The sequence below is a fragment of the Psychromicrobium xiongbiense genome (genome assembly GCF_030271165.1).
Classification (GTDB): Bacteria; Actinomycetota; Actinomycetes; order Actinomycetales; family Micrococcaceae; genus Renibacterium; species Renibacterium xiongbiense.
Genome location: NZ_JASSZH010000002.1, coordinates 1 through 55,733, shown reverse-complemented (window position 1 = coordinate 55,733; position 55,733 = coordinate 1). Strand labels below are relative to the sequence as shown.

Genomic DNA, 55,733 nt, shown 5'->3' with positions numbered 1-55,733 from the left:
CCCTTGGGGTGCCCCCCCCCCCTTCCGTGTACCTGGGCCGCGATCTACGAGCTAGTTCCGGGGGTCACTGCGCCGTCTGCGGGCGCGGGGGCAGGGCTCCCGGGCGCAGCGAACGGTAGCCTTCGTGGGCTGGCGGCAGATCGGTGGGAATCTCCACCAGCATCTCCCGCAGCACACCGAGCCCATACTCGAGTTGCGGGTCCTCCCCCGCGCCATAGGCGTGCGGCGGGAACACCACTTCGATGTCCGGGCTGACGCCCCGGTTCTCCACATCCCAGCCCACGCCGCCGGTGAACCAGAGGGCGTAGCGCGGCTGGGTCACACCGGTCCCGTCTGCCAGCGAGAACTGTCCATCGATGCCGACCACACCACCCCAGGTACGGGTGCCGATCACCGGCCCGATGCCGCGCAACTTGCTGACCTGGGTGATGATATCGCCGTCCGAACCAGCGAATTCGTCGGCAAGTATGACCACCGGACCGCGCGGGGCAATCGCCGGGTATGTTCCGTCCTCCCGGCCCCGGGTGCGCACCCAGGCGGTGATCTTGCGCCCGATCAGTTCCGCGACCAACTGCGAGGTGTGCCCACCGCGATTTCGACGGACGTCGATGATGACGGCATCGCAGGTGAACTCGGCTTCCAGATCGCGATGCAACTGAGACCAGCCGTGACTCATCATGTCTGGAATATGAAGGTAGCCAAAGCGGCCACCCGAGGCTTCACGTACCACGGCCCGGTTGCGGCGTACCCAGTCCTGGTACCGCAGGCGCTCCTCGCTCTTTAGCGGAACCACCGCCACCCGACGGGTCCTGCCAGCGCCTTCGCCGTGAAGTGCTCCCTGGCGAATCAGCAGTTCAACGGTCTTTCCCGCCGCACCCGCCAAAAGTGGTTCGATGCCCTCGGCGCCCACCGGGACGCCATCGACGGCAAGAACGGCATCGCCTTCCCGGACGTCCACCCCTGGAGCCGCGAGCGGCGCCGTAGCCTGCGGATCAGAAGATTCGCCGGGCAGGATCTGCTTCACCAGCCACTCAGAACCCTGCCGCTCCAGCTTTGCCCCCAGACGCCCCTGCGGAGCCGTTCCCGGTTCCGATAACCCCCGCGGCTGAACATAGGCGTGGGAGGTTCCCAGCTCGCCGTGCAGTTCCCACAGCAGGTCAACCAGGTCATCGTGGGAGCCCAGACGCTCCACCAGGGGCCGATAGGTCCGGTAGATGCCCTCCCAGTCGATACCGGCCAGATCCGGAGTCCAGAAGAAATCGCGCTGCAGGCGCCAGGCCTCGTCGAAAGCCTGCCCCCAGACCTTCACCGGCTGCAGAGTGACCCTGATCCGGCCCAGATCCACCTCAACGCGCTCTCTGGACTTCTCCTCGATACGCTTGTCACTGGGCACCGCCAGAACCTTCTTCTGGCTCACCGCCACCACCTGCTTGCGATCGCCGGAAAGATGGTATCGACTCACGTCATCGAGCAGGGTCACCTTCTCCCGGCTCAGCAGGTCGAACCGCACCAGGCGGGACGGTGCGGGCTTGTCCGCGAGGGTGGCCCTGCCATCACCCAGCACGCCCTCCAGATCACGCTCCAGCCAGAGCAGCGCGTCCGGAGCGGCGCTGAGTGCGCGGTAACTGCCCTGAGCCACAGGAACCGAAATGATCCGCTCGGCAAGGCCGTCCAGATCAACCGTCACCGGGTTCACGGCGCTATCGGCTTCCGTATCTGACCCGGCCGTAGGCACCTGGTCAACCGAGGCTCTGTCACTGCCGCCACCGACGGTCGGGCCGAAGGGCGAGGGAGTTCCTGCCTGCAGCGCCACCAGATAGGGCTTAATCGACTGAGGGAAGGCCAGATCGAAATTGTGGCTGTCGTAGACCGGATCAAAGCTGCGCTGCGACAGGAACGCCAGGAATTTGCCGTCCGGAGTGAAACTCGGCGAAAAATCACGGAACCGCCCGTCGGTCACGTCCGTCACGCTGACGGCGTCAGGGGAGGCCGCCGAGTCGAGGGGCGCGATGCGCAGACGGGTGCGCTCGGTCTCCACTGACACCGGCTCTGCCCAGACCAACCAGCGCGAATCCGGGCTGAAGCCAGCGCGGTCGATGGCGGACACCCGGGTATGCACCAACTCACGCACCTGCTCACTCACCAGGTCGATCAGGAAGAGGCCGCCTGCCTCCGTGGTGACCGCCAACAGCCTGGCATCAGGGCTGACTTCCAGGGTCCGGATGCGTTCCTGCTCCCCCACGTCGAATCGCTGCGAAGGTATCCCCGAGCCCTGGGTCCCGGAGGCCTGAGTGCCGGAACCGGCTGCGCCGAGGGTGGTCTCTGTATCAACGGTGTTCTCAGGAACGGCTGCCGTGACGGTGCCAGAACGGTTGACCGACGCTGCCGAAACGGGCTTCGGCAGGAGGGACTCGTCCTGTCCGTGCTCCTCCGATCCGCCGGGATTCTGCTGACCGTCTGGCGCGCCCTCCTCGGCAGGGTGCGCCAGGGTCGCTTCGTTCACCGCATCGGTGGCAACTCGCCCCGGAGCGTCGGGCTCCAACGGCACCACATAGAGCGCCTCGACGCCCCCATGATCAGCCACATAGGCCACCCGGTCGGTACCCACCGGCCGGGCAAGCCTGGCCCGGACCCCGGGCGTCACCTCGAGCGCCCGGGCAGGGCCATCGCGGTGTGCCAACCAGTGGATCGTTCCATGACTTTCCAGAATGCTTGCGGTACCACTGTGGTCGGGGAGCACCTCGCCAAGGTGTTCGGCCACCGGCAGCGGGCGAGGCCTGCGGCCTGTCGAGGCCGAGCCCAGGGTGATCTCCAGCTGCCGCGGGGCGGCATCCAGGCTGTACAGTACAAAGAGGTGCCCGGCGGATTCAAAAATCACCCGTGCACCGTCTGAGGAGGCATGCCGGACGTAGAAACCTTCATGGTCGGTATGGCGGCGCAGGGACTCCCCCGTCGGCAGCACGGAATAGAGGTTTCCATACCCCTCATGATCGGAGAGGAAGGCGATCCGTTCACCCAGCCAGAGTGGGTCCGCCAGATTACCGTCGAGCTCGGGAACCAGCCGTTCAAACTCGCCCGAACCATCCCGGTCGATCCAGAGCTTCCCGGCGGTACCACCGCGGTAGCGCTTCCACCAGGCAGGTTCGCGGGAGTACACCGAGGAGACGACCACCGGACGCTCATCGCCGAACACCGGGCCGAAAGCCGCCGTGTCGATGGGGCCAAAGGGCAGCCGACGCCGGTCGGCACCTCCTGCTTCACCCAGAGTCAGCGCATAGCCTACGGTGTGCCGACTTTCCGGCTGCTCGAAGGAACTCACCACGACGGGCTCCCCCTCCGGGGTGAAGCCGGTAACCTTCGTGGACGCGTGGCCGAACCAGGTATGTCGACGGACGTCACCGCCATCGACCTCCACACTGACCACCTCAGGTGCGCTGCCCTGGATCACCGTCCAGACCACTCGCCGTCCGTCAGGGGTGAATCTGGGGTTTTTGGCGGGCAGTCCCAGCGAGGAGAGGCGCCAGGCGCGCCCTCCCGCCAGGGGCGCGAGCCATACATCATTTTCTGCGACAAACGTCACGAGATCGCCATGGAGATGCGGGTAACGGAGGTAATGCGAAGTCTGGGCAGTCATAAATCGATCTTAGTCATCGGCGCTCCCCTCCCCGGGAGCCCCGATCACCTGCGCGTGTAATCGGAGCGATAACGCCGCCGCTCAGTGGGCAAATACCCGCTGGATACGCCATTGGGAATTGATCTGGACCAGAAGGAATTCCAGCGACTGCCGCTGGATCTGAGGGTGCTCGGCGATGACGGCCCCGTCCTGACTCATTTCGCGGAACGCGCTCAGCTCCACCTCGACCGCCACCATGCTGGAGCTGCCTGAGGCGACGGAGGGCGCTTCTGCTCCGGGCGATCGATTCGTGGAGGCAGCCGCCGAACCGAGCGTCATGGAAAAGCCCGCAAGGGCATGACGGTGAGCCACGAGCGGCGCCATCGACTGCTGATCTGCTGCTTCGGCCGCGGATCCGGGAGCATTCACCCTTCCCAGAAGCTCGGCCGTCCCCGTGCGGAATGCCTCGGCACGGAACCAGACGAGTGCCTTGACCGCGACCAGGGGATCTGGGGACGATGCCGCCGCCTCGACCTCGGCGGGCACCGCACCGGGTGCTGCGCCAGGTGGCGTGCCCAGCGAGGTAGTGCTGTGGGTGGAGCCAGTCCGGCTGCCGCCCGCCTGTTGGGCCGATGGACCCGGACCGGCAACCCCGATCAACACCGCGAGTACCCCAGCCGCCGTCACCAGAGACAAACTGCCCACCAGCATCGACCACCGCCACCGCCCTTTCATTGACCTCATTGACCGCCGCGCCGGTTCCTTCCTGGCTCTCAGGCGCTTCGCGGGCTTCGGGGCGGCTCGTCGGCCGCGAGGCCGCCCTGAAGCCTCAGCTCGCGGCGCGTCGATGGGTGCTACATCGGCGGCATCGCCCGTCGTCGGCTGGACGGCGGCCACGCGCAGAGGAGCTTTCTGAATCACCGGGCTCGGAACCTGGATTGCGCCCGCACTGGCCCGGTTGCTGCTAGTACTTCTGATCTGCTTCCGCGTCGGCAACTGCGGCAAGACGCTCGCGTGCACCGAGGCCATCAGGTCTATCGGCTCCGCCACAGCGCCGCGGTAGACCATCTGCGCCAGCTGTGCGGCCGAAGGCCGGCGGGCAGGATCCGGGTCGAGACCGGACCGCAAGGCCATCACCAACTGCGGTGGAGCGTTGATCGGCAGTTGCCCCGTGGTGCCAGCCAGGCCCGCACCACTCATCCCGACCTCGATCGCACCGGACTCCTTCCCGCGGGAGGGTGCCCCGCCGAGCGCATGCCAACCGAGCGCGCACAAAGCATAGACATCTGCCGCCATACCGGAGGACAACGTCCGGTCCGCACCGCCCGCTGGAACCGGACTGAACAGCGCCGGGTCCACGTAGCCGTCGGTTCCGATCACCTCCGCACGAGGCCGCTCGCCGACCATCCGGGACAGCCCAAGGTCCGAAAGAAGAGGTTTCCCCTCTGCGGTGAAGAGAACATTGCCCGCCGATATATCCCCATGAACCACCCCGCGCGAGTGCAGGTACTCCAGGGCCTGAAAGAGCGGCGTCAACACGGTCACCAGCTCACCGACGGTGACCGCTCCCCGAGCCGCTAGGACTCCAGCCATCGATCCCCCGGCGGCGTACTCGCAGACCAATGCCTGCCCGCCCTCCCATTCCCCGGCCAGAGGTGTGACATCGCTCACGATCAGCAGGTGGTCGTGGCGGAGGTTTCCCAGAATGCGCACCTCCCGTCGCAGTGCCGCAGCGCATTGGAGGTCTGCGGCGGGATCGGCATCGTCGGCCGGGGCGAAACACTTCAGGACCCGCTGTTTCCCTTGGCTGTCATGGGTCAGCCAGGCCTGTGCTGTGCCACCGGAACCCAGAAGCCGGATGAACGTGTACCCCGCGGCCCAGGGAGCCTCCCCGGGAAATATTTGATCCATATACCAGTGATACCTGAATTCGCGGTGTCGTGCAGAAGTTATCCACAGGTCACAAATTCAGAGCGTGCCGCACTCGGGTCTAGGCTGAGAACCATGGCGCTCGAGTTCACTGAGGTTGGCTTCAACCCGTCCCTCGTCGACTACCAGGAAGCGTGGACGCTCCAACGGGACCTCCATGATGCTGTGGTCCGCGGCACTGCCCCCAATACCGTCCTGCTGCTGGAACACGCACCGGTCTATACCGCAGGTAAACGCACCGAAGACCACGAGCGGCCCCTCGACGGTACCGACGTGATCGCGGTGGATCGTGGCGGGAAACTCACCTGGCATGGGCCGGGACAACTGGTCGGCTACCCGATCATTGCACTGGCAGATCCACATGCGATCAGGCACTACGTCCATGTCCTCGAGGACGCCCTGATTGCTGCTCTTGGTGACTACGATGTCGCCGCACAACGCGTGGAGGGACGCCCGGGACTGTGGTTGCCCGGAGACGAGAAGGGCCCGGTGCGTAAAATTGCAGCCATCGGCATCAGAGTCCATGACGGCGTGACCATGCATGGCTTTGCCGTCAATTGCAGCAATGACCTCACGCCTTACGGACAGATCATCGCCTGTGGCATCACCGATGCCGCAACCACCACCATTCAGGCGGAGACCGGCCGCGCAGTAACCCCCCAGGAATTCGCCTCGACGATCCGACGCGAACTCCTTGCCCGCCACGACGACCTCGTCGGCGCCGTCCCGAGTGAAGGAAACCTTCGATGACGACCACCACCCCACATGGCTCCGCCCAGGACGCACTTGTCCCCGAGGGGCGCCGGATGCTCCGCGTCGAGGCACGCAACGCCCAGACCCCGGTCGAACGTAAACCGGAGTGGATCAAGGCCAAAGTGTCCATGGGCCCCGAGTTCGTCGGCTTGAAGAACCTGGTCAAAAAAGAGGGTCTGCACACCGTCTGCGAAGAGGCAGGCTGTCCCAACATCTTTGAATGCTGGGAAGACAAGGAAGCGACCTTCCTGATCGGTGGCGCACACTGCACCCGGCGCTGCGATTTCTGCCAGATCGACTCGGGCAAGCCTTCACCCGTGGACCGTTTCGAGCCCACCAAGGTGGCCCGAAGCGTCAAGTCCATGGGCCTGCGCTATGCCACGGTGACCGGCGTCGCGCGTGACGACCTGGAAGACGAGGGCGTCTGGCTCTATGCCGAGACCATCCGGAAGATCCATGAGCTCAACCCGGGCACCGGCGTAGAAATCCTGATCCCCGACTTCTCCGGCAAACCGGAGAACATCCAGGCTATCTGTGAAGCCCGTCCGGAGGTCTTTGCGCACAATGTGGAGACGGTCCCCCGGATCTTCAAGCGCATCCGCCCGGCCTTCCGTTACGAGCGCTCGCTCGACGTCATCACCCAGGGGCACGCTCTGGGCATGGTCACCAAGTCCAATCTGATTCTCGGTATGGGTGAAACGCGGGAGGAAATCTCCCAGGCGCTGCAGGATCTCCATGATGCTCGGTGCGATCTGATCACCATTACGCAGTACCTCCGGCCCAGCGAGCGTCATCTGCCGGTGGACCGTTGGGTGAAGCCTCAGGAGTTCGTGGAGATCAGCGCCGAGGCCGAGGAGATCGGCTTCCTCGGCGTCATGAGCGGCCCTCTGGTGCGATCGTCCTACCGGGCTGGGCGCCTGTGGGCCACAGCGATGCGCAAAAAGGGTCTGGAAATTCCTGCGGAACTGGCGCATATCGGCGAGGCCGGAAGCACCCGCCAGGAAGCGGCCACTCTGGTGGCTGCTGCCGTGCGCTGAGCTTCGCTCCCCAGACCAGGTCATAGCCGCCGGCCGAGCACGGATCTACCGTCAGAAGCCGATAGACTGGTGGCACTATGGCCAAGAACACCGACGCTCCCCAGAATCGCGCCTCCGTTGGCGCCCCGAAGGCTGTCAGCGACAAAGCTGCTGCCCGGGCCGCCAAAAAAGCCGCAAAAAAGCCCAGTCGCCTGAAGCAGGTCTGGGACGTTTTTAACATGACCCGTCGGCACGACCCGATGGTGGTCTGGCTGATGGCTCTGGTTTTGCTGGCCGCGGTTGCTGCTGGGCTGTTGATTGGCCAGTTTGTCTTCGCAGGCAACTGGATTTCCGGACTGATCCTAGGCCTGGCTGTCGGCATTCTGGGGGCCACCATCATCCTGTCCCGGCGGGCTGAGCGTGCCGCCTTTGCCCAGATCGAGGGCAAGCCAGGGGCATCCGGCGCCGCTCTTGGCACGCTTCGCAGCGGCTGGGTCGTGGAAGAGCAGCCTGTTGCCGTCAACCCACGCAGCCAGGATGCCGTCTTCCGTGCCGTGGGCCGACCCGGGGTGGTTCTGGTCACCGAGGGGCCGAGTCACCGGGTGCGCACGCTGGCTCAGGCGGAGCAGAAGCGTCTGCGCCGCATTCTGCCCAATGTCTCGGTTCATGTGATTGAGACCGGGCGTGAGGAAAATCAGGTCCCCCTGGACAAGCTCGCTAAATCGATGCGCAAGCTCAAGAACGAGCTGACCAAGGCTGAAGTCAACGCGGTCAGCAAGCGAATCTCCTCCATGGGCAGCCGCCTGCCGATCCCCAAGGGCATCGATCCCTACAAGGCCCGGCCGGATCGCAAAGCCGCCCGCGGACGGTAGAGCATCGCGTAAGCTCGCAAGTTTTTACCCCAGAAGGCTGTCGGCAGAGTTGCTGGCAGCCTTCTGGGTTTTGACACTCAGTTGAAGCGAGTCAGTCACCGGCGCAAGAGCACGGTGTTCATCGCTTTGTCGTGCAGACCCCGATGATCGGGATCCACGATGACGGCAGGCAGGACCAGACACAGCAGAAGTGCCCGCGCGATGCCGGCCAACGGGCCAGCGGCCCGCAGAGACTCAGTGCCACCGCCGGGCGCCTGGCGGACGACGTGAATATTGGCGATTCGATGACCAATACTGAAGCCCAGCGTGCCGACCAGAACCGCCTGTTCGATGAAGAAGATGCCGATCGTTCCCAGCGGATCACCGTTCAACAGCGCGTAGGAGATCACTGAGGCCAGAGCCCAGTCAATCACCAGCGCCAGAATCCTGCGTCCGGCCCGGGCGATGGAATACTGGCCGCGTTCCGGGAGCCCCAGCCGCTCCCCCGGATATCTGGACAAATGAGAGGTGTCCGGACCGGAGAGCCAGGAGCCGATATCTTTTCGATCTACCACTGATCCAGCCTACCGGCCTGCGTGCAGGTCCTGCCCCGGCTGATGCGGGATGCCTGCCCTGCGGCCTTTCGACTCTTGGTCACGTAACCTCCCAGAAACATTCGTGACATGGCCGAGTAACGGCCACGCGGTAAGCTCTGGTCTGTAGCCGCGGGGTTCCTGTACGTCCGCAGCACCAGCCCACATGCCGAAGGAGCATAGATGTTCACTACTGCGGACGAAGTCCTCAAGTTCATCGCAGACGAAGACGTGAAGTTTGTTGATATCCGCTTCACCGACCTGCCTGGTATTCAGCAGCACTTCAATGTGCCCGCAAAGAGCGTCGATGCGGATTTCTTTATCAATGGCCAGCTGTTCGATGGTTCGTCCATCCGAGGCTTCCAGGGCATCGCTGAATCCGATATGCAGCTCATTCCCGATGTCACCACCGCCTTCATTGACGCCTTCCGGGCGGAGAAGACGCTCGCCCTGAACTTCTCGATCGTGAACCCCCGCACCGGTGAGCCCTACCACCGTGATCCCCGTGGCGTTGCCGAGAAGGCCGAGGCCTACCTCGCATCCACCGGCATCGCTGACACCGCGTTCTTCGCCCCGGAAGCGGAATTTTACGTTTTCGACAACGTGCAGTTCGAGTCCTCTCCCCAGGGTTCGTTCTACAAGATCGACTCCATCGAGGCTCCGTGGAACATGGGCGCCAAGGAAGAGGGTGGCAACCTCGGGTACAAGACCCCCTTCAAGGGTGGTTACTTCCCAGTCGCGCCCGTCGATCACCAGGCTGACCTGCGTGACGCCATGTGCCTCAACCTCGACGACGCCGGCCTCACCGTGGAGCGTTCTCACCACGAGGTGGGTGCCGCCGGCCAGGCAGAGATCAACTACAACTTCACCACCCTGGTGCACGCTGCGGATGACCTGCAGAAGTTCAAGTACGTCATCAAGAACACGGCCTGGGAGTACGGCCAGTCCGTGACCTTCATGCCGAAGCCGATCTTCGGTGACAATGGCTCCGGCATGCACTGCCACCAGTCGCTGTGGAACGGCGGCGAGCCGCTGTTCTATGACGAGAAGGGCTATGCCGGCCTGTCCGACATCGCCCGCTGGTACATCGGCGGTCTGCTCAAGCACGCCTCCGCGGTGCTTGCCTTCACCAACCCGACGGTCAACTCCTACCGCCGCCTGGTCAAGGGCTTCGAAGCCCCGGTCAACATGGTCTACTCGCAGGGCAACCGCTCCGCCGGTATCCGCATCCCGATCACGGGCACTAACCCGAAGGCCAAGCGCATCGAATTCCGTGCGCCGGATCCCTCCTCCAACCCGTATCTGGCCTTCTCGGCCCAGCTGATGGCTGGCCTCGACGGTATCCGCAACCGCATCGAGCCTCCCGCGCCGATCGACAAGGACCTCTACGAGCTGCCCCCGGAAGAGGCCAAGGACATCCCCAAGGCTCCGGGTTCGCTCGAGGAGGCTCTGGAGGCTCTGGAGAACGACAACGAGTTCCTGCAGGCCGGTGGCGTCTTCACCCAGGACCTGATCGACACCTGGATCGCCTACAAGCGCGAGAACGAAATCGCTCCGCTTGCCCTGCGGCCCAACCCTTATGAGTTCGAGCTCTACTACGGCGTCTAAAGTTTCAGGACGCTTCCTGAGTTGAACAACAGCCCGTGTGGTTCCCAGGTCTGGGAACCACACGGGCTGTTGTGTTGGGGCGGGATACGCTGATCAGTATGGCCTTCCGACTGATTCTGCACACGCCTCGGGGCATATCGGCCTCGGAGAATCAGTGACCTGGCGCGCCAGGCACTTCGGGTTCGTGGATCACGATGGCGAGCCGGATCACCGCCCTGGCGGAACCGGGCAGCTTCGTCGACGAACAGGTCAGCGGCCCGCTTGCCTCCTTCCGCCACGAGCACCGCTTCGAAGGCTCGGTAGATGGCGGCACCGCGATGACGGACATCCTGGACGTCAGGGCACCCCTGGGCCCTCTGGACTGGCTTGCTGAACAGCTGTTCCTCCGGCGCTGCCTGCGCAGGCTCATCGAGGTCCGGAATGACTTCCTGCTGGCCGAGCAGCTCTAGGCCTTACCGAACTTCTTGTGCACGGCCTGTTTACTGACCCCCAGGCAGACGGCGATCAGCTCCCAGGACATTCCGGACTGCCTCGCACGACGCACCAGCGCGGCCTCGGTGCGACTCACCTCGCGCTGCAGCTCCGAGAGGGCATAGAGCGCCTCGGTGGGATTCTCGCCATCCATATCGCCGATCAGGGTTTTCATCCGCTCCGCCTCCATTCGTCAACCTTAGTTGACAACAGGAGGGGCGTCAACTAAGGTTGACGACCCTCCTGTTGGAAAGTCTTCAGAGCACTTTGGCGAGGAACTCCTGGAGCCGGGGCTGCGCCGGGGCACCGAAAATCTGGCGGGGTGCGCCCTCCTCGCAGATGACACCATCGGCCATGAAGATCACCCGGTCCGAGACCTCACGGGCAAATCCCATCTCGTGGGTCACCACCACCATGGTCATGCCCTCGGATGCCAGATCTTTGATCACCTGGAGCACCTCCCCGACCATTTCCGGATCGAGGGCGCTCGTCGCCTCGTCAAAGAGCATGATGTCCGGGGCCATCGCCAACGCCCGCGCGATCGCCACGCGCTGTTTCTGCCCACCCGACAGCGATGCCGGACGGGCCTCGGCCTTGTCTTCCAGCCCGACCCGACGCAACAGCTCCAGAGCACGGTCCCGTGCCTGCGCTTTGCCGAACTTCTTCAGCTCCACCGGCGCCAGGGTGATGTTCTCCAGCACCGACATGTGTGGGAACAGGTTGAAGTGCTGGAAGACCATCCCGATATGCTGCCGGACCTGGTTCAGATCGACCTTCGGATCCGTCAGATCGAAACCGTCCACCGACACCGAGCCGGAGGTGATGTCCTCCAGCTTGTTCAGGCAGCGCAGAAAGGTTGACTTACCAGAGCCGGACGGCCCGATCACGCAGACCACTTCGCCTTCGGCGATCTGCACGTCGATGCCCTTGAGCACCTCATTCGAGCCGTAGGACTTCCGCAGACCGGAGACGGTGATCTTTGCATTCGCGCTCATTTGTTGAACCTCTTGTCCACGATATTGGCCAGTTTGGTCAGCAGCATGATGACCACGAAGTACATGACACCCACAATCAGCAGCGTCTCTGCAACCCGGAAGTTGCCGGCGTAGATCTGCTGGCCCTGGTACAGCAACTCAGCAAAACCGATGGCCAACAGCAGGGAGGAATCCTTGAGCAGGATCACCAACTGGTTGATCAACGATGGCGTCATGATCTTGAAGGCCTGTGGAATCACCACGCGCCGCATGGAGGTGAGATAGCTCAGACCCAGACTGCGGCTGGCCTCCAGCTGCCCCGGGTCCACCGACTGGATGCCGCCGCGAACGATCTCGGTCACATACGCCCCGGAGTTCAGACTCAGGGTAAGCACGCCAGCAACCCAGATATTGATCGGCTGCCCGGTCAACTGAGGAATACCGAAATAGAAGAAGAACGCCTGAACCAGCAGCGGGGTGCCGCGGAAGACGTTCACAAAAGTTGTCGCCACACCACGCAACACGATGTTCTGCGAAACCTTCAGGAAGCCGAACAACAGGCCCAGCAGCATCGCAAACAGGAAGGAGATCGCCGTCACCAACAGGGTGTTGCCCAGGCCGCTAAGCAGCGCAGGCATGCTCTGGGCCAGCAGGTCCCAGAAGGAGCTGGGTGCGGTGTTCTGGGGTGCCTTGAGGTAGGTGTCCAGGATCTTCTGGTAGCCGCCATTGGCCTTCAACTTGGCCAGCCCGTCATTGAAGGCGGCCAGCAGATCCGGGTTCTGGCCCTTGTTGACCGCGAATCCGTAAGAAGCTCCGGGAACCTTGTCGGTGACGGTTTTCAGCCCGTTGTTCTGTGCGATGCCATAGGCAAGCACCGGGTAGTCATCGAAGACTGCTACCGCATTGCCGGATTTGACCAGCTCATACATGGTGGCGGACTGGTCCAGTGACTTGACCGTGAACCCATACTTATCAGCAATGGATTTGGCGTAGGTTTCGCCCTCACTGCCGGTTTTCGCGGCAACGGTCTTGCCACGCAGATCGTCGTAGCCCTTGGTCGTATTGTCGTTCTTCGCCACCGCCATCTGGACGCCGGAATCGAAATACGGCTCCGAGAAGTCATAGACCTGCTTGCGCTTGTCGGTAATCGACATGCCCGCGATGACGCCATCGACCTGGTTGGAGCTCAACGCCTGCAAGGCGGCGCTGAAGCCCAGCGATTTGATCTCGACGTTGAAGCCCTGGTCCTTGGCGATCGCGCGGATCAGGTCCATATCGATGCCGACCAGGTTGCCGCTGCTGTCGCGGAACTCGAAGGGCGCGAAGGTGGTGTCCGTGCCGATGGTGAAGGTCTTGCCCTGGACTGCAGAGGGTTTGTCCGCGGCCTGCGCGGCCTGGCCACCGGGCAGAATGCCGGCGCCAAAGAACACCACCAAAGCAGTCAGTACTGTCGCAATAACGGCCAGGAACGGGTTCGACGAGCCAAAGACGCGCCGTAAACCAAATGTTTTTCGGAGTGTTTGCACTCGTAGAGACTACCTAAATGTGCTTCCGGCCGCCCGGAGGCACCTCAGTTGCCGTAGAAGTGCTCCTCGAAAACCGCCCGCGCCTGGCGGGTGAGCCGCAGGTAATCCTCTTCCAGCTGGGCCCCGCTGCCCGGCGGGTAACCACACCACCGGGCCACCGCTTCCAGGTCCCGGCCGGCAGAGGGCAGAATGTCGCTGCTCTTCCCACTCCACAGGACCAGGCTGGACCGGATTCGGGTGGCCAGCCGCCAGGACCTGGCCAGTAGGGCGGCATCGACCGCAGGCAACAGCCCGGTATCCCCCAGCGCGGCGAGCGCCTGAAGCGTTGAGGTGGTCCGTAGCGCCGGGTACTCGTGAGCATGCTGCAACTGCATGAGCTGAACGAGCCATTCGACATCGCTCAGACCGCCACGGCCGAGCTTGAGATGACGCGAAGGGTCAGCTCCCCGGGGCAACCGCTCCGCCTCCACCCTGGCCTTGATCCGCCGGACCTCGCGCAGCTCCGAATCCGGAAGAGCCACCGGATACCGGATGGTGTCAGCCCAGGCCAGGAAATCAGCGGCCAGAGCGTCATCGCCTGCCAGTGGCCTGGCCCGCAGCAACGCCTGAGCCTCCCAGACCAGTGACCAACGGGCGTAGTACTCCTGATACGACTCCAGCGATCTCGCCAGGGGACCGTCTCTGCCCTCAGGACGGAGACCGGCATCGATCATCAGCTCCCGTTCGGCCAGCACCGCAGGCTTGAGCGGGTGACTGAGCAGGGCGCTGACCCGGGCGGCGAGCTGCTGTGCCTGCTGCTGCGCCCGCTCCGGATCGGCACCGGGCAGCGGGCGGTGCACAAACAGGACGTCAGCATCGGAGCCGTAGCTGATCTCCCGGCCGCCCTGTCTGCCCATGCCCACCACCAGCAGGGAGGTCTGCAGCTCCCCCGCTTCAAGCTCGGCGACCCTGAGCGCGCCCAGAACGGCGGCCTGATCCGCATCGGAGAGCGCATGGCCCAGCTCGCCCGCCGTGATCACACCGGCACTGTCCGCCAGCGCTATCCGCAGCAGTTCACGCCGCCGGATCAGCCGGATCAGCCGCATCGCCTTCTCCGGCTCCGGATTGCGCGACATCTTCGCCAGGATTTCCTGCCACTGTGCGGCCAGGCTCAGGGGTTCCAGATCCTTATCGCTGCCCAGCCAGGCAGTCTGTTCCGGCGACACCTCCAGCAGATCCGCCACCAGGCGGGAACTGGAAAGCACATGGCAGAGACGCTCCGCAGCGGCTTGCGAGTCACGAAGCATCCCAAGATACCAGTGGCTGGCCCCCAGGGACTCGCTCAGCCGCCGGAAAGCCAGCAGGCCGCCATCGGGGTCAACACCCTCAGCCAGCCAGCCGAGCAACACCGGCAGCAGCTGGCGCTGCAGCGCCGCACGGCGCGAGACTCCCGCGGTGAGCGCCTGGATGTGACGCATGGCACCGAGGCTGTCCCGGTACCCTAGCGCCGCCAGCCGTGCCTGAGCAGCCGCCGGGCTCAGTGCGGTTTCCTCGGCGCTGAGGTGGGCAGTGGTGGCCAGGAGAGGACGGTAGAAGATGCGTTCGTGAAGTGCCCGGACCTGACGCTTGACTCCGCGCCATTGCTCCAGCAACGCCTCAGCACTGGGCCGTGTCTGGGCAAAAGCTCCCTGGCTGGAACGGGCCAGGGCACGCAGGGCTGCGCTGGAGGTCGGCAGCAGATGGGTCCTGCGCATCTGAACCAACTGGATACGGTGCTCCAGGACGCGCAGGTACCGGTAGGCAGCATCGAGTTCAGCGCCGTCGGAACGCCCGATGTATCCGCCGGCCGCCAGAGCGGCGATCGCCCCCGTCGTGTCGCGGCGACGCAGGCCGGGATCGGTTTTTCCATGGACCAGTTGCAGGAGCTGCACCGTGAATTCCACGTCCCGCAGACCACCGATCCCGAGCTTGAGCTGGCGTTCCTTCTCCGCCTCCGGAATATGATCGCTGACCCGACGGCGCATGGCCTGCACGGACTCCACGAAGCCCTCGCGTTCAGAGGAGTTCCAGATGAGAGGCTCAATGGCGGCCTCATAGCGCTGCCCCAGCGAGCGGCTGCCTGCCAGCGTCCGAGCTTTGAGCAGGGCCTGGAATTCCCAGTTCCGCGCCCACCGCCGGTAGTATTCCAGATGCGACTCCAGGGTGCGTACTAGTGGGCCGTCTTTGCCCTCCGGACGAAGATTCGCGTCCAATTCCCACAGACCGGGTTCCCGGCCCGGGGCAGAAATCACCCTGGCCAGGGTCGAGGCGAGGGCTGTGCCGATTTCCACCACGCGTCGCGAGTCAAGGTCACGGCTCTCCACCACGTAGATGACGTCGACATCGGAAATGTAATTGAGCTCCCGCGCGCCGGTCTTGCCCATACCGATCACGGCCAGGTCCACCGCCGCGATCTCGGTGGCCGGGAAGGTCCGGGCGAGATCTGCCCGGGCAACGGCAAGGCCTGCCTCCACCGCAGCGCCCGCCAGATCAGCCAGTTCCGCCGCAACGGTGGGCAGCGCATCCGTGGGCGACGCTGCGCTGAGGTCCCGCAGAGCCAACTCCGCGAGCTTTCTCCGGTAGACCTTGCGCAATTCCAGTGTGGCCAGCGCCGGATCCTTCCGAGCCACCGGTCGTTCGCTGTAGGGGTCTGATCCGACGGCGCGGAGCAGGGCTTCGCGCAGGGATTCTGCGGGCACGGCGAGCGGTTCAGCACTGAGTGGGTGGCCGAAGATGCCACCCTCGTCCGGGTTGCGGATCAGGAAGTCTGCCAGCGCCTCTGAGGCGCCCAGGAGCCTGAAAACGGGCTCCTGAGCGCTTTCCGGGCCCTTGAGTATCTGCGCCACCTGAGAGGCCAGCGGCTCGCGGGCAGCCAGGATTCGCACCAAAGACTGCAGGGCGAGGTCAGGATCCGCCGCGAAAGCGAACCCCTTGAGTAGCTGCTCGCGGTCCAGGCTGTCCAGCTCAGGTGCAGCAAGAAATCGACTGCTTTTCTCAACATCGGCAAAGCCCAGCGAGATCAGCGTGCCATGGAGGCTTTTCATCAACGCCTCAGGTCAGAGAATTCCAAGGTTCTTCTGCAACTCGTAGGGCGTCACCTGCAGGCGGTAATCCTGCCATTCGGCCCGCTTGTTCCGTAGGAAATGCTCGTAGACGCGCTCCCCGAGGACCTCGGCCAGGAATTCGGATTCTTCCGCGATCCGCACCGCATCATGCAGGCTGGAGGGCAGCGGATCGTGTCCCAGAACCCTGCGCTCCGCGGTGGTCAGCAGCGAAATATCCTCTTCAGCCACGGAGGGCAGCTCATAGCCTTCCTCGATGCCGCGCAACCCGGCGCTCAGCAGCACGGCGTAGGCCAGGTACGGGTTGGTGGCCGAGTCGATGCCCCGGTACTCGATCCGGGCCGACTGCCCCTTGCCCGGTTTGTACAGCGGCACCCGCACCAGCGCCGAGCGGTTGTTGTGGCCCCAGGAAAGGTAACTCGGGGCTTCACCGCCACCCCAGAGGCGCTTATAGGAGTTGACGAACTGGTTGGTCACGGCAGTGAACTCCGGCGCATAGCGCAGGATGCCGGCAATGAACTTGCGTGCCGTCGCGGAAAGCTGGAACTCCGCCCCTGCTTCGAAGAAGGCATTGGAATCGCCTTCGAAGAGCGAGAAGTGCGTGTGCATCCCGGATCCGGGATGCTGGGAAAACGGCTTAGGCATGAAGGTCGCATAAGCCCCCTGTTGCAGGGCGACCTCTTTGATCACCGTGCGGAAGGTCATGATGTTGTCCGCCGTCTGCAGAGCATCCGCATAACGGAGGTCTATTTCGTTCTGGCCCGGACCCCCCTCGTGATGGCTGAACTCCACGGAGATCCCGACGCTCTCCAGCATGCCCACCGCAGTGCGGCGGAAGTCCTGGGCCACGCCCCCGGGAACGTGATCGAAGTACCCGGCGTGATCCACCGGTACCGGCTGGCCGTCTGCACCGAGTTCTTCGGATTTGAGCAGGTAAAACTCAATTTCGGGATGTGTATAGCAGGTGAAACCCATATCCGCCGCTTTGGCAAGGGTCCGTTTAAGCACATGCCGTGGATCCGCTGCAGAGGGCTGCCCGTCCGGGGTCAGAATGTCACAGAACATCCGGGAGGTCTGCTCGGTATCCCCACGCCAGGGCAGAATCTGGAAGGTTGAGGGATCCGGCTGCAGGAGCATATCGGATTCGTAGACCCTGGCCAGGCCTTCAATCGAGGAGCCGTCAAAACCAAGGCCCTCCTCAAAGGCGCCCTCCACTTCTGCCGGAGCAAGGGCTACTGACTTCAGTGAACCCACCACATCGGTGAACCAGAGACGCACAAAACGCACATCCCGCTCCTCGATGGTGCGCAGCACGAACTCCTGTTGACGGTCCATGGCTGTCCTCTCCGTCGTCCGGTCCGCTCAGGGCAATACCGGAAGGGCCATTCTGGGCTTCGGGCTCCGTGGTATCGGGCCGGTTGAAGCGTGGATTCCTGCCCAGCATCGCACGGTTGTGCGGCGCGTGGGCACACTACTGAATACTCTACCCAGCCTCGGTGCCATTGCCGGGTTAGCAACGTATTTTCTGGGTCCGGAGGACGGCAAGTCGAGTAGGCTCAGACTATGAATTCAGCCGAACAGCCTGCCCCTTACGGCACGGGTTCCACCGCCTCTGCGGCACCTGTCACTCCCTTGCAGCGCAAGGTGCGAATTCCGCATTTGCAACAAGCCAAAGATGAGGGCCGGCGCTTTGCGATGCTGACGGCTTACGACCAGTACGCCGCTCAGATCTTTGATGAGGCGGGTATTGAAGTTCTGCTGATCGGTGATTCCGCCGCCAACAATGTCTATGGCTATGAGTCGACACTGCCGGTCACGGTCGACGAACTACTTCCGCTGTGCCGCGCAGTATCCCGGGCCAGCCATCATGCCCTGGTGGTCGCAGACCTTCCCTTCGGCAGTTATGAGGCCTCCCCGGCCCAGGCGGTCATGACAGCCGTCCGGTTCCTCAAAGAGGGCCTGGTCGCTGCGGTCAAGGTGGAGGGAACCCACCGCCACGCTCCGCACGTCCGGGCCATGGTGGAGGCCGGAATCCCGGTCATGGCACATATCGGGTTCACCCCGCAGAGCGAGCACGCCCTGGGAGGCTACCGGGTGCAGGGCCGCGGCGATTCCGGTCAGGCCATTATTGACGATGCCGTCGCCCTCGCAGAGGCGGGCTCTTTCGCCGTGCTGATGGAAATGGTGCCAGCCTCGGTGGCTGCCGCCGTGGACGCCGCGGTCCACGTCCCCACCATCGGCATCGGTGCCGGAAATGCCACGACCGGCCAGGTCCTGGTCTGGCAGGACATGGCCGGTCTACGCGGCGGGCGTGTCGCCAAGTTTGTCAAGCAGTATGCTCAGCTTCGTGAGATCCTCAGCGAGGCTGCACGCAGCTACGGGGATGAGGTCAGGTCCGGGGTGTTCCCCGGAGAAGAGCATTCATTCTGAGCCTTCAGGCGTTCTTAGGCGTGCAGGCCGATCCGGGTTGCGGTGATGGTCGAGCCGTTCTTGGTCCCGGAGACGCTGATGGTGTCGCCTGCCTTGAGATCACCGACGGCGATGGTGGTGGGCTGCGGGTGATTACCCTTGGCTCCAGGGCCAGCCTTCTTGCCCTGGTTACCGTTCTGGCCCTGGGCGGAACCGGTGTTCGGTCCACTGGAGCTCGGGCTGCCGGATGACTTCGCAGGTTTCGCGGGCTTGGCCGGTAGCTTGACGATCTTGGTCGAAGAATCGATCGCGTAGGTCTGTACGAAGCCGTCGCTGCTCTTCACCGTCAGGGACGTCGCCGAGACGGATTCAATGGTGCCGTTCTGCACTTCCACTGTGACGGTCTTGCCATTGCGTTCCACCACGTTTTCGCCGTGAAGAACCCGGCCGCGACCTTGGCCCTTGGCGGCTGCCGCGGTGGAACTGGAACTGGAACTGTCGGCCGTGGAGCTTGTCGCGGCGTAGACCGCCGTCGAGCCTGCACCAACCACCAGTGCCGCAGCAGCCGTGGCGATCAGCGCTGTGCGCACGGGGTGACGACGCTTCTGTGATGACGTGGGCGGCATCTGAGACAGGTCGGGGGTTTCAAACTGGTTCACGATTCTCCTTGAACAGCACTGGTCTCACTGAATACCACATCATCGTCGCAGGCCAGCTTGTGACCACTCCGTGGCTCACATCAGCGTTCGCTGAGGCTGCTCCCAACTAGGTGTAGCAGAAATTGCACAAGGAAACGTTTCTACGTGCAATTTCTGCTACACAGTTGGGAGGGAGGAAGAGAGTAGGGTCAGGAATCCTCGTCGCCGGCTTCCCAGGCCTCATTGCGCTCGTGGACCTTCTCCAAGGCATGCTCAGCCTCTTCCCTGGTCTCGTAGGGGCCGATCAACGCTGTCCAGTCCGACTGGGCATCCTCTTCGACTTCATGGGTTTTGACGTTGTACCAAAACTGCGGCATCGCACTTCCTCTTCTCGGATGGGATCTTGGTCGGCTCGCATCTGCAGAGGCAGCGGACCGCCCCGGCGTCTGCCTTCAGTTTAGGGTGCTGACCGCCTGGATGCAGGAGGTCAGAGTTGAGGCAGGAAGAATCGTCGCCGTGCGTAGGATGGTTCCATGCCTCACGCACCCCTCGGCACCCTGACGCCTGGAATCCTCAGCCCGCAGCGGGCTGTCCCCTCTTCGATCCCGCGGCCGGAGTATGTCGGCAAGCCCGGGCCTGCTCCGTTCACTGGTTCCGAGGTCAAATCAGCGGAAACCATTGAGCGCATCCGCCGTGCCTCCAAGGTTGCCGCTCAGGCCATTGTGGCGGTCGGCGAGCACATCGTTCCGGGGGTGACCACTGACGAGCTGGACGCCATCGGGCATCAATTCCTGATCGACCACGGCGCCTACCCCTCGACCCTCGGCTACCGGGGATTCCCCAAATCGCTGTGTTCCTCGCTCAATGAGGTCATCTGCCACGGTATCCCTGACTCGACCGTGGTGCAGGACGGCGACATTCTCAACATCGATATCACGGCCTATCTGGGCGGTGTACACGGGGACACGAACTACACCTTCCTGGTGGGTGATGTCGATGAAGAGTCCCGGCTACTGGTCGAACGGACCGAGGAATCCCTGCGAAGGGCCATCAAGGCGGTGGCTCCGGGACGGCAGATCAATGTCATCGGCCGGGCCATCGAGTCCTATGCCAAGCGTTTCGGCTACGGGGTGGTCCGCGATTTCACCGGGCACGGCGTGGGCGAGGCCTTCCACACCGGCCTGATCATTCCGCACTATGACGCCGCACCGGCCTATTCGACACTGATCGAACCCGGTATGGTCTTCACGATCGAACCGATGCTCACCCTGGGCGGCATCGACTGGGATCTCTGGGCCGACGACTGGACTGCGGTGACCCGGGACCGTAGCCGTACCGCCCAGTTTGAACACACGCTTCTGGTCACGGAGACCGGAGCGGAGGTTCTGACGCTGCCGTAGTGCCAGAGGTACGGAATGCGCCGTTCATATTGCTTTTACTCGCGGTCAATGACCGTCATCTGTGATTAGCTGTTTTTCTACACTTGCCCTGTTCACCGTCAGCTTTCGACCCCTCCGGAGTTGTTATGTCCTCTCATGAATCGTCCTCCCACATCATCGGCATCGATATTGGTGGTACCGGGATCAAGGGCGGCATTGTCGACCTGGACAATGGCAAGCTGATCGGGGAACGCTTCCGGATCGACACCCCCCAGCCTGCTACTCCGGAAGCGGTTGCCGAGGTGGTCCGGCAGGTCGTCGACGAACTCATGTCCCGCCCGGAGGCCCCCAGTAAAAACTCACCCATCGGCGTGGACTTCCCGGCGATCATCGTTCACGGCGTGGCCCGCTCGGCGGCCAATGTCGACAACAGCTGGATTGGCACCGATGCCGATGCTCTGCTGACCTCGGTCCTCAAGCGTCCGGTCCACGTGATGAACGATGCCGACGCCGCTGGCGTGGCGGAAGCCAAGTACGGCGCCGGCAAGGGTGTCAAAGGCACCGTGCTGGTGATCACTCTGGGCACCGGCATCGGCTCTGCCTTCATCTTCAACGGAAAGCTGGTCCCCAATGCGGAACTCGGGCATCTGGAGATCGACGGTTTCGATGCTGAGACCCGGGCCTCAGCATCGGCCCGGGAACGTGAGGACCTGCCCTGGGACGAGTACGCTCAGCGACTGCAGCGTTACTTCTCTCACGTGGAGTTCCTGTTCTCCCCCGAGCTGTTCATCGTCGGCGGTGGCATCTCCAAACGCAGCGAAGATTATCTGCCGCAGCTCAAGCTTCAGACCAAGATCATCACCGCCGAGCTGAAAAACAACGCCGGAATCGTTGGTGCAGCTCTTCAGGCCTCGCGTCACTATCGCAAAAAGTAGGCCCGCGCCGCGCCTGTGTGCGAGTGGTCCCCCGGATCACCGTTGCCGGTGACCGGCCGACGCCAAGTGGTGCCGGTGGTGGCTCGGGCTTCCCCTCCCCAGCCACCACCGGAGTTCAGAGACGATCCCGCTGCTGTGACTGCGCAGAATCCCGGTTGCTGGCTGCTTCCTTGCGGAGTGCGGCAATCGCGGTGTCAAAATCGTCGAGAGTCTCGAAGGCCTGGTAGACGCTCGCGAAGCGCAGGTAGGCGATGGTGTCGAGCTTTTGCAGCGGCCCCAGAATGGCCAGCCCCACCTCGTGTGCCTCGATTTCGGCGGCACCGGCTGAGCGGATGCTCTCTTCAACTTCCTGCGCCAGCAGGGCCAGATCATCCTCACTGACCGGCCGCCCCTGGCAGGCCTTGCGGACGCCGTTGATCACTTTGCCCCGGCTGAACGGCTCGCCGATGCCGGAGCGCTTGATCACCGTCAGGCTGGTGGTCTCCACCGTGGTGAAACGTCGTTCACACTCCGGGCATTGCCGACGGCGCCGGATCGATGATCCGTCATCGGACACCCGCGAATCGACCACCCGCGAGTCGGGGTGACGACAGAACGGACAGTACATCAGCCACCTCCTTCGCTCCGGTCAACACACAGGCTAACACTAGATATAGCGGAACTACAAGGCTGTTATTACTAGATGTAGTGGTCCAACAGGACGGACGCCGTAGCTCACTGCAGGCGAACGGCAACCGCCTCACCGTGGGCCGGCAGGCCTTCAGCATCCGCCAGCGCAATGATCGAACCGGCAACTTCCGCAAGCGCCGCCTCGTCGTACTGGATCTCCTGAATTGCCTTCAGGAAGGTGTGAACGCCCAGGCCCGAGGCGAAGGCTGCGGTGCCGCCGGTCGGCAGCACGTGGTTGGATCCGGCACAGTAGTCCCCCAGGCTGACCGGTGAGGACGGGCCAATGAAGATGGCACCCGCGCTGGTCACCCGCCCCGCGAGGATGGCGGCATCGTCTGTCATCACTTCCAGGTGCTCCGCCGCGTAGGCGTTCACCACGGCCAGTCCCTGCTCCAGGTCATCCACCAGCACGATGGCGGACTGCTGGCCGGCCAGGGCCTGCCGGGCCCGCTCGGCGTTCTTGGTGGCGGCCAGCTGCCCCTCCAGTGCTTGGCGCACCCCGGCCGCCAGCTCCGGCGAGGAGGTCACCAGCACCGAGCCGGCCAAGGGGTCGTGTTCGGCCTGGCTCAGCAGGTCCGCGGCCACATAGGCGGCAGGTGCCTGGTCATCGGCCAGGATCGCAATTTCTGTGGGGCCCGCCTCGGCGTCAATGCCCACCCGTCCGCGCAGCAGCCGCTTGGCGGTCGCCACGAAACGGTTCCCGGGGCCGGTGATCAGGTCCACCGGTTCGAGGGCCTGGCACTCCCCTTCGGCCTCCAGCCCGTAAGCGAGTGCGGCAATGGCCTGGGCTCCACCGAGGGAATAGACCTCCTCGACGCCAAGCAGAGCAGCTGCGGCCAGGATGGTGGGGTGCGGCAGGCCACCCCATTCCTTCTGCGGCGGGGAGACCAGCACCATGGAACCCACTCCGGCAGCAAGTGCCGGGACCACATTCATGATCACCGACGAGGGGTAGACAGCCAGGCCGCCGGGAACATAGAGCCCCACCCGGAGCAGAGGTTCCCAGCGCAGGGTGACGGTGGCTCCCGGGGCGACCTCGACGGACACCGTGTCAGGTCGTTGGGCCCGTGCCACCTTCTGTGCCCGCTCAATGGAGGTCTCCAGCGCCCGGCGTACCGTGGGATCCAGGGTGCGCAGCGCCTCCTGAAGGGCCGCTGCGGGGACACGCGGATTCTCCAGCTTGATCCGGTCGAAGGCTGCGGTGAGTTCGAGAACCGCAGGCCAGCCCTCCTGCTCCACACGGGAGAGTACTCGCCGAACGGTGTCCTCGGCATCGGCAGCCGCGCCCGGCTCAGCCCGGGGCACCACGGCACGCAGTTGCGCGGTGCTGAGCTCACGGCCACGCAGATCGATCTGACGGATCAACCCAGTCTCGGTCAGCTCAGTCTCGCCAGCGTCTTCCGGTGCGGCTTCTACGGAGGGCATCGGTTCCACGGGATTACTCACCCCAGAAGTTTAGCCGTTCCGGCTCAGCAGCCGCGGTACCAGGTTCAGCCCAGGAACCAGCTCAGGATCAGCTGGCTTCCAGGCAGGCCGGGCCCAGCAGAACCTTCAGGTCCCCGAAGAGCGCAGGGTTCGGGTTCACCCGCCGGTGCAGCGGAAGTTTCATGATCTTCACCGAGGAGGTTCCGGTCAGGTGCAGCCGCACCTCGGAGTTGCCCGGATGGGTGCCAAGGACCTCGCCGAGCGCCTGCAACACCGGCTCGGTGGCCTTGTGTTCCAGCAAGGAGATCACCACCGGCCCGTTGGTGCCCTCGGTCAGATCCGGCACCGTGAGTTCCATGGCGTTGAGCGTGATATTCCCGTCGTCACGTTTCTGCAGTCGCCCCTTGACCGTCACAATCAGATCCTCGGCCAGAATCGAGGAGATCGGTCCGTAGACCTGGCCAAAGAACATGACCTCCATTGAAGCGCCCAGATCCTCTATTTCGGCGCGTGCATAGGCGTTGCCGCTGGCCTTGGCGATCCGACGGGAGAGCGAGGTGATCATGCCGGCAATGGTGACGATGGCACCGTCGGCCGGCCCGTCATCGCCGATCAGGTGGCTGATGCTCGCCTCTGCATGCTGAGCCAGCACGCCTTCCAGCCCCTGCAGAGGGTGGTCGGAGACATACAGGCCAAGCATGTCCCGCTCGAAGGCCAGCTTGTCCTTCTTCTCCCATTCCGGCAGGTCCGGCACGACGACGGCCAGCCCGCTGGTCTCACCTGGCTCGTCGAAGGCGCTGAACAGGTCGAACTGGTTGGCGGCCTCATTGCGTTTGAGAACGACGACCGAATCGATCGCTTCTTCATGGATCATCGCGATGGCGCGCCGCGGGTGGCCCAGGGAGTCAAAGGCCCCGGCCTTGATCAGCGATTCAACGGTGCGCTTATTGCAGACGACGGCCGGGACTTTCAGCAGGAAGTCGCTGAAGTTCTCGAAGGCACCCTTCTCCTGGCGGGCAAGCACCAGGGCGTGCACCACATTGGCCCCGACATTGCGGATGGCACCCATACCGAAGCGGATGTCCCGGCCCACCGGGGTGAAGTTCAGCGCGGATTCGTTGACGTCCGGCGGCAGCACCGTGATGCCCATCCGTCGGCACTCATTGAGGTACATGGCGGATTTGTCCTTGTCATCACCCACCGAGGTGAGCAGGGCCGCCATGTATTCGGCCGGGTAGTGAGCCTTGAGGTACGCCGTCCAGTAGGAGATCAGCCCATAAGCCGCAGTGTGGGCCTTGTTGAAGGCGTAGTCCGCGAAGGATTCTAGGACCTTCCAGAGCGCATCCATCGCCTGCTGCGAATAGCCGTTGGCAGCCATACCGCCGAAGAAATCAGCCTGCTGCTTATCCAGCTCCGACTTCTTCTTCTTACCCATGGCGCGGCGGAGAATATCTGCCTGACCGAGGCTGAAGCCGGCCAGCTTCTGGGCCGCGGCCATCACCTGCTCCTGATAAACGATCAGGCCGTAAGTTCCACCGAGGATCTCCTCCAGCGGAGCTTCCAGCTCCGGGTGGATCGCGGTGATCTCCTGCTGCTTGTTCTTACGCAGCGCGTAGTTGGTATGCGAGTTCACGCCCATCGGTCCCGGGCGGTAGAGCGCAATCACCGCGGAGATGTCTTCGAAGTTGTCCGGTTTCATCAGCTTGAGCAGCGACCGCATGGGTCCACCGTCCAGCTGGAACACGCCGAGCGTGTCGCCGCGGGCCAGCAGCTCATAGGACTCGACGTCATCGAGCGCCAGGTCTTCGAGCACCAGATCAAAATTCTGATTGAGCTTGATGTTCTCAATCGCATCGGAAATGATGGTGAGATTTCGCAGGCCCAGGAAGTCCATCTTGATCAGTCCCAGGCCCTCACAGGTCGGGTAATCAAACTGGGTGATGATCTGGCCATCCTGCTCACGACGCATGATCGGAATGATGTCGATCAGCGGGTCGGAGGACATGATGACGCCGGCCGCATGCACACCCCACTGCCGCTTGAGCCCTTCCAGGCCGAGCGCGGTTTCGAAGACACGCTGCGAGTCGGCGTCGCTCTTGAGCAGTTCCCGCATCTCTTCGGCCTCGGAATACCGTTTGGCCTCGGGGTTGTGGATATCGGCCAGCGGCATACCCTTGCCCATCACATCCGGCGGCATCGCCTTGGTGAGTCGCTCACCGGTGGAGAAGGGGTAGCCGAGCACGCGAGAGGAGTCCTTGAGTGCCTGCTTGGCCTTGATCGTCCCGTAGGTCACGATCATGGCGACGCGTTCATCGCCGTATTTTTCGCTCACATAGCGGATCACTTCGGAGCGACGCCGATCATCGAAGTCAACGTCGAAGTCAGGCATGGAGACACGTTCCGGGTTGAGGAAGCGTTCGAAAATCAGCCCGTGCTTGAGCGGATCCAGATCCGTAATGCGCATGGCATAGGCCACCATGGAGCCCGCACCGGATCCACGCCCCGGACCGACGCGAATGCCGTTGTCCTTGGCCCAGTTGATGAAGTCCGCCACCACCAGGAAGTAGCCGGGGAACCCCATCTGCACGATGACGCCGACCTCGAACTCAGCCTGCTTGCGCACCTCGTCCGGGATGCCCTGTGGGAATCGGTAGTGCAGCCCCTTTTCGACTTCCTTGACGAACCAGGACTGCTCATCCTCACCTTCCGGCACCGGGAATCGCGGCATGTAGTTGGCGCTCGTGTTGAACTCCACATTGCAGCGCTCGGCGATCAGCAGCGTGTTGTCACAGGCTTCGGGGAAGTCGCGGAAGAGCTGGCGCATCTCCTGGGGCGACTTGAGGTAGAACTCATCGGCATCGAATTTGAACCGCTTGGGGTCCGCCAGCGTGGAGCCGGACTGGACGCACAGCAGCGCCGCGTGGCTGGAGGCATCCTCGGCATGGGTGTAGTGCAGATCGTTGGTCGCGACCAGCGGCAGGCCCAGTTCCCTGGCCAGCTTGACCAGGTCCTTCTGGACGTTGCGCTCAATGTCCAGGCCATGGTCCATCAGCTCACAGAAGAAGTTCTCCGCACCGAAGATGTCCCGGAAATCGCTCGCCGCCTGAACGGCTTCCCGGTAGAGACCCAGCCGCAGTTTGGTCTGGACTTCGCCGGAGGGGCAGCCAGTGGTGGCGATCAGGCCTTTGCCGTACGTCTGGAGCAGGTCCCTGTCCATGCGGGGCTTGTACAGGTAGCCCTCAAGGGAGGCGAGAGAGGAGGCACGGAAAAGGTTGTGCATTCCCCCGGTGTTCTCCGCCCACAGCGTCATATGGGTGTAGGCACCCGCACCGGAGACGTCATCGCGACCGCCATCGCCCCAGCGCACCCGGCTACGATCCCGTCGCGCCGTGCCCGGAGTCAGATAGGCCTCGACGCCGATGATCGGTTTGATGCCGGCGTTCCGGGCCTTGTTCCAGAAATCGAAGGCTCCGAAGACAAAGCCATGGTCGGTGGTGGCCACCGCATCCATCCCGAGTTCGGTGGCATGCGAAAACAAGTCACCCAGCCGGGCTGCGCCGTCCAGCATGGAGTATTCAGTGTGATTGTGCAGGTGGACGAATGACTCTGAAGTACCGGTGCTTGCCACCTCACCATTCTAGCCTCGCCCGGCCCTCAGCAGGCCTGGACGCACCGAGGCTCAGGCCGGTCCGCGAAGCACTTCAAGGGCGTAGTCCAGATCCGAGGGGTATTCGCTGGTCACTTCGATCCAGTCGCCTGTGACCGGATGAGTGAACCCCAGGGTCCTGGCATGGAGCCATTGACGGGTCAAGCCGAGCTCAGCGGCGAGCCGCGGGTCCGCACCGTAGGTCAGATCCCCGGCACAGGGATGATGCAGGGCGGAGAAATGGACTCTGATCTGGTGAGTCCGCCCGGTGCGCAGGTGGACCTCGACGAGGCTCGCCCGGCCGAAGGCTTCCAGGACTTCGTAGTCGGTAATACTCGGCCTGCCGTCCTCCAGAACCGCGAAGCGCCAGTCATGCCCGGGGTGACGTCCGATGGGCGCGTCGATGGTTCCGTGCAAAGGGTCAGGCAGCCCCTGGACCACCGTGTGGTAGACCTTGTTGACCGTGCGGTCCTTGAAAGCCTGCTTGAGCCCGGTATAGGCACGCTCCGTCTTCGCAACAGCCATGGCTCCGGAGGTCCCGACGTCCAGACGGTGCACGATGCCGGCCCGCTCTGGTGCTCCCGAGGTGGAAATACGGTAACCGGAGGCCCGTAGCGAGTCGATGACGGTGGGGCCGACCCAGCCAGGGGATCCGTGCGCGGCAACCCCCACCGGCTTGTCCACCACAACGATGTCCTCGTCCTCCCAGAGCACGTCCAAACGCACTCCGGCGCTGGCCGCAGCGGCGGCGCTCTGCGCGGAGACCTCGGGTTCGCGCACGGTAAGCACCGTGCCCGCCTCGACCCGGGTGGATTTGGCCAAAGTAGCGGCATCCACCGTCACCCGCCCTGCGCTGAGCAGAGCCGCCGCCTGAGAGCGGCTGACGCCGAGCAACTCCGCCAGCACGGCGTCAGCCCGCTGGCCGTCAGAATGCTCCGGGATCACCACGGTGCGCAGCTGCTCCGCATTCGTTTCGCTCATGATCCGTCTGTTTCGGTCTGCTCGTCGCTGCTGGTTCTCCGGGGCGCCTTCGAGCCCCTGCTCACCGCCCGGTTATTGAGCGGGATGCCCTTCAGCGTCAGCAGGCAGATCAGGATCACGCCGCCCACGACGGCAGAATCAGCCATATTGAAGATCGCGAAGTTGGGGAAGGAAATGAAATCCACCACGTGGCCCATGCCGAAACCCGGCGAGCGGAACAGCCGGTCGGTGAGGTTTCCGAGCGCACCGCCAAGCACCATACCCAGGGCGATGGCCCACCAGACTGACGTGACCTTCCGCGCCAGGTAGATGATCACCACCGAAACGGCCGCCATCACCACGGCGAAGATCCAGGCATAGCCCTCGCCTATGGAGAAGGCCGCACCGGAGTTGGTGATGTAGTACCAGCGCAGCACCGGCGGGAATACCTCGGTCACCTGATACAGCTGCATCGTAGAGGTGACCCACAGCTTGGTCAGCTGATCGGCGGCATAGGCGACCACAGCCAGTGAAATCAGCCAGGCCAGCAGGACCCCCCGCGATCGCCGGGGGGCGGCAGGTCCTCCGGAAGTCTGGGGGTGGTCGCCGGTCTCATCGGGTGCAGTCATGATTACCTCGGTCAAGACGATGGCCGGTGTCCAGCAGCTGCTGGACACCGGCCATCGTCAACAAATAGAGCCTACGAGCAGAGTGCTCAGGATTCAGCGGTTTTTCCGCTGTCCTGGCCGTCACCCGAAGCGACAGAACCACGCGCCTCGAGATCGCTGAGCTGGCCCTCGATGTAGGCCTTCAGGCGTGAACGGTAATCCCGCTCGAAGCTACGCAGCTGCTCGACCTTACGCTCGAGCACCGCGCGCTGCTGTTCCAGATTGCCCAGAACCTTGCGACTCTTCTCCTGTGCTTCGTTCACCAGGCCTGAAGCCTCAACCTGAGCTTCACCGATGATCTTGTCACGCTGCTGCAGACCTGCAGTCACATACTCATCATGAAGCTTCTGCGCCATGGTCAGCACGCCGGCAGCGGACTCAGCCGTCGGGTGGATCGCCGGAGCGGCAACCGGAGCCGGAGCAACCGCAGCAACCGGGGCGGCGACGGGAGCAACCTCCTCCTTGGCAGCGGGAGCAGCAGGCTTCTCCACCACAAGAGCGGCGGCCTCAGCAGCAGCCACGGGAGTTGCCGGGGCGGCAGGAACCGCCTGGCCAGCCTCGGCAAGACGCTTACGCAGCTCGTCGTTCTCCTGGTAGAGACGACGCAGCTCGACGACGATTTCGTCAAGGAAATCGTCTACCTCGTCCTGATCGTAGCCTTCACGAAACTTCGTGGGCTGAAATCGCTTATTGACAACGTCTTCTGGCGTCAGGGCCATCTAGTCACCTCATAGGGGTTTAGGACCGACACCCGAACGCATTGAACGACCGGGCCTCAAGTACTTTATGCGTGATAACTCACTGTAGCGGTTGCGCTCATGGAGACGCGCTACTTGTTTTCAGAATATAGCCATAAAACCGGCGAAACTAATTGACCCTCATGACGCGAGTCCAGAAGTCACCGTCAGAAGGATCCAGGTCACGATGAAAATCACGATCAGACCGACATCCAGCGAGATTCCACCGAGATTCAGCGGTGGCACCAACCGGCGCAGAAGTTTCAGTGGTGGATCCGTCACAGAGTACACCCCGGTAGCAGCAATCAACGCCACGCCTTGTGGGCGCCAGCCACGGGCAAGCTGTTGGATCCAGTCAAAGATGATGCGCAGCAACAACGTGAGATAGAAAAGCAAGATCACGGTGTAGAGGAGGGTGAAAATAATGCTCACTGCAACAGCGTACTTGCCCCGAGGACCGAATCAGCTCTGATTGAAAAAGCTGGCCTGGCTTTCGCTGTCCTTCTGGTCTTCACCCAGCACCTGCACGAAGGAGGGCGAGAGTAGGAAGACCTTGTTGGTGACACGTTCGATGCTGCCATGCATGCCAAACACCAGACCGGCAGAGAAGTCCACCAGGCGCTTCGCATCGGCTTCGCCCATATCGGTCACGTTCATGATCACCGGGATGCCGTCACGGAAGCTCTCACCAATGATTTTGGCGTCATTGTAGGAGCGAGGGTGCACCGTGGTGATGCGCTTCAGACCAGTCTGCTCTTCACGAGAGGACGCGGCACGCTTGATCGGCGTCACCGGGGCGCGGTATTCGGCCTGCGGTGCGGGAGCAGCATGGTTTTGTCCGTTGTCGTAATCCACAGTACGGTCCTCAATTTTCTGGGCGGGGCGAGACGGCATGGGCGCAGGCTCCTCATGAGCCTCATAGCGCTCGTCGCCGTCAGCGAGCCCCAGGTAAATCATGGTCTTACGCAGAGCGCCAGCCATTTCTGCTCCTTGGTCAGTGAATTTCTCGTTGAACTGCTGCTCCTTCGAAGCTACCCCACGGCTGGGCGCGGACCGAGGACATCCGAACCAATCCGAAGGTGTGTCGCGCCGTGTCGCACAGCAGCCTCAAGATCGCCACTCATTCCGGCGGAAATGCCGTCCGCGGCACTGTAGCTGGACCGCACAGTGGCGCTGATCCTGGCCAGTCGGGCAAAAGCCGCATCAGGATCCTCACCGAGAGGCGCCACGGCCATCACTCCCGCGAGGCGTAGCCCCTCGGCATCATCAAGGCGGGCAGCCAGCTCGGCCACCTGAGAGGGTAGCGCTCCCCCTCTGCTCTTCTCCGGCATCGCCGTCGCTGTCAGGTCCTCCAGAGCGGGGTTCAGATCCACCTGAATGAAACAATCCAGAGGTTCTGCTGCTGCGCGGACCACCGCAGCACGGGACAGCGCCCCCACCAACGAGATCCGGTCCACCGAGTGGATCGCCTGGGCATATTTGACGACGGATCTGGCTTTATTGGCCTGCAACTGGCCGACGAAATGCCAGTGCAGCGCCAGTCCGGAATCCGCGGCACCCAGCAGGCTCAGGCTCCGGTTCACCAGGGCGGCTTTCGCGGAAGCCTCCTGATCCCGGCTCTCCCCTACGTCCCGGACACCCAGTTCCGCCAGGGTCAGCACGTCTACAGCCGGATGAAATTTGGTCACCACAATGAGGGTCGGTTCTTGCTCCCGCCCGGCGGACTCAGAGCTGGCAGAGATCCTGGCCCGGACATTCGAGAGTCGCCGTGCCAGTTCGTCGGCCCGGGAAGACTCCACTGGCGCAGGCCGACTCGCCTCGCTCACGACCCGCTCCGGTAGACGATGCCGGCGAACCGACCCGCTGATCCGCCCCGGTGGGAGAAGAATCGACGATCTTCCAGAGTACAGACATCCAGGCGGTGAACCCGGACGCCCTCGGCCTCGAGTTGCGCCTGGGCACCGGCGCGCAGATCAAGCGATGGGGTACCCCAGGAGGTCTGGGCAAAGGTCTCCGGCACAGCGGATGCCACCTCCGCGCGCAATTCCTCCGGGACCTCGTAGCAGGCTCCGCAGATAGAGGGGCCTATCCAGGCTTCAAGCTCCACTCCCCCACGTGCACGCAGCGCCTGCGCAGTTTCACGCACGATATTGGCTGCGACACCCTTCCGGCCCGCATGGACCGCAGCAGCAAGCCCCCGGCCCTCCGCTGTTTCCGCCACCCAGAGAATGGGCAGGCAATCGGCAACAAGCACTGCCGCAGCCCGGTCAGAGGTGAGCAGCCCATCGGCGACCGGCTGCTCCTGCACCGGCGGAGCCCCCAGCTCATCGACCCAGACCACGGTGGTTCCGTGGACCTGGGTCATGAACTGAACTGGACCGCCATCGAGCGCATTTACCAGATGTTCCCTACGGGCAGCCGCCTGAGGATCAGCAGCACCGCCAGCCGGGACTCTCAGACTCAGGGAGCCGGAGGAAGCATCTGTGAAAACGCCAGTCCACTCCCCGCGAAGGTGGTGTTGCCAGAAATACATTCCTGAATCAGATTTACTTCAGGAAGTCCGGAACGTCCAGATCATCCATCCGGGAGGCACTGAGATCCGGCTCCACGATAGCGGGCAGTTCCTCGTCAAAGCCGTGGTCGACGCCGGACTGTGACGAAGAGCTGTTCTGGCCCCAGCTGGAGAGGCTGGGGGCTGCGGCCGCCGGGGCAGCGGCGGCGACGGGTGCCTCCTGGCGCGTCGCACGGTCGGGCAGCGGTGCGCTCGTCGCATCGACGTTGTCGAAACCGGCAGCGATGACCGTGACGCGAGCCTCGTCGCCGAGTGCATCGTCGATGACCGCACCGAAGATGATGTTCGCCTCGGGGTGTGCCACTTCCTGCACCAGTCGCGCGGCCTCGTTGATTTCGAAGAGACCCAGGTCGGAACCGCCCTGAATGGAGAGCAGCACACCATGGGCCCCCTCGATGGAGGCTTCCAACAGCGGCGAGGCGATGGCCAGCTCCGCGGCCTTGACGGCACGATCCTCGCCACGGGCCGAACCGATACCCATCAGAGCGGAACCTGCACCCTGCATCACGGACTTCACATCGGCGAAGTCCAGGTTGATCAGGCCCGGGGTGGTAATCAGGTCCGTGATGCCCTGAACACCGGAGAGCAGCACCTGATCCGCGGAGCGGAAAGCATCGAGCATCGAGACATTGCGATCGCTGATCGACAGCAGACGGTCGTTCGGGATGACGATCAAGGTATCGACTTCATCGCGCAGCGAATCGATACCGGACTCCGCCTGGTTGGAACGGCGGCGTCCCTCGAAGGTGAACGGGCGGGTGACCACACCGATGGTCAGGGCACCGAGGGAGCGTGCGATGCGAGCCACCACCGGAGCACCGCCAGTGCCGGTGCCGCCACCCTCACCTGCGGTGACGAACACCATATCGGCACCACGGAGCACCTCTTCGATCTCCTCGGCGTGGTCCTCAGCAGCCTTGCGTCCAACCTCCGGATCCGCGCCTGCGCCCAGCCCACGGGTCAGTTCACGCCCGACGTCGAGCTTCACATCAGCATCAGACATCAGCAGCGCCTGAGCATCGGTGTTGATCGCAATGAACTCCACGCCACGCAGGCCTACTTCGATCATGCGGTTGACAGCGTTCACGCCGCCGCCGCCGATGCCGACCACTTTGATGACGGCCAAATAGTTCTGCGGTGCTGCCACGGTTGGTGTCCCTTGTTCGATGTTGGTTCGATGTTCTGCAGAAATAATGTGTCGAGCTAAACCTTAACCCTCAAGTTGAGGGTTATAGTTATGTCAACTAACTCTTGATGTGACGCTATGGGGCATCGAGTTTCGGCGCAATGACCACGCCCGCGTGTCGTGTGAATCATCCCAGGAACTTATCGGGTGACGGGATGCCGGGGTGAGGACACATCGTAGGTTCTCACCGGCGCCGGTGCCGGTTTGCCCGCCTGAGCAGTGGGCGGGTTGTCCAGCATGATCTTGAGCACCTGGGCCTTCAACGCCATCTCCGAAGCATCACCCCAGACGACCGTCTTCCCGTCGCTCAGCGTCAGTTCCACATTGTCCGGCGAGGAGGCCGATGCAGACTTCATCCGCCCCAGCACGTCGGCAGGCAGCGCGGCCAGAACAGCGGTCATCGCCGCGAAGGTGCTCTGGCCAATCATGGCGGTGCCGCCATCGATCAGGGGAAGTTTTGCCGCCCCCAGATCCCTGGTGGTCCCCAGCTGAATGCCCTGAGGATCGACCAGCAGATAATCCGATCCGCTTTTAAGCACCGCCACCGGAACACGCTCAATGATGTGCACCAGGAGCGTGGACGGGGGGCGAGCCTCGATGCTGACCGATTTGACCTGCACCAGCGGGGTCAGCAGCTGCTGGACCTGGCTCTGGGTGACCTGGGTCAGCGGTTTGCCCTTGAGTGGGGCCAGTGCCTGCTGAACGGAATCCTCCGAAGCGAGCCTGGTGCCATCCACGGCCACGGTGCGCAGCGCGAGCATCGGGGTGAACAGCACAGCAGCCATCAGGCCAGCCACCAGCACGATGACGGTCGCAGCCACCGTCCACGGCAGCCAGGGCCGGCGTCCCGAGCGGCGCACACGTTCTTTGCGCCCCGGGAAGGCCAACACCGTCGCGTTGCCAGCCTCGTCGTCTGCGGCGCCCGCATGATCGCCCCATGCGTCATCGGCCCATGCGTCATCGACAGCCGCCGCTGGCGGCTTGGAGCCCTTCTTTGGCTGTGTGCCCTTCTTTGGCTGTGTGCCCTTCTTTGATGGGGTGCTTTTCTTTGCCTTCTTGGGGCGCGGTACCGGCACAGCGAACTGATCCTGCTCCGCGAGGGGCTCCGCATCGGGAACCGGCAGAGCGGTCACCGCATCCGAGGTCGCCAGAACCAGCTTCCGGCCCTGGAGGTCCGAACCCGTGACACCTGAACCCGTGACACCTGAACCCCGAGCCTCCGCGCTCTGGGCGCCAAGGCTGTCCGCGCCGCCGTCCTCCATGCCGACTCCGCTGCTGTCCTCCAGAGGAATCCTGGCCACCGAGACCCCAGGCATATCCCCCGGGGAGCCCTCAACGGGCGGCTGCGCAATCTCCTCAGGACTCACCATCTCCTCAGGACTCAGCTCGGGGGCACCGGCTGGCCTGCTGGACACCACATGGGGTTTACGTCGCATCGCTGGCCTCCAGTTCGGTCAGCAGCACGCTTCCCCACCGGGTCACATCTCCCGCACCGATCGTGAGCAGCACATCACCAGCAGCGCTCGATGCCGCAAGAGCGCCAACGGCGGCGGCGGCATCGGGCGCGTAGTGCAGGGTTCCGCGACCGGCTCCGGCATCCTCAGCCGAGACGGCCAGCGCGGCTGCCTCGGTGATGATCCTGCTGTCCACCCCAGGAACAGGATCCTCTCGGGCAGCATAGATATCCAGCACATAGGCCTCATCGGCACCGCGCAGGGCGTGAGCAAAATCGGCGGCAAAGGCCTGCGTCCTAGAAAACAGGTGCGGTTGAAACAGGACCCGGACCTTTCCCTCCCCAGCCACCGCGCGGGCACCCTGAAGCGCGGCCCGCACCTCGGTGGGATGGTGGGCATAATCATCAAAAACCCGGACCCCTCGAGCTTCGCCCTTGGCTTCAAAACGTCGGGCCGCACCACGGAATCCAGCCAGTGCAGCCAGTGCAGCAGCCGGTTCGACGCCCAGCTCACTGGCCACCGCCACGGCTGCCACCGCATTGAGCACATTGTGCTCTCCCGGCACCGCCAGATTCAGAACGAGCTGCTCTCCCGTCGGGGTGGTCAGCACCGCGCCTCCGGCTTCCCCGGAAATACCGCCCGAGATCCGCCACTGTGCCGCCTCGGAGCGCCCATAACGGACCACCCTGGCCCGCGGCACAGTGCGGTCGGCCAAGGCTGAAGCGCCGGCATCGTCCGCGCAGGCCACCAGCAGTCCCCCGGCAGGAAGCAGCGCGGCAAAGTCCTCAAAGGCCCTGTTCACGGCTTCTGCGGTTCCATAGTGGTCCAGGTGATCGGCCTCGATGTTCGTCACCACGGCGATCTGCGGGCGGTAATTCAGGAAGGAGCCGTCCGACTCATCGGCCTCCGCCACAAAGATCGGGCTGCTGCCCAGCGCGGCGTTGCTGCCCAGTTCGGCCACCACGGCACCGATCGCGAAGCCAGGGTCCAGGGCACCTCCGCGCAAGGCCACCACGGTCATCGAGGTGGTGGTGGTTTTGCCATGGGTCCCGGCCACCGCAATGACGGTTCCGCTCATCACGGCAGCAAGAGCCTCGGAGCGATGCCAGATACGCAGACCGGCACGTTGCGCCTGGGCGAATTCCGCATTGTCCGCCCGGATCGCACTCGAGTAGACGACCGTGTCTGCCGCACCGAGGTGGGCGGCATCGTGGCCCAGGTGGATCTGGGCACCCTGGGCGCGCAGTTGCGCCAGCACGGGTGAATCCTGGCCGTCGCTGCCACTGACGGCAACGCCGAGTTGCAGCATGATCCGCGCAATGGCGGACATTCCTGCCCCACCCACACCGATGAAGTGGATGGTCCGCCCGGCCAGTGCGGGGTTGAGGGCGGAGGCAGCCGGAGGAGTCATATCGGTCGGTGTCATCTGATCGCTCCCAGCGTCATCGTCGCCATCTGCTCGGCCGCATCACGAATACCTCGTTGTGCTGCCCGTTCGCCCAGTTCAGCCAGCCGGGCAGGGTCCCGCAGAAGCGGCAGTGCGACCCGGCGCAGCCAGTCGGCAGAAAATTCGTTGTCCGCCACCATCAGCGCTGCATCCCGGTCCACCAGAGTCGCCGCATTGAGACGCTGTTCACCATTGCCCACGGGAAGCGGCACAAAGATCGCTGGAACACCGACCGCAGCCACCTCGCTGACCGTCCCGGCACCGGAACGACAAACCAGCAGGTCGGCAGCGGAATACGCCAGAGCCATCGTGTCGAGGTACTCACGTTGCAGGTAGCCGGGCAGAGCCAGCGGTTCGCCGTGCTCATCCATCACCTGCTTGCCTGCCCCGGTCAGATGAAGGACCACGATGCCGGCCGCCACCAGATCGGCAGCAGCAGCAGCGACCGCCTGGTTGATCCGCACAGCACCCAGCGATCCGCCGGTGACCACCAGAACCGTGGCATCGAGTGGGAGACCCAGCGCGGCCCTGGCGCTCTCCCGATCCGCAGCGCGGTCAGCATGAGCGATGTCCGAGCGCATCGGCATGCCGACCCACTGCGCACCCGGCAGCGCGATGCCCTCGAACGCCGTTCCGATCGCCGCAGCCCGGCGGGCACCCAGTCGGTTCGCCAGCCCGGGTCTGAGATTCGCCTCATGGATGATGGTGGGGATTCCCAGGCGCTGGGCGGCAAGATACAGCGGAGTGCAGACATAGCCACCCACCCCGACCAGCACCTCGGCCTCGGCCCGTTGCAGGATCTCCCGGCTCTGGGCGATGGCACGACGCATCGCCACCGGGAACCTGAGCGCAGCCAGGCTGGGACGCCTCGGCATCGGAACCCGGTCAATGAGTTCCAGCTCAAAGCCAGCGGCCGGAACCAACCGGGTCTCCAGTCCGTCCTTGGTCCCCACCGCCCGCAGCCTGGCCTCAGGCTCGGCCCGACGGATGGCCTGGGCGATGGCCAGTAGCGGCGACACATGACCGGCAGATCCGCCGCCCGCCAGCACGACGGAGGGGCCCATGCTGCGGGCAGTGGAGGCGGAGCGCGAAGGATCAGTCATGGTACTTTCAGCTGTCGAGGGGTGCCGGGACGATAGGAAGGGCCGCGGTCTGCGGGGAACTGCTGGCTGGCCGCTTCTTGTTCCTGCCCCGTGGTGCCCTGGCGCTCGTGCCCGCCGTCCGGGTCTTCACTTTCCGCTGTCTCGACTCTTTCCGTGGTTTCCCGGAGCTGGACGTCGCCCCTTGTTCCACCGGCGGAGCCTTGGGTGCGCGCGGTTGCCGGGCAAAGGAGAGTACCACCCCGATGCCGGCCATGGCGGAGACCATCGCCGTCCCACCTGAAGAGATGAAAGGAAGTGGCACACCGATCACCGGCAACAGGCCGGTGACCATCGCAATATTCACGAAGGCCTGGCCAGTGATCCACACCATGATGGAGCCGCAGGCCACCCGGACGAAGAAGCTCTGGTGGTGGATGGTGATCCGGAACATGGCGACCGCCAGCACCATAAAGAGGGCAATCACCAGAACCGTACCGATCAGTCCGAATTCCTCGCCGATGATCGAGAAGATGAAGTCATTCTGCGCCTCGGGGATCCAGTGCCATTTCTGACGGCCCTGGCCCAGTCCCACTCCAAACCATCCGCCGCTGGCAAAGGCGAACATACCGTTCTGGGCCTGATCGCAGAAGCCCTGGGTATCCTGATAGCTGGGAGAGCCACAGCTGAACCAGGCGGTCAGCCGGGCGACACGGTTGGGGTTGGTGACGGCCAGCACGACGGCGCCCAACACGCCGATCAGGGCGGCACCGACGAAGATCCGGGCGGGCGCACCGGCAAAGTAGAGTCCGGCCGCGGCGATCGTCATCATGATCACTGAGGTCCCGAGGTCGCCTTCGAGCAACACGAGGCCGACGACCAGTGCCGCCACCGGGACGACCGGTATGAACAGGTGTGACCACTTGCTCAACAGTGCTTCCTTGCGGGAGAAGAGCGCCGCCATCCACACCGCCAGGGCAAGTTTGGCAATCTCGGACGGCTGAAGGGAGAAGCCTGCAATGTCGATCCAGTTCTTATTGCCGCCGGCTGCACGACCGATCACCAGAACGAGCACCAGCAGGACCATCGTCAGGCCCAGCACAGGCCAGGCCATGCTCTGATAAAACCTGATGGGCAAGCGGGAAAGCACCATCATGGCGACCAGCCCGACCAGGGCGAAGCCCGACTGCTTCAGCCCCAGAGTGAAGGGATTCTGATCGGTTGCCGTCAGTTCCACGGAGGAGGCGGAGAAAACCATCATCAGGCCGATGACGACCAGCGCGAGCGTGGTGCCCAGAATCAGGTAATAAGTGGCATTGCTCTGCGCCCCGGGGCCTTCAACCCGACGCCAGAACGAGCGGTAGCCCTCACGAAGCCTGCGCCCGAGTCCCGGTCGCTTCTCCTGAGCCGCACGATCAACGGGGCTGGGAGCTTCATGGACACTGTCCGCAGCACCACGACGCTCGGTCACAGTCGACGTCCACGTCATTCCGGTTTCCCGTTGGCTGGTGCCTGACCTTCCACGAGATCGCGGACAGCATCGATGAAAGCCTGGCCGCGATGTGCATAGGAAGGAAACTGATCCAAAGACGCGGCAGCCGGAGCCATCAACACTGTATCCCCCATCGTGGCAAGCGTGGCTGCTGAGCGCACCGCGCGGGCCATGACCTCCGCTCCGGATTCACCAGCCGACGCCGATCGAGGCTGGGTGCTTCCGTCAGCCATGACCCTTCCAGTGTCGCCCGGTTCGATCTCCAGCACCGGGACATTCGGCGCGTGTCGCTCCAGCGCCGTGAGAAGCGGCTCCCGATTGACACCGATCAGCACCACGGCCTTCAGCCGGGCAGCCTGCTCCTGGATCAACTCGTCGTAACCGACGCCCTTGCCGTCCCCACCGGCGATCCAGACGACCGGGTTGAAGGCCGCCAGGGAGGCGGCTGCGGCATGCGGATTGGTCGCTTTGGAATCGTTGACCCACAAAACGCCCTCGTGCCGGGCCACTGGCTGAATGCGATGCTCATGGTAACCCTCGGCATAGACTTTCAGGCCCCGGCTCACCGCCTCCGGAGCGACTCCGTAGGCTCGGACCAGGGCAGCAGCAGCAGCAGCGTTGGCCGCCAGATGCTTCGGCACCAACTGACCGGCATCACTGAGCTGAGCCAGTTCAAGCGCCTCACGGCGGCGCTCCTCGTGGAAGGCCCGGTCTACCAGCAGACCCTCCACCACGCCGACCATGCTCAGGCCAGGAGTTCCGGTGGTGAATCCCACTGCCCGGCAGCCCTCTTCGACCTCCGCCTCTTCGACCATGCGCTCGGTGGCCCGGTCTTCCACGTTGTAGACACAGGCCCGCTGAGTGTTGTGGTAAATCCTGGCCTTGTCCCGCCGGTAGCCCTCCATCGAGCCATGCCAGTCCACATGATCCTCAGCGAGGTTCAGACAGACACTGGCCACTGCGGAGACACTGCGGGTCCAGTGGAGCTGGAAGGAGGAAAGCTCCACCACGACGGCGTCATAACCTTCCAGGTCCCGGATCACATCCAGGATCGGAGTGCCGATATTGCCAGCCGGCACGGCGCGCACTCCGGCAGCCTGAAGCATCAGGGCCGTCATCGTGGTGGTGGTGGTCTTGCCGTTGGTTCCAGTGATGGTCAGCCACTGCGGATGCCGGGCGCCGGGCCGTCCCCGCAACCGCCAGGCCAGCTCGATGTCGCCCCAGATGGGGATGCCCGCAGCCTGAGCCTGTGCCAGCAGAGGGCTGCTGGGCCGCAGACCGGGCGAGGTGACCACCAGCTGCGCGGGCTCCCCCGCCACCAGCGGCAGAACGGTTGCATGGTCCGGTCCCAGCAGGACCGCGGACGCGCCCACGATGGTGAGGGTATCCGCCGCTGCCCGGGCTGCATCGTCGTCGGTGTCTGCGACCACCACGACCACGGCACCCAGCTCGATCAGGGTGTCCGCGATGGAGAATCCGGTGGCGCCCAGGCCGGTGACGACGACGCGCAGGCCCGCCCAGTCCGCCTCCCAGCCGTGGAGGGCGGCGAGGCGTTCGTCAAGAAGGGGATCGTGCGGGTACTCATGGGGCAGCTCGCTGTGTTGCTCAGCTGTCATTGCCCGAAGACCACCCATTCCGCGTAAAACGCTGCGAGCCCGCCAGCCACGAAGAGTCCGCCGAGAATCCAGAACCGAACCACCACCGTGATCTCCGGCCAGCCCTTGAGTTCAAAATGGTGGTGCAACGGTGCTATACGGAAGATGCGCTTGCCGCCACTGAGTTTGAAGAAACCAACCTGCAGGATCACCGAGAGCGTGATCAGCACGAACAGTCCGCCGATGAGTGCCAGCAGCAGCTCCGTGCGGGAGAGGATCGCGAACCCGGCGATCGCCCCACCGATGGCCAGCGAGCCGGTGTCTCCCATGAAAATTTTTGCCGGCGAGGTGTTCCACCAGAGGAAAGCGATCAGCGCGCCGAAGAGAATCGCTGCCAGCAGCGCCAGATCCAGGGGATCCCGGACGTCGTAACACACGGTCGAGGAGACCGCCCGCGGTGAGCCACAGCTCTGGTTGGACTGCCAGATCCCCATCAGGGTGTATGCGCCACAGACCATAATCGAAACACCGGAGGCCAGGCCGTCCAGGCCGTCGGTGAGGTTCACACCGTTGGTGGCAGCCGTGACGATGAGGTTGGCCCAGATCACGAAGAGGATCACGCCCAGTGCCGCCCCGGCAAAGGCCAGGTCCAGACCCGGGATGTCCCGGGCAAAGGAAATCTGTGTGGTGGCCGGTGTTCTGCCGCGCGCATCCGGGAAATTCAGAGCCAGGATCGCGAAGCTAACGCCGATCACGGCCTGAAGAATCAGTTTGCCCTTGGCATTGAGTCCTAGGGAGCGCCGATTGCGCAGTTTGATGAAGTCGTCCAGAAATCCCACAAACCCCATGCCCGTCATCAGGAACAGCACGAGCCAGCCTGAGGTGCTGGGGCCAGGCGATTTCGGGTTGAGGAACCAGGCGATCAGGTGGGTGAGTAGATAGGAGAGGATGACCGCGCCAATGACCACCACACCACCCATGGTGGGTGTTCCGCGCTTGTATTCATGCGTGGTGGGGCCATCAACGCGGATGAACTGGCCATAGCCACGCTTGACCAGAAAACGGATGAACAGAGGCGTACCGATCATGGCCAGAGCCAGGCTGATACCGCTTCCTAACAGAATCAGAATCATCGCTCACTCGCCTCTCCGCCGCCTTCCGGCTGGCCCCATGCTATCTGATCCCCCAGATGCCTCAACCCCGCGTCTCTGGAGGATTTGAACAGCACGATGTCGCCCGGGCGAAGTTCCTCATTGAGTAGTTCATAGGCTTCCTCCACCGTGGCTACATGCACCGATTCGTCGCCCCAGGAGCCTTCGTTCACCGCACCAATATGCATGGCCCGGGCCGGTGCGCCGATCACCAGCAGACGGGAGATGTTCAGGCGCACCACCACCTGCCCCAGGGCATGATGCTCGGCGATGGAATCCTCACCGAGCTCAAACATCGGCCCCAGAACCGCCCAGGTCCGCCGGGGCGGCTCCGCGGTGCGGCCCAGCTCAGCCAGGGTACGTAGCGCCGCCCGCATGGATTCCGGGTTGGCGTTGTAAGCATCGTTGATGACGGTCACGCCATCGGCTCGCTCCACCCGTTCCATCCGCCAACGACTCTTTGGCCCCTGACCGTGCAGCGCGCGGGCGATCGCGTCACCGGGCACTCCGAGCGCCCAGGCTGCCGCAGCAGCGGCCAACAGGTTGGTCACATGGTGCAGCCCGATCAGACCGCTGGCGACCGGATAGCTGCTGCCATCCGGGAACTGCAGATCGAACTCCGGCTGGGCCAGCGCATCCGTCCGGACGTTGAGCGCGCGAACCACCGGAGCATCGGCTGCGGCATCAGCGGGCAACTCCACGCCCTCCTCACCGAACCACAGCACGCCAGCCTTTGTGCGATGAGCCATCTCGACCACGCGGGAATCCGCCAGGTTCAGCACGGCAATGCCCGTCGGTTCGAGGGCTTCCACCAGTTCGCCCTTGGCCTGGGCAATGTTGTCGATACCGCCGAACTCGCCGGCATGAGCATGCCCGACGCCGAGCACGACCCCCACCGCCGGACGGACTATGCCCGCCAGATAGGCGATATGCCCTCGTCCTGTGGCGCCCATCTCCACGATCAGGTTCCGGGTGGTCTCATCGGCGCGGAACACCGTGAGCGGGACGCCGATTTCACCGTTGAAGGAACCGATCGGCGCCACCGTGGGCGCCTGGCTGGAGAGGATCCCCTCCAGAAGATCTTTGGTGGTGGTTTTCCCGGCGGAACCGGTGATGCCCACCACATTCAACGTGCCACGCTCGCGGAGCTCACGGACGACCTCTGCTGCGATCAGGCCCATGGCCTGCACAGCGTCCTGGACCACGATGGCGGGGGCAGCACTACCGTCCTCCCGAAGTGTCTGGCGCTCAGCCAGGACACCGCTGACACCGGCCAGCAGCGCGGCTTCGATGAAGTCGTGGCCGTCCGAGTGTTCCCCCGGCTTTGCCACGTACAGCGAACCGGCGCGACACTGCCGCGAATCGGTAGCGATCGCGGCCACGTCGAACAACGTGGCGGCATCGAGGGTAGGGCTCAATCGCCCATTGCTGAGGGTGGCAATCCTGCCAGCAGTTAGTTCAATCATCTCGAACTAAGACTCTATCCCGGAGGTACCCAGCACGGTGAATCCGCGGGCCAGGAGAGCACGGCGCAGCTCGACCCGGTCGTCGAGGGCGACGTTGACCCCGCTGACCTCCTGCCAGCTTTCATGCCCACGCCCGGCCACCAGAATGGTGTCCTCTGCGCTGGCCAGTTCCACCGCACGGTCAATGGCCGCAGCGCGGGGTGCCACCGTTTCCACCCGCACCTCGTGGGGCAGCGCTGCGGCTGCCTGCTGGGCACCCGCAGCCACCTGTACCCGGATCTGCTCCGGATCTTCGTCGTGCGGATCATCGTCAGTGACAATCACCACATCGGCGCCCCTGGCCGCGACCGCACCCATAATCGGTCGCTTGGTCACGTCCCGTTCCCCCGTGGCACCGAAGACCACCAGAAGCTTGCCTCCTCCACCTCTGATCGGCCGTACCGCGTCCAAAGCCTGGCGTAGGCCATCCGGATTGTGGGCAAAGTCCACCACCGCACGCGGTTCCACGCTGATCGACTGCATGCGCCCGGGCACCTCGATCATCAGCGGGTCACGGTCCAGTGCTGCCTGAAGATCACTCAGGCCAACGCCGGACTCGGCAATCATGGTCACGGCCAGAGCTGCGTTGGAGACATTGAAGCCGCCGGGAAGATCGGTCCTGAAGACCAACTCACCGGCGGGGCCCTGGAGCCGGATGCGCCAGCCCAGGCCCGCCGGAGTGGCCTCGAGCACCCGCCACTGCACGTCAGCGTCGGTCCCGGCGGGCGTCTCCGGGACCGTGCCCAGCCCTACCGCCGGAACCTCCGTCATCGCCAGGAGCCTGCGGCCCCAGGCGTCATCGACCGTCACTACCGCACGCCGGGCATGCTCCGGAGTGAACAACAGCGCCTTGGTCTGCAGGTACTCCTCCATGGTTCCGTGCAGGTCCAGGTGGTCCTGGCTGAGGTTGGTGAAACCGGCGACATCGAACTCCACGCCATCGACCCGGTGGAAGGTGAGTGCATGGGAGGAGACCTCCATCACCACGGAGTCCTCGCCCGCCTCTGCCATCGCGGAAAAGAGCGCATGGACCGCTGGCGCCTCCGGTGTGGTCAGCACAGCTGGCACAGCGCGGGAGCCGATGACGGTCTCCACCGTTCCGATCAGGCCACTGGAGCGACCCAGAGCCTGCAGCAAGGCGCGCACCAGATAGGACACGGTGGTCTTACCGTTGGTGCCGGTCACCGCGAAGGCCCGCAGGTCCTCATGCGGGTAGATGCGTCTGGACAGCATCCCCGCCGCCTGGCGGGGCTGGGCGACGATCAGTACCGGGGCCTTGGTCGGGGCATCTTTCACCTGTGTCTCGTTGAGCAGCGTCTCGTTCACCAGGCCAGCGCCCTCGGCATCCGTCACCACGGCCACCGCTCCGGCTGCCAGTGCCGCGGGAACGAATCGGGCTCCATGCGTTTTGGCTCCTGGCAGCGCCAGGTAGACATCTCCAGGGAGTACGGCGCGCGAATCCAGGCTGACGCCGTGAACCTTGATCTCGGACCAGCCCGGCTCCACGGGAACGCCCACCAGAGCAGCCATCTCGCTCAGCGCCACAGGGGCCGCATGCTCGGGTCGCACTCCCACGGCACCGCTGCCGGTGGCCTCCGCCGGTTCCTGAGAACTGCTCAGGGATTCGTCACTCACGTCTCGCTCCAGGTCTGGGTCATGGTCTAGAAGTCCTGCGGCAGCTTGACCGGGGGCTCGGTCGACGGCGGCACAGCCTCCGTGTGCAGCACCTGGCCCATCACTGCATTGAACACCGGCCCCTGGGTAATGCCGTAAATATTGCCCTGAGGATGCTGAACCGTCACCAGGACCACATATTGCGGATCGTCCATCGGCGCCATCCCGGCAAAGGAGGCCGTGTAGCCGTTGAACCCGCCCGCCACCGGAGACTCGGCGGTACCTGTCTTGCCGCCCACCCGGTACCCGGGAACCACCACGTCGTTGTAGTGCTGCATCGTGATGGCGCTTTCAAGCATGTCGCGGACCTGCTTGGCTGCGTCCGGGCTGACCGTCTCGGTGCCGGGAGCCTGCGGCATCTTGTGCTCCACGCCATTGGAATCGGTCACGGAATCGATCAGCCGGGGCTGTAGGCGCACACCATTATTGGCCAGTGCCTGGTAAATCATCGCGGTCTGCAGCGGAGTCTGCGAGACGCCCTGGCCGAAGAGGACGGTGTATTCCTGGCGGCCGTCCCACTGGTCCGGGGTGGCGAGGATGCCCTTGGCCTCACCCGGGAGCGGGATGCCGGTGGTCTGGCCGATGCCGAACTTCCGCAGGTAGTCATAGCGCTGTTGCGGCGTCAGTCGCTCGCCGATCATCACGGTGCCGGTGTTCATCGACTGGCCGATGACGCCGGCAAAGGTTCGATTCACGGTTCCGTGGACGAAGGAATCGGAGAAGGTCTGGCCGCCCACGGTGTAGGTCGGCTGGATCACCAGCTGTGTCGAGGGGCTGGCTTTGCCCTCCTGGATCGCTCCCGCGGCGGTGACCGACTTCTCGGTGGAACCAGGCTCGATGGCGTTGGTCACGGCGCGGGAGTCGCGGGAGGCAGCGGGCGTCGCACCCGGGTTGTTCGGATCCACCGTGGTGTCCTCGGCCAGGGCCACGATGTTGCCGGTTTTGACCTGAACCACCACGATATTGCCCCAGTCGGCATGCAGTTTCTTCACCTGATCGGAGATGGCCTGCTGGGCAAAATACTGCAGATCCGCGTTGATGGTGGTCTTGATCGTGCCACCGTTGACCGCAGCCTTGGTGTCGATGGGTGCGGTCGGAATGATGATTCCGTCCTTGCCCTTCTGGTAGGTCCTGCTGCCGTCCGTGCCGGTGAGCTCCTGGTTCATGGTGTATTCCAGCCCGGAGCCGGTCCCGTCCGAGTTGATGAAGCCGACGACGTTTCCGCCCACCTGACCCATCGGATAGGAACGCACCGGAGTCGCTTCCGCGGAGATGCCCGGGATGCGCAGTGAGGCGATGTGATCTTCAACCTCCGGGGTGACGCCGGTGGCCACGATGTTGTAGCGGGCCGATCCGGTCACGGCGGCTCTGACCTCGTCCTGGGATTTGCCCAGAGCGGAAGCGAGTTCGGCAATACCGGTGTCCCGGCTCACTTCTTCGGAACCGCCAGCGCCGTTGGGTCGCTTGAAGGGATTCGCCGAAGCAGCGCCGTTGTTCTGCTGGTCAACGACAATGCGGTAGCGCAGGATCGTCTGGGCCAGGATCTTGCCATTGGAGTCCAGGATCTCGCCACGGGTGGCGGGCAAGGTCTGCACCATGGTCCGCTGAGCCACAGCAGCCTGGGCCAGGTCACCCACGTTCAGTCCCTGAACCAGCAGTAGCTTCCCGGACACCACGAGCATCAGCACCAGCATGATGCCCAGACCGAGCCTCAGCCGCCGGCGCGCTTTCGTCGAAAGAGGCCTCACCGTCTTCTTCGATGTCGCAGAACGTTGACTGGATCCTGGCATATCACTGACCTCAGAGGGAACGGAGCGTAAAGAAAATGATCGAGCTTAAGCGAGCCTAACGGCAGGTCGCTAGTGCTGTGGGGACTTCTGGCTCGGAGAAGGGATCGTGCCGCCGTTGAGTGCTCCCGATGCCGGGGCACCGGCGGCAGCGGCGTTCGGCTCGAAGTTTGACAACGGCTGGCCCTGCTTCGAGGGCCCTCCGGGGACGATCGTGGGGCTGGTGGTGCCCGGCACGGTGGGAACAGCGATCAGCGGCGGGGCATCCGCTGCACTGGCTGCGGCAGGCTTCGGCGAGCCGGAGAGAATGCCACGGTCAATGTCGATCTGCCCAATGGTGGTGGCCGCCACCATACCCGCTTTGAGACCCTGCTGGGCAACATTCTGCGGGGACTGCATGTACTGCAGCTGAGAATCCAGAACCTGGTTCGCCTTGGTCAGTGATGTCTGCTCAGCACGCAGCTGCACGATCTCATACTGGCCAGTGGAGACCGCGATATTGAGCACCAGAACAGCGGCCAGTGAACCCATCAAGGCCATCAGGCAGAAGACCACAAAAGGGGTCCGTGAACGACTGGGATTGCCCTGTACCAAAGACAGCGGTGCGCGAGTGCTGCTCGGGCTCGCACTCTCCGCGCTCTCGCTGGCACTGCTCAGTGGCCTCGCCAGATCGAGGGCTGCTCCCCCCGCAGTGGCCGCCCGCAGCGAGCGCATGGTGGGTCGGCTGGTCTGGTCCGTATCTTTCACGCGGTCCTCCTGGGTCGAATGCGTTCAGCTGCGCGGAGCCGGGCAGAAGCTGCCCGAGGGTTCTCCTCGATTTCAGCGGCGGTGGGGGTCTCAGTTCCCTTGGTGAGAATCTTCAGTTCCGGCTTCTGGTTTTCCAGTTCGACCGGGAAATGCGGGGGCGCGAGCGAGGTGGCGCCCTGGGCGAGAACGTGCTTGACGATCTTGTCTTCCAGGGAGTGGTAGGACATGATCACGATCCGTCCGCCCAGGGAGAGGGCATCCACCGCCTGGGGAACCGCGCGTTCCAGCACCCGCAGTTCGTCATTGACTTCGATGCGCAGCGCCTGGAACGTGCGCTTGGCCGGGTGTCCCCCGGTGCGTGCCGCGGCAGCCGGAACGGCCGAGCGGATGGCGTCCACCAGCTCTCCGGTACGGCTCAGCGGAGCCTTACCACGGGCAGCGATGATGGCCCGGGCGATTCTGGGCGCAAATTTCTCTTCCCCCCACTTGCGGAGGATGGAGATCAGCTCGGCTTCGGAGTAGTTGTTGACCACCTCAGCAGCGCTAGGCCCCCGGCCGGTATCCATGCGCATGTCCAGTGGCGCGTCATAGGAGTAGGCGAAACCGCGCTCCTTTTCGTCCAGCTGCAGGGAGGAGACTCCGAGGTCCATCAGCACCCCGTCGATATGGTCGAAACCGAGATCCTCGAGCACCTCGTCGATCTCGTCATAGACCGCATGCACCAGGTCGGTACGGTTCTGATAGGCGGCCAGTCGCTCGCCCGCGAGGTCCAGCGCCTGAGTGTCGCGGTCAATGCCGATCAGGTGGACGTCCGGCCAGCGCTGAAGAATGCTCTCCGAGTGGCCGCCCATGCCCAGGGTCGCATCGATGACAACTGCCTGTTCGCCTCGCGACTGGGCCCGTTCGACCCCGGGGGCGAGCAGATCGACGCAGCGTGCACGCAGAACTGGAAAGTGCCTGGCGGAGGTGGGTGGGGTCTCGCTCACCTGATTCCTCCGCTGCTGTAGATCGTTGTTCTGTGGTGGCTCGTGGCGAGCCGGTCTCCGATATGGCCTGCGTATCCCTGGTACCAGATCCCCCTCCGCACCTTGCGTTCCGCCTGACACCGGGGAAGGTGCGTCAGGTGGGGCAGGGCGGCTGGAGATCTCATGCCAGGGGTTTCACAACAGGCCGGGTATGTGGTTGTCGTCGGTATCGGAGAACGAGTTCTCCTGCTCAGTGAGGTAATCCGCCCAGGCCTGGGCGTCCCAGATCTCAGCGCGGGATCCCGCACCGATCACTGCGAGTTCACGATCCAGCCCTGCGTAGGAACGCAAGGCCGCAGGAATCGTCACTCGCCCCTGCTTGTCGGGCATTTCGTCGGAGGCACCGGAGAGAAAAACTCGAATGTAGTCACGTGCTTGCCGCGAAGAAATCGGGGCGTTCCGCATTTGCTCGTGAACCTGTTCGAACTCTCGTTGGCTGAAGACGTAGATGCAACGTTCCTGCCCTCTGGTGAGGACCAGTCCGTTGGCCAGCTCGTCTCTGAATTTGGCGGGAAGAATGAGTCGCCCTTTGTCATCAAGGCGTGGCGAATGCGTTCCCAGGAACACAGCGTCACCCCACTTCTCCGCACCATCACCCTCTAACTCGCTCCACTTTACTCCACAATCCTCCACCGTCAATCGTTCAGTGGGCGTGGCGACACGATCTGGGCCCAGGTCAGCCGAAGGGTTCTGGTCAACTCCCGCGGAATCAGCGGGAAGTCAGCCGGTGGGGGGAAAGTGGAGGGAGGTGGAGGAAGCGGCCCGCTCGAGCGCCGGGGCACACAAAAGGACCCGGTCAATGACCGGGCCCTCCTCGCCATCGAATGCGATGGCCGTACAGCTGACAGGAAGAACTACGAGGCGGTGTTCGCTACCCCGGGATTGCCTCCGGGTGGCTCACTGTTCGCGACGGCGCTCCTCCCAGCGGTCCTCCAGACCAGCCATGAAACTGCTCTTGGGCTTGGCTGCCCCTTCACCGTGGTCACCATGGCCGGTATCCGCGCCGCGTCGAAGAGTGGCCAGGTAGACACCGGAACCCATAATCAGGAACCCCAGGACTCCGATGGCGATCATTTGGCTGGCAACGCCCGCTAGGAGCACCAAGAGGCCAACCAAGCTCAGCAATACACCGGAAATGATGTACCGCGTGGACAGAGACCGGCCTCGCTCGCCCCCCAGGGTGCTGGCGAGTTTAGGGTCAGTCTCATGCAATTGCTGCTCGAGTTGGTCGAGCAGTCGCTGCTCGTGCTCCGACAGGGGCATCACGACCTCCTTCAGGTCAATGCCATCGACACGCTGGGCTGTCTTCGGCTCACTGAGCAAACGGACCACGGCATGTTCTGGTTCCCAATAGTGCTTGATCCGATGATGAAGGAAAGCCTCCCCCGTCATCGAACTGTTGCGGTACTTCAAGAATAGGCTTCTCCGGCCCGTTCTGAAAGCCGCCGAGGGCGTCGACTACGGGAGCTGAACGGCAAGCTGCCGGGCAATTCACGGTTTTGTCCCGGAACGGGAGGAAAGGAGCCGTGCAGGTTTCACCGGTTGCGCGCCAAATTTCCGGTCAACGGCATCCATTGCGGCTTCTGCCTCGCGCCAGTTGTCGTCCTGACGGTCCAGACTGAGCTGCACGGAAGCCTGCTCTGACTCTTCCAGGCCCTCTGCCCGTAGCCCGATCAGACGCACCGCCATCGGGCGTGATCCCAGACCAGCCAGCAGACCAACCGCCACCCGATAGATCAGTTGCGCACTGTTCAGAGGCACCGGGATGGTCCGCGAACGGCTGATGACGGAGAAGTCCGCGTATCTGAGTTTCAGACTGATGGTCTTGCTGAGCTGGCCTCCCGAGCGGAGCCGTTGCGCGGTGCGGTGAGCCAGCCGCAACAGCTCGCGGCGGAGTATCTCGTCATCGAGCACATCGACCTCAAACGTTTCCTCGGCACCGATGCTCTTCTCGATCCGTTGCGGCGTCACCGGCCGGGGGTCGATTCCCCAGGCCAGGCGGTGGACGTGCTCACCGGGCGCACCGAGTGCACGCCGCAGCACCTCAACCGGAGTCTGGGCCGCCTGGGCCACGGTGTGAATACCCAGACCCGCCAGAACCTCCCGCGTTTTTGCCCCGACGCCCCACAGCGCGCTGACCGGAAGGGTGTGCAGATAGGCCACTGTCTCTGCTGCCGGGATCAACAACAGGCCGTCAGGCTTGCACCGTGCCGAGGCAATTTTGGCCACGAATTTGGTGGTCGCCAGACCGACCGAGGCGGTCAGACCGGTTTCCTGGCGTACCGTCCGGCGGAGCATCCGCGCGATCTCCAGGGGCGGCCCCAGGCGACGCATGGATCCGCGGACGTCAAGGAAGGCTTCATCAACACTGAGCTGCTCGACAGCATCTGTGGTGGATCTGAAGATGTCCATGATCTGCGCAGAAATCTCGTAGTACAGCTGATGACGAGGATTCCGCACCGTCGCCTGTGGGCACAGGCGCAGAGCCTGTGACATCGGCATCGCGGAGCTCACCCCGAAACGCCGGGCCTCATAGCTGGCGGACAGCACCACCGAGCGTCCCTGCGGAAAACCGACGATGACTGGCTTGCCGTAAAGCGAAGGGTCCAGGTGTTGTTCCACGGAGACGAAGAAGGCATCCATGTCCACATGCAGAATGGTGCAGTCGCGGTGCTGCGCGGCGGCGGTGGAATCCAGGGATGACTTCTGTGCTGACATGACAGGTCCATGCTAGGCGAGGGGTCTGACAGCTTCAGCGCTCAAAGTGCTGGCCCGTAGACTGTGAGCATGACTGAACCCGAGGCATACCGTGGCCGCCGTTCGCTCTCCAGCCGTCTGGGACTGGGGCTGCTCAGCCTCGGGCTGACCTCCGCCCTGCTGGTCGCCTGCTCCCCCAGCACTCCGGCCCCCAGCGGGACCAGCTCTGCTGCCGTCACAGGCTCGGCCAGTACCTCGGCCTCTCCTACCGGAACCGCCTCCGGCTCTGCGGCCCCTACCTCCAGTGGATCCGGCAGTAAAGCGGGGGCACAGCCCAGCGCGGGTGCGAGTGCCAGCGTCGGCGGCCTGGTGGGGGGTTTCCCCGCCACGTTAATCCCCCTGATGCCCGGCGCGCAGGTCTTGCAGAGTGCGGTTGATTCCAGTTCAGACCCGGCCACCGTGTCCCTGGTCGCCACCAGTAGCGCCGCCACAGCCGACATCGTCGGCTTTTACACCCAGGCATTGCAGGCGCAGGGCTTTACCGCCCTGGCAGGTGATGCCGTCGGTTCGGTGGCTTCTAAGGACTTCGTCCGCAATAACGGCAAGGACACCATCAACATCGCCATCAGCAGCACCAATGGCGTGAACACCTTCACCGTCGGGGCCGTCGTCGCTCCTTCCTCTCTCAAGTAGCTGCTACCGATGAATTCCGCAGATTCTGCCTGGTTCCTTGAGGGTGTGGCCGCCACTCTTCAGGAGTTCCTGGAGGAGCAACGCCGCACGCTGTCCCGGATCTCCGGCGATGCCACTGCCCTGGTGGACTCCATCTCCGCCCTGGCCTCCGGGGGCAAGCGCATGCGTGCCCTGCTGTGCTACTGGGGCTGGCGTGGGGCAGGTGGGTCCGCCACGGGAGATTCCACTATTCTCACTGCGGGTGCATCTCTGGAGCTCTTCCAGGCAGCGGCCCTGATCCACGATGACATCATCGACCGTTCGGAGACCCGCCGCGGAGCTCCCAGCGTGCACCGACAGTTCCGCACCGTGCACCAGCAGCAGGGCTGGGCGCTGGATGCCGAGCGTTTCGGCGAAGCAGCGGCGATCCTGACCGGTGACCTGTGTCTGTCCTACAGCGAGGAGCTCTTCGCCAACATCCAGGTGCCCGATGGCGCCCGGGCCCGGCAGATCTTCAATCTGATGCGGGCGGAGGTGATGGCCGGGCAGTATCTGGACATTCTGGAGGAAGTGGCTGGCCCACGCCGAGGAGTGCAGGGCGCCGTGGAAAGGGCCCAGGCTATCGTGCGCTACAAATCCGCTAAATATTCCACGGAGCATCCGCTCGTGCTCGGCGGCGCCCTCGCGGGCGCACCGCAGACCCTGCTGGAAAGTTATTCGGCTTTCGCACTTCCGCTGGGTGAGGCCTTCCAGCTGCGCGATGACATGCTCGGGGTCTTCGGCGATCCGGAAACCACCGGGAAGCCTGCGGGCGACGATCTCCGCGAAGGCAAGCGCACGGTGCTGGTGGCCAACACTCTGCAGCGCGCCGACCGTGCCCAGGCGCATTTCCTGGACCAGAACCTGGGCAGGGAGGACCTGTCCTCTGCCGATATTGAGCGGATCCGGGCACTGATGACCGACTGCGGGGCAGTCGCCGCTACCGAAGCGTTGATCGATCGGTACAGCGCCCAGGCAGCAGAGGCCCTCGCCGGGCTGTCCCTGGATGACTCCAGCAGAACGGCTCTGGAAGCCATGGCGTACGCCGCCGTCCGACGGACGTCCTGACCGGCTGCGCAGTCGGGCAAAGCTCAGGCCGTACCTGTTACCAGGCCAGTGCCTGGGCGCGGCGACGAATCTCCGTCTTGCGACCGGCATGCAGCGCATCCACCGGCCGACCGGGCAGTGACTCGTCCGGGGTGAACAGCCAGATTATGGCGTCATCGTCCTGATAGCCGGAATCCAGGAGTACCGACAGCGTGCCGCGCAGGCTGTCGAGGACCTCGCCATCGACCAGGAACGCCGCCGGGATCGAGCGGATCTTCCGCTCACCGATGCGGGCAGCGACCAGAACGCGATCCGCGAGCAGCGAATGAACCCGGGTGACGCTGATCCCCAGACGTTCTGCCACGTCTGGAACGGTCAGCCAGTCATTGACCAGTGTTTCGAGCTGGCTGCTCGAGCTGGCTTGGTTGTTCTCGGCGGAATTCTCGGCAGGCTGGTTCTCAGTACTCACCCGTCAAGAGTGCCACAAACCGGGCGTCAATGCGGCACGGAGCATCGAGATTTCCGGAGGCCTGTCCTCTCGAACACCCTGTTCCGAGCCCAACTAAGGGCTCCGGCGCCCGTGTTGAACTTCAGGGGTTTTGCTGGCACCGCCTAGGATCAAAGGGTGCAGGAGTATGGGGCGGAACCGTTGGTCGGCAGCATTGTCGACGGACGGTACGAGGTGCTGGGCAAGGTAGCGCGTGGTGGAATGGCCACCGTCTACCGGGCCACCGACCTGCGCCTGGAACGGGACGTGGCGCTCAAAGTGCTGCATCCTCATCTGAGTATGGATGCCAGCTTCCTGCACCGGCTGGGCAGCGAAGCCAAGGCCGCCGCACGGCTTTCCCACCCCCACGTCGTCGGGGTGCTCGATCAGGGTGAGGAGATGCGGGAAGGCCATCGGGTGGCCTATCTGGTGATGGAATTCCTGCCTGGTCACACCCTCAGAGACGTGCTGCACCAGAAGCACCGGCTCAGCCCCCGCGAAGCTCTGGACCTGCTGGACCCCATTGTCGAAGGACTCTCAGCGGCCCACCGTGGGCATCTGGTGCATCGGGATATTAAGCCAGAGAACGTCCTGATCGCCGATGACGGCCGGATCAAGGTGGCCGACTTCGGCCTGGCACGTGCGGTCACCACCACCACCAGCACCGGAACGCTGATCGGCACGGTAGCCTATTTGTCCCCCGAGCTGGTTCTGGGCCGGACGGCCGATACCCGCAGCGATATCTACGCGGTCGGCATCATGCTTTACGAGATGCTGGTGGGCGTCGCCCCGTTTGTCGGTGAGGTGCCGATTCAGGTGGCCTATCAACATGTGAACTCGGTAGTTCCGGCCCCCTCTCTGGCTCTGCCTGGTCTGGCACCGGATCTTGATGAGCTGGTTCGCTGGTGCACCGATCCGGACCCGGAGAACCGCCCCGCCGACGGCGGAGCCCTGCTGGGCGAGCTTCGCCATATCCGTTCCACGCTCTCCGACGCTGAACTGGATTTCCGGGCGGGCCAGCCATCGACCACCGAGTTCCTGCCCTCCGCCACGGAGGCCATCGGGCCGCCAGAGGCGATCTGGCCGGCTGCCACCCAGCTCATTCAGAGAGCTCCCCAGGCACCACTGACCGCTCCCACCACCGCCATGCCCTCCCGCGCGCGGCTGACCGTGGATACCGATGAGTCACCCCGGGTCAAGGCACCGAGTGCCCGGGCGCTCCAAGCCACCGCACGGCGCGAGGAACGCCAGGAAGCGAAAACGGCGGCGCGGCTTGCCGCCCGCGCTGCCGCGACCCCGACCGCTACCCTGCACCGCGGAAACACCCGCCGCCGTGGCTGGATCTGGCTTATTCTGGTGTTGATCCTTGCCCTGCTGGGGGCGACTGCGGGCTGGTACTTCGGTGCCGGGCCCGGAGCACTGGCCACCGTTCCCGACCTGCGGGACAAGACAGTGGCAGAGGCCAACGCCCAGCTGACCCAGCTCGGCTTCACAGCCACCATCCGGCAGGTCAATGACGAAATCATCGGCCAGGGCCATGTGGTCACCTCGGAGCCGGTGGCCCACACCGAACAGCGGAAGTTCCAGGGCGTCGTACTGCTGGTCTCCTCCGGCCCGGTGCTCTATGCCGTCCCGCCGCTGGTCGGCTCCGCACTGGCCGATGCGAGAAACAGCCTCACGGCGACCCATCTCGTGGCGGGTAAGGTCACTGAACGCTACGACGACACCGCTCCGGCAGGCCAGGTGCTGGAACAGGCCGTGGCACCGGGGACGATGGTGCGCACCGACACGGCCGTGGATCTGGTGGTCTCCAAGGGGCCCACGCCGATTCCTGTCCCCTCAGTGGTGGGAAAGACGCAGGCGGAGGCCACCAAGGCGCTCCAGGCGCTCTCGCTGGTAGCGGCCATTGATCCGCAACAGGTCTTCAGTTCCAGCGTGCCCAGCGGCTCCGTGGTGTCCCAGACGCCGGTCGACGGGACCCTCACCAAGGGCAGCAGCGTGACCCTTGTTCTGTCCAAGGGGCCGGAAATGGTGACCGCCCCGAATACCTTCGGCAAAGATGAGGCCGATGCCGTGGCCACCCTCAAGGGGCTTGGCTTCGACGTGAAGGTCAGTTATACCTACGGGACGCCCCTGCTGGGCAAAGTGGTGGGCCAGGACAAGACCGGTCTACAACCCAAGGGTTCCGTCATCCGGC

General features: G+C 64.0%; 47 protein-coding genes. 11 read left to right on the top strand and 36 right to left on the bottom strand.

From position 1 onward, the window contains the following. Window positions 1-64: 64 nt before the first annotated feature. Together QQM37_RS00915 and QQM37_RS00910 are read right to left on the bottom strand one after the other, a co-directional pair. Window positions 65-3,634, bottom strand: a complete 3,570-nt coding sequence (locus QQM37_RS00915) for a S41 family peptidase (protein ID WP_285724109.1) — start codon at window positions 3,632-3,634, stop codon at window positions 65-67. Window positions 3,635-3,715: 81 nt separating this feature from the next. Continuing rightward, window positions 3,716-5,524, bottom strand: coding sequence for a serine/threonine-protein kinase (locus tag QQM37_RS00910; protein WP_285724108.1), 1,809 nt, complete (start codon window positions 5,522-5,524; stop codon window positions 3,716-3,718). An 84-nt stretch (window positions 5,525-5,608) separates the two neighbouring features. Between QQM37_RS00910 and lipB the strand changes: the two genes are divergently transcribed. The 3 genes from lipB to QQM37_RS00895 all read left to right on the top strand — a co-directional run bounded on the left by lipB (window position 5,609) and on the right by QQM37_RS00895 (window position 8,183). Beyond that, window positions 5,609-6,292: a lipoyl(octanoyl) transferase LipB gene (gene lipB, locus QQM37_RS00905; RefSeq protein WP_285724117.1), complete on the top strand. Its 684-nt coding sequence runs from the start codon at window positions 5,609-5,611 to the stop codon at window positions 6,290-6,292. Next, the gene (gene lipA, locus QQM37_RS00900) at window positions 6,289-7,332 is read left to right on the top strand and encodes a lipoyl synthase (protein ID WP_285724106.1); all 1,044 of its coding nucleotides are present in this window, start codon (window positions 6,289-6,291) and stop codon (window positions 7,330-7,332) included. Before lipB ends, lipA begins: the two co-directional genes overlap by 4 nt. A gap of 77 nt (window positions 7,333-7,409) precedes the next feature. Beyond that, window positions 7,410-8,183, top strand: coding sequence for a DUF4191 domain-containing protein (locus QQM37_RS00895; RefSeq protein ID WP_285724104.1), 774 nt, complete (start codon window positions 7,410-7,412; stop codon window positions 8,181-8,183). Window positions 8,184-8,278: 95 nt separating this feature from the next. Here QQM37_RS00895 and QQM37_RS00890 read toward each other — a convergent pair whose 3' ends face one another. Beyond that, window positions 8,279-8,737, bottom strand: coding sequence for an RDD family protein (locus QQM37_RS00890; protein ID WP_285724103.1), 459 nt, complete (start codon window positions 8,735-8,737; stop codon window positions 8,279-8,281). A 201-nt stretch (window positions 8,738-8,938) separates the two neighbouring features. On the opposite strand from QQM37_RS00890, the gene glnA reads away from it, so the two are divergent. Further along, window positions 8,939-10,363 (top strand): type I glutamate--ammonia ligase, encoded by a 1,425-nt coding sequence (gene glnA / locus QQM37_RS00885; RefSeq protein ID WP_285724100.1) that lies wholly within the window; start codon window positions 8,939-8,941, stop codon window positions 10,361-10,363. 194 nt (window positions 10,364-10,557) lie between these two features. Beyond that, the gene (locus QQM37_RS00880; protein WP_285724098.1) at window positions 10,558-10,812 is read left to right on the top strand and encodes an SRPBCC family protein; all 255 of its coding nucleotides are present in this window, start codon (window positions 10,558-10,560) and stop codon (window positions 10,810-10,812) included. Here the strand turns inward: QQM37_RS00880 and QQM37_RS00875 are convergent. The 5 genes from QQM37_RS00875 to QQM37_RS00855 form a co-directional block, all read right to left on the bottom strand. Further along, window positions 10,809-11,024, bottom strand: coding sequence for an AsnC family protein (locus tag QQM37_RS00875; protein ID WP_285724096.1), 216 nt, complete (start codon window positions 11,022-11,024; stop codon window positions 10,809-10,811). The genes QQM37_RS00880 and QQM37_RS00875 overlap by 4 nt on opposite strands. Before the next feature lie 67 nt (window positions 11,025-11,091). Next, on the bottom strand, window positions 11,092-11,829 hold the full coding sequence (locus QQM37_RS00870; protein WP_285724094.1) for an amino acid ABC transporter ATP-binding protein: 738 nt from the start codon (window positions 11,827-11,829) through the stop codon (window positions 11,092-11,094). Beyond that, complete coding sequence (locus tag QQM37_RS00865) at window positions 11,826-13,241, bottom strand: amino acid ABC transporter substrate-binding protein/permease (RefSeq protein WP_285724092.1); 1,416 nt, start codon at window positions 13,239-13,241, stop codon at window positions 11,826-11,828. The genes QQM37_RS00870 and QQM37_RS00865 overlap by 4 nt, the downstream gene beginning before the upstream one ends. Window positions 13,242-13,378: 137 nt before the next feature. Further along, the gene (locus tag QQM37_RS00860; protein WP_285724090.1) at window positions 13,379-16,396 is read right to left on the bottom strand and encodes a bifunctional [glutamine synthetase] adenylyltransferase/[glutamine synthetase]-adenylyl-L-tyrosine phosphorylase; all 3,018 of its coding nucleotides are present in this window, start codon (window positions 16,394-16,396) and stop codon (window positions 13,379-13,381) included. 12 nt (window positions 16,397-16,408) lie between these two features. Continuing rightward, window positions 16,409-17,749, bottom strand: coding sequence for a glutamine synthetase family protein (locus QQM37_RS00855; RefSeq protein ID WP_285724088.1), 1,341 nt, complete (start codon window positions 17,747-17,749; stop codon window positions 16,409-16,411). 228 nt (window positions 17,750-17,977) lie between these two features. On the opposite strand from QQM37_RS00855, the gene panB reads away from it, so the two are divergent. Then, window positions 17,978-18,844 (top strand): 3-methyl-2-oxobutanoate hydroxymethyltransferase, encoded by an 867-nt coding sequence (gene panB / locus QQM37_RS00850; protein ID WP_285724087.1) that lies wholly within the window; start codon window positions 17,978-17,980, stop codon window positions 18,842-18,844. 14 nt (window positions 18,845-18,858) lie between these two features. Here the strand turns inward: panB and QQM37_RS00845 are convergent, their stop codons facing one another. Both QQM37_RS00845 and QQM37_RS00840 read right to left on the bottom strand, forming a co-directional pair. Beyond that, the gene (locus QQM37_RS00845) at window positions 18,859-19,482 is read right to left on the bottom strand and encodes a DUF5666 domain-containing protein (protein WP_285724084.1); all 624 of its coding nucleotides are present in this window, start codon (window positions 19,480-19,482) and stop codon (window positions 18,859-18,861) included. A gap of 188 nt (window positions 19,483-19,670) precedes the next feature. Further along, complete coding sequence (locus QQM37_RS00840) at window positions 19,671-19,838, bottom strand: SPOR domain-containing protein (RefSeq protein WP_285724082.1); 168 nt, start codon at window positions 19,836-19,838, stop codon at window positions 19,671-19,673. Window positions 19,839-19,994: 156 nt separating this feature from the next. Between QQM37_RS00840 and map the strand changes: the two genes are divergently transcribed. Beyond that, window positions 19,995-20,861, top strand: a complete 867-nt coding sequence (map, locus tag QQM37_RS00835; RefSeq protein ID WP_285724080.1) for a type I methionyl aminopeptidase — start codon at window positions 19,995-19,997, stop codon at window positions 20,859-20,861. 125 nt (window positions 20,862-20,986) lie between these two features. Next, window positions 20,987-21,775, top strand: coding sequence for a polyphosphate--glucose phosphotransferase (gene ppgK / locus QQM37_RS00830; protein WP_285724078.1), 789 nt, complete (start codon window positions 20,987-20,989; stop codon window positions 21,773-21,775). A 115-nt stretch (window positions 21,776-21,890) separates the two neighbouring features. Here ppgK and nrdR read toward each other — a convergent pair whose 3' ends face one another. The 25 genes from nrdR to dinB form a co-directional block, all read right to left on the bottom strand. Then, window positions 21,891-22,382: a transcriptional regulator NrdR gene (gene nrdR / locus QQM37_RS00825; protein ID WP_285724076.1), complete on the bottom strand. Its 492-nt coding sequence runs from the start codon at window positions 22,380-22,382 to the stop codon at window positions 21,891-21,893. Between the two features lie 107 nt (window positions 22,383-22,489). Further along, on the bottom strand, window positions 22,490-23,869 hold the full coding sequence (gene hisD, locus QQM37_RS00820) for a histidinol dehydrogenase (protein WP_420030101.1): 1,380 nt from the start codon (window positions 23,867-23,869) through the stop codon (window positions 22,490-22,492). An 88-nt stretch (window positions 23,870-23,957) separates the two neighbouring features. Beyond that, entirely contained in the window at window positions 23,958-27,497 is a 3,540-nt protein-coding gene (dnaE, locus tag QQM37_RS00815; RefSeq protein ID WP_285724072.1) for a DNA polymerase III subunit alpha, read from the bottom strand. A gap of 51 nt (window positions 27,498-27,548) precedes the next feature. Further along, window positions 27,549-28,496 carry an RluA family pseudouridine synthase gene (locus QQM37_RS00810; protein WP_285724070.1) on the bottom strand — a complete coding sequence of 316 codons (948 nt, stop codon included), beginning with the start codon at window positions 28,494-28,496 and terminating at the stop codon, window positions 27,549-27,551. Further along, window positions 28,493-29,104: a signal peptidase II gene (gene lspA / locus QQM37_RS00805; protein WP_285724068.1), complete on the bottom strand. Its 612-nt coding sequence runs from the start codon at window positions 29,102-29,104 to the stop codon at window positions 28,493-28,495. The genes QQM37_RS00810 and lspA overlap by 4 nt, the downstream gene beginning before the upstream one ends. 86 nt (window positions 29,105-29,190) lie before the next feature. Continuing rightward, window positions 29,191-29,862: a DivIVA domain-containing protein gene (locus QQM37_RS00800; RefSeq protein ID WP_285724066.1), complete on the bottom strand. Its 672-nt coding sequence runs from the start codon at window positions 29,860-29,862 to the stop codon at window positions 29,191-29,193. 159 nt (window positions 29,863-30,021) lie between these two features. Then, window positions 30,022-30,312, bottom strand: a complete 291-nt coding sequence (locus tag QQM37_RS00795) for a YggT family protein (protein ID WP_285724064.1) — start codon at window positions 30,310-30,312, stop codon at window positions 30,022-30,024. Window positions 30,313-30,342: 30 nt separating this feature from the next. Continuing rightward, window positions 30,343-30,861, bottom strand: a complete 519-nt coding sequence (locus QQM37_RS00790) for a cell division protein SepF (protein ID WP_285724062.1) — start codon at window positions 30,859-30,861, stop codon at window positions 30,343-30,345. A 50-nt stretch (window positions 30,862-30,911) separates the two neighbouring features. Further along, on the bottom strand, window positions 30,912-31,706 hold the full coding sequence (locus QQM37_RS00785; protein ID WP_285724059.1) for a YggS family pyridoxal phosphate-dependent enzyme: 795 nt from the start codon (window positions 31,704-31,706) through the stop codon (window positions 30,912-30,914). Beyond that, window positions 31,703-32,413: a purine nucleoside phosphorylase YfiH/LACC1 family protein gene (locus tag QQM37_RS00780; protein WP_285724057.1), complete on the bottom strand. Its 711-nt coding sequence runs from the start codon at window positions 32,411-32,413 to the stop codon at window positions 31,703-31,705. The genes QQM37_RS00785 and QQM37_RS00780 overlap by 4 nt, the downstream gene beginning before the upstream one ends. 13 nt (window positions 32,414-32,426) lie before the next feature. Then, on the bottom strand, window positions 32,427-33,599 hold the full coding sequence (gene ftsZ / locus QQM37_RS00775; RefSeq protein ID WP_285724055.1) for a cell division protein FtsZ: 1,173 nt from the start codon (window positions 33,597-33,599) through the stop codon (window positions 32,427-32,429). 179 nt (window positions 33,600-33,778) lie between these two features. Continuing rightward, window positions 33,779-35,074 carry a cell division protein FtsQ/DivIB gene (locus QQM37_RS00770; RefSeq protein WP_285724054.1) on the bottom strand — a complete coding sequence of 432 codons (1,296 nt, stop codon included), beginning with the start codon at window positions 35,072-35,074 and terminating at the stop codon, window positions 33,779-33,781. After that, window positions 35,064-36,503, bottom strand: coding sequence for a UDP-N-acetylmuramate--L-alanine ligase (murC, locus tag QQM37_RS00765; protein WP_420030100.1), 1,440 nt, complete (start codon window positions 36,501-36,503; stop codon window positions 35,064-35,066). Before murC ends, QQM37_RS00770 begins: the two co-directional genes overlap by 11 nt. Before the next feature lie 11 nt (window positions 36,504-36,514). Then, entirely contained in the window at window positions 36,515-37,642 is a 1,128-nt protein-coding gene (gene murG / locus QQM37_RS00760) for an undecaprenyldiphospho-muramoylpentapeptide beta-N-acetylglucosaminyltransferase (RefSeq protein ID WP_285724050.1), read from the bottom strand. A gap of 7 nt (window positions 37,643-37,649) precedes the next feature. Then, window positions 37,650-39,107, bottom strand: coding sequence for a putative lipid II flippase FtsW (gene ftsW, locus QQM37_RS00755; protein ID WP_285724048.1), 1,458 nt, complete (start codon window positions 39,105-39,107; stop codon window positions 37,650-37,652). Further along, the gene (murD, locus tag QQM37_RS00750; RefSeq protein ID WP_285724046.1) at window positions 39,104-40,726 is read right to left on the bottom strand and encodes a UDP-N-acetylmuramoyl-L-alanine--D-glutamate ligase; all 1,623 of its coding nucleotides are present in this window, start codon (window positions 40,724-40,726) and stop codon (window positions 39,104-39,106) included. Before murD ends, ftsW begins: the two co-directional genes overlap by 4 nt. Beyond that, window positions 40,723-41,838, bottom strand: a complete 1,116-nt coding sequence (gene mraY / locus QQM37_RS00745) for a phospho-N-acetylmuramoyl-pentapeptide-transferase (protein WP_285724044.1) — start codon at window positions 41,836-41,838, stop codon at window positions 40,723-40,725. The genes murD and mraY overlap by 4 nt, the downstream gene beginning before the upstream one ends. Continuing rightward, window positions 41,835-43,322 carry a UDP-N-acetylmuramoyl-tripeptide--D-alanyl-D-alanine ligase gene (locus QQM37_RS00740; protein ID WP_285724043.1) on the bottom strand — a complete coding sequence of 496 codons (1,488 nt, stop codon included), beginning with the start codon at window positions 43,320-43,322 and terminating at the stop codon, window positions 41,835-41,837. Before QQM37_RS00740 ends, mraY begins: the two co-directional genes overlap by 4 nt. A 6-nt stretch (window positions 43,323-43,328) precedes the next feature. After that, window positions 43,329-44,996, bottom strand: a complete 1,668-nt coding sequence (locus QQM37_RS00735; protein WP_285724041.1) for a UDP-N-acetylmuramoyl-L-alanyl-D-glutamate--2,6-diaminopimelate ligase — start codon at window positions 44,994-44,996, stop codon at window positions 43,329-43,331. A gap of 26 nt (window positions 44,997-45,022) precedes the next feature. Continuing rightward, window positions 45,023-46,825 (bottom strand): peptidoglycan D,D-transpeptidase FtsI family protein, encoded by a 1,803-nt coding sequence (locus tag QQM37_RS00730; protein WP_420030098.1) that lies wholly within the window; start codon window positions 46,823-46,825, stop codon window positions 45,023-45,025. A gap of 69 nt (window positions 46,826-46,894) precedes the next feature. Continuing rightward, entirely contained in the window at window positions 46,895-47,569 is a 675-nt protein-coding gene (gene ftsL / locus QQM37_RS00725; RefSeq protein ID WP_285724039.1) for a cell division protein FtsL, read from the bottom strand. Next, window positions 47,566-48,714: a 16S rRNA (cytosine(1402)-N(4))-methyltransferase RsmH gene (rsmH, locus tag QQM37_RS00720; protein ID WP_420030099.1), complete on the bottom strand. Its 1,149-nt coding sequence runs from the start codon at window positions 48,712-48,714 to the stop codon at window positions 47,566-47,568. The genes ftsL and rsmH overlap by 4 nt, the downstream gene beginning before the upstream one ends. Before the next feature lie 15 nt (window positions 48,715-48,729). Continuing rightward, window positions 48,730-49,161: a division/cell wall cluster transcriptional repressor MraZ gene (mraZ, locus tag QQM37_RS00715; RefSeq protein ID WP_285724036.1), complete on the bottom strand. Its 432-nt coding sequence runs from the start codon at window positions 49,159-49,161 to the stop codon at window positions 48,730-48,732. A gap of 330 nt (window positions 49,162-49,491) precedes the next feature. Then, complete coding sequence (locus QQM37_RS00710) at window positions 49,492-49,857, bottom strand: DUF3040 domain-containing protein (RefSeq protein WP_285724113.1); 366 nt, start codon at window positions 49,855-49,857, stop codon at window positions 49,492-49,494. 228 nt (window positions 49,858-50,085) lie between these two features. After that, window positions 50,086-51,312, bottom strand: coding sequence for a DNA polymerase IV (dinB, locus tag QQM37_RS00705; protein ID WP_285724034.1), 1,227 nt, complete (start codon window positions 51,310-51,312; stop codon window positions 50,086-50,088). A gap of 69 nt (window positions 51,313-51,381) precedes the next feature. On the opposite strand from dinB, the gene QQM37_RS00700 reads away from it, so the two are divergent. Both QQM37_RS00700 and QQM37_RS00695 read left to right on the top strand, forming a co-directional pair. Then, window positions 51,382-51,984: a hypothetical protein gene (locus QQM37_RS00700; RefSeq protein ID WP_285724033.1), complete on the top strand. Its 603-nt coding sequence runs from the start codon at window positions 51,382-51,384 to the stop codon at window positions 51,982-51,984. A 9-nt stretch (window positions 51,985-51,993) separates the two neighbouring features. Then, window positions 51,994-53,070 (top strand): polyprenyl synthetase family protein, encoded by a 1,077-nt coding sequence (locus QQM37_RS00695; protein ID WP_285724031.1) that lies wholly within the window; start codon window positions 51,994-51,996, stop codon window positions 53,068-53,070. Window positions 53,071-53,107: 37 nt separating this feature from the next. On the opposite strand, the gene QQM37_RS00690 is transcribed toward QQM37_RS00695, so the two are convergent. Further along, entirely contained in the window at window positions 53,108-53,443 is a 336-nt protein-coding gene (locus tag QQM37_RS00690; RefSeq protein ID WP_285724111.1) for an Rv2175c family DNA-binding protein, read from the bottom strand. Between the two features lie 231 nt (window positions 53,444-53,674). Here QQM37_RS00690 and pknB point away from each other — a divergent pair. Continuing rightward, window positions 53,675-55,733 (top strand): Stk1 family PASTA domain-containing Ser/Thr kinase (gene pknB, locus QQM37_RS00685; RefSeq protein ID WP_285724029.1); only part of this gene is annotated, 2,059 nt, incomplete at its 3' end.

Coding starts and splice junctions, on each gene's coding strand:
- QQM37_RS00915 (WP_285724109.1), bottom strand. CDS start 3,634: ATGACTGCCCAGACTTCGCATTACCTCCGTTACCCGCATCTCCATGGC.
- QQM37_RS00910 (WP_285724108.1), bottom strand. CDS start 5,524: ATGGATCAAATATTTCCCGGGGAGGCTCCCTGGGCCGCGGGGTACACG.
- lipA (WP_285724106.1), top strand. CDS start 6,289: ATGACGACCACCACCCCACATGGCTCCGCCCAGGACGCACTTGTCCCC.
- QQM37_RS00895 (WP_285724104.1), top strand. CDS start 7,410: ATGGCCAAGAACACCGACGCTCCCCAGAATCGCGCCTCCGTTGGCGCC.
- glnA (WP_285724100.1), top strand. CDS start 8,939: ATGTTCACTACTGCGGACGAAGTCCTCAAGTTCATCGCAGACGAAGAC.
- QQM37_RS00880 (WP_285724098.1), top strand. CDS start 10,558: ATGGCGAGCCGGATCACCGCCCTGGCGGAACCGGGCAGCTTCGTCGAC.
- QQM37_RS00875 (WP_285724096.1), bottom strand. CDS start 11,024: ATGGAGGCGGAGCGGATGAAAACCCTGATCGGCGATATGGATGGCGAG.
- QQM37_RS00870 (WP_285724094.1), bottom strand. CDS start 11,829: ATGAGCGCGAATGCAAAGATCACCGTCTCCGGTCTGCGGAAGTCCTAC.
- QQM37_RS00860 (WP_285724090.1), bottom strand. CDS start 16,396: ATGAAAAGCCTCCATGGCACGCTGATCTCGCTGGGCTTTGCCGATGTT.
- QQM37_RS00855 (WP_285724088.1), bottom strand. CDS start 17,749: ATGGACCGTCAACAGGAGTTCGTGCTGCGCACCATCGAGGAGCGGGAT.
- panB (WP_285724087.1), top strand. CDS start 17,978: ATGAATTCAGCCGAACAGCCTGCCCCTTACGGCACGGGTTCCACCGCC.
- QQM37_RS00840 (WP_285724082.1), bottom strand. CDS start 19,838: ATGCCGCAGTTTTGGTACAACGTCAAAACCCATGAAGTCGAAGAGGAT.
- map (WP_285724080.1), top strand. CDS start 19,995: ATGCCTCACGCACCCCTCGGCACCCTGACGCCTGGAATCCTCAGCCCG.
- ppgK (WP_285724078.1), top strand. CDS start 20,987: ATGTCCTCTCATGAATCGTCCTCCCACATCATCGGCATCGATATTGGT.
- nrdR (WP_285724076.1), bottom strand. CDS start 22,382: ATGTACTGTCCGTTCTGTCGTCACCCCGACTCGCGGGTGGTCGATTCG.
- hisD (WP_420030101.1), bottom strand. CDS start 23,869: ATGCCCTCCGTAGAAGCCGCACCGGAAGACGCTGGCGAGACTGAGCTG.
- QQM37_RS00810 (WP_285724070.1), bottom strand. CDS start 28,496: ATGAGCGAAACGAATGCGGAGCAGCTGCGCACCGTGGTGATCCCGGAG.
- lspA (WP_285724068.1), bottom strand. CDS start 29,104: ATGACTGCACCCGATGAGACCGGCGACCACCCCCAGACTTCCGGAGGA.
- QQM37_RS00800 (WP_285724066.1), bottom strand. CDS start 29,862: ATGGCCCTGACGCCAGAAGACGTTGTCAATAAGCGATTTCAGCCCACG.
- QQM37_RS00790 (WP_285724062.1), bottom strand. CDS start 30,861: ATGGCTGGCGCTCTGCGTAAGACCATGATTTACCTGGGGCTCGCTGAC.
- QQM37_RS00780 (WP_285724057.1), bottom strand. CDS start 32,413: ATGTATTTCTGGCAACACCACCTTCGCGGGGAGTGGACTGGCGTTTTC.
- QQM37_RS00770 (WP_285724054.1), bottom strand. CDS start 35,074: ATGCGACGTAAACCCCATGTGGTGTCCAGCAGGCCAGCCGGTGCCCCC.
- murC (WP_420030100.1), bottom strand. CDS start 36,503: ATGACTCCTCCGGCTGCCTCCGCCCTCAACCCCGCACTGGCCGGGCGG.
- murG (WP_285724050.1), bottom strand. CDS start 37,642: ATGACTGATCCTTCGCGCTCCGCCTCCACTGCCCGCAGCATGGGCCCC.
- ftsW (WP_285724048.1), bottom strand. CDS start 39,107: ATGACGTGGACGTCGACTGTGACCGAGCGTCGTGGTGCTGCGGACAGT.
- murD (WP_285724046.1), bottom strand. CDS start 40,726: ATGACAGCTGAGCAACACAGCGAGCTGCCCCATGAGTACCCGCACGAT.
- mraY (WP_285724044.1), bottom strand. CDS start 41,838: ATGATTCTGATTCTGTTAGGAAGCGGTATCAGCCTGGCTCTGGCCATG.
- QQM37_RS00740 (WP_285724043.1), bottom strand. CDS start 43,322: ATGATTGAACTAACTGCTGGCAGGATTGCCACCCTCAGCAATGGGCGA.
- QQM37_RS00730 (WP_420030098.1), bottom strand. CDS start 46,825: ATGCCAGGATCCAGTCAACGTTCTGCGACATCGAAGAAGACGGTGAGG.
- QQM37_RS00710 (WP_285724113.1), bottom strand. CDS start 49,857: ATGCCCCTGTCGGAGCACGAGCAGCGACTGCTCGACCAACTCGAGCAG.
- dinB (WP_285724034.1), bottom strand. CDS start 51,312: ATGTCAGCACAGAAGTCATCCCTGGATTCCACCGCCGCCGCGCAGCAC.
- QQM37_RS00700 (WP_285724033.1), top strand. CDS start 51,382: ATGACTGAACCCGAGGCATACCGTGGCCGCCGTTCGCTCTCCAGCCGT.
- QQM37_RS00695 (WP_285724031.1), top strand. CDS start 51,994: ATGAATTCCGCAGATTCTGCCTGGTTCCTTGAGGGTGTGGCCGCCACT.